Here is a 53925-nt window from a genome sequence, read left to right as displayed (position 1 = left end):
CTTTTCAAGACTTATAAACGCTTCTTGTTGTTGAAGGCCAGGTTTCCCATTAGAACCCAAATGACTCCGACTGTTTCAATGGTATTAAGTTAGTGACGACGTTAGCAGATCCGCAGCGCCGGCTTTTTGAACACATATTTTAAGCATAAGAGGAGGAAACAATGAAACTTTCACGCAAAATGCAAAACCTTCCTAAACAGTTTTTCGCTGCACTTGTGCAAAGGGTAGAAAAAGCCAAGGCAGAGGGAAGGGATATTATTAATTTGGGACAAGGGAACCCTGATCAACCGACACCTCCCCATATTGTCAAAGCTTTACAAAGATCTGTAGAAGATCCAGTGACCCATAAATATTCGCCTTTTAGAGGGTTAAAGGAATTAAAAGAGGTGGCTGCAGATTTTTATAAGGGTGAATACGATGTGGACATTGACCCTGAGTCAGAAGTGGCCATCCTTTTTGGAGCAAAGAGTGGTTTAGTCGAATTGCCACTAGCTATTTTGGATCCGGGAGATCTGATGCTATTACCTGATCCTGGTTATCCAGATTATCTATCTGGAGTGAAGTTGGCAGATGTTCAATTTGAAACAATACCTTTATTAACGGAAAATCAGTTTCTGCCTGATTATGCTGTACTTCCAGATCATCTCAAAGAGCAAGCAAAGCTTCTGTATATCAATTATCCGAATAACCCAACAGGGGCGGTAGCCGACTTAGCTTTTTTTGAAAAAACTGTAGCGTTTGCCAAGGAACACAACATCGCTGTCTCTCATGATTTCGCTTATGGGGCAATTGGCTTTGACGATCAAAAACCAATTAGTTTCTTGCAAGTTGAAGGGGCCAAGGATGTCGGCATTGAAATGTATACCTTATCCAAGACCTACAATATGGCGGGGTGGCGTATCGGCTTTGCGGTTGGAAATGGGGAAATGATTGAGGCAATCAATTTGATTCAAGATCATTTTTTTGTTAGTTTGTTCCCAGCTGTTCAGCATGCGGCAGCGGCCGCTCTATCGGGACCACAAGACTGTGTATCAGAGCTAGTTGCTCTGTATGAAGGCCGCCGTAACGCTCTAATAGAAGAATGCCAGTGTATTGGTTGGGACGTCACGGCACCACAAGGTTCCTTTTTTGCCTGGCTCCCTATAGCCGATGGTTATACGAGTGAAGGATTTGCCGACTTGTTATTGGAACAAGCCGACGTAGCGGTCGCTCCCGGTAATGGCTTTGGTGAATTCGGTGAAGGATATGTACGTGTCGGTTTATTAGTCGAGGAAGAACGGCTAAGAGAGGCTATTCGCAGAATTGAGAAATTGAATATATTTTAATGAGAAACTCTTTGCCTGTGCAAAGGGTTTTTTGCAAATTCCTAGAAATAATGTAACGGCTAATAAAAGCAGTGTGATGGCTAATAGAATCTCGTACCGGCTAATAGAATGTACATACCGGCTAATAAAGTGCTTCTAACAGCTAATAGGTATTTTCAAAGGAAGCCGTGTAGCGTCTGCTGACGGTTCCTACATAAACATAAATAAAAATTTATATAAAAGATGAACGGTTGAACCATTCAAAACGTCCAATCTATAGAGCGGTCAAAAGGGGGATGGACTTGTATTGAATGAGAGAGAGGAAAAGCACTTGATAAGAGCGGCAATAAGGGGAAGCGATGAGGCATTCACTCAACTTTTTCAAGCCCATTATCAATTTGTGTATAAATATTTAGTGAAAGTAAGTCTTGACCCCGATTTGGCAGAGGATTTAATGCAGGAAACGTTGCTCAAGGCCTACATTCACTTCTCCCGTTTTAAAGGAGAATCTAGATTATCGACATGGTTTATTTCAATTGCATCAAGAGTATTTATTGATCATCAACGGAAAACAAAGAGGGAGCGGAGAAGACAGGAAAAATTACAGGATGAAGTGATCAGAAAAATGCAGTGGAAGGTATCGGTCAATGGTTTTGAATGGACTGAATATATGGCCCAATTTGCTTCATTAGATCCAACCATACGGACCCCGATTCTCTTACGTCATTTTTACGGTTACACCTATAAAGAAATTGCTCATATGCTTGGTTTAAAAGAAGGTACGGTAAAAACACGAGTCCATTATGGCATGAAGAAAATTCGAAAGGAGTGGTCGTGAATGAAAGATTCAAAGGAACAGGAATGGCTTACACAATTTAAGCAGGATTTAGAAAAACTTGAAAAGCCGTTTGAAGCAAAGGTGCCAGAGCAAGGGCAAATACTACGTGTGCTAGAGGACTTTAAAATAAAGCGTAAGCGCGCCTTTCGTCGAGAGCTTGCTATTTTTCTAATCACGGCCATATTTATACTCATTTCTTACAGCATGCTCGCTCTAAAACTCATGCCCATTTTTATTTGGATACAAGGAATGCTAATAGGCGGGGTGCCAGTCATGTTTATTGTGGAAAGGAAACGGCGTAAAAAGCAGAACGAGGTGTCGGATTATGGATTCTGAAACAATGCTAATCTTCTTGTTTGCTTTGCCGGTCTTACTTACACAGAGTATTTTATTATTTATTGATGCAAAGAAAAAAGGGGCTTATGCCTGGGCTTGGGGAATATGGGGACTTTTGCAATTCCCGTGTCCGCCTATTTTTTATTACTTCTTTGTCATTCGGCCATTCCGTAAAAGAAAAAGGGAGGCTGAGTAAATTGAACATTTCTTGGGAAATGATTGCCCCAATCGTTGGTTTGCAACTTATTTTGATGACTGTTGCACTTGTAAGTTGTGTAAAGGAAGAGGAAACAAACGGTCCGAAATGGTTATGGGTACTTATTATTGTTTGTATAAATCTGATCGGACCTGTTCTTTATTTTATTATCGGTAGGAAAAGACAATAGGGGGAGACAACATTGCTCACTGTACAACAACTCACGAAAAAATATAAAAACCAGCTTGCAGTAGATGGATTGTCCTTTACAATTGCAAGTAATCAATGTGTCGCTTTGTTAGGACCAAATGGTTCGGGAAAAACGACGACCCTAAATATGTTAACAAGACTTTTAACCCCTACTGCGGGCACGATTCAATTTTTAGGAAAAGCTAATATCAATCGACATGAATTGGGTTATTTGCCACAATATCCGGCCTTTCACCCATGGATGACAGCTGCGGAATATTTGCATTTTGTAGGGAAACTCTCCGGACTTTCGAAAAAGAAAAGGAAGCAAAATAGTGGGGAGATGCTTGCGTTTGTTGGGTTGGAAGACGCGAAAAACAAGCGGATTGGTGGATTTTCGGGTGGAATGAAGCAACGTTTAGGGTTAGCGCAGGCGATGATCCACGAACCAAAGCTATTGATTTTAGATGAGCCTGTTTCTGCTTTAGATCCTGAAGGCCGCCGCGATGTGTTAAACATTATGCAGGAATTAAAGAAAAGGATGGCGATACTATTTTCAACCCATGTTCTTCATGACGCTGAACAGGTGTGTGATCACATCATCATGTTGAAAGACGGGAGAATGAAATGGTCTGGTTCTTTAGTAGATTTAAAGCATATGCAGCAAACTGAAACATTCGTCCTGAAGGTCTCGGAAAATCTAATAAATTGGCTTTCTGATAAAAGGTACATTCGGGATTTTCACCTTTTATCTTCTAATGCCGCAGAAATTACTTTCAATCATAAGGAAGGACGTAACCTTTTATTAACAGATTGTTTGAAAGATCGCTTTACTATTATGCGTTTTGAACAAAAAAGCTATTCACTAGAGGAGGCGTATATGGAGGTGGTTAACCAATGAGTGTTTTCCTCACATTAGTACAAAAAGAGTGGGTAGAAGCGTGGCGGGATAAAAAGTGGATATGGCTTCCGATTGTGATTAGCCTATTAGCGATCTCTCAGCCTATTAGTCAATACTATATGCCGCAAATTTTAGACATGGCTGGTAATCTGCCAGAAGGAACGGTCATTGAAATCCCTGTTCCCAGCGGGGGAGAGATACTTGCTGGTACACTTGGACAGCTCGGAATTATGGGCACAGCAATTTTCATTTTGAGTGTGATGGGAAGTATTGCGCATGAAAGAAATAGTGGGGCTCTCTCACTCGTGATGGCTCGTCCTGTTCAAGCCTTGCAATATATTGCAAGCAAATGGGTGGCCCATGCGATTATTCTCTTATTTTCCTTTACCTTAGGCTATAGTCTTAGCTATTATTATACGAATTTATTGTTTGAACAAGTGGAAATAAAGGCATTCTTAGGAAGTCTAGTGATTTATAGTGTATGGGTTTTATTTGTTTTAACAGTAACATTACTCGTAGGGGTGCTTTTGAAAAATGTCGGGGGCATTGCAGGTGTGAGCGTGATTGTGTTGGCAATTTTATCATTAGGCGATTCTCTTTTTCCGAAGTATATGAAATGGAGCCCTTCCAATGCCCAAAGTAAGGCCAGTGACTATTTACTAACAGGTATATGGGAAGATTCACTGACACTTATGATCACCTCAAGCCTCTTAATACTGGTAGGTTTATTTATAGTCACTATCTTATCGTTCAAGCGCTATGAACGATATTAATAAATAGGCACAACGAATCGGTTGAATTCGTTGTGCCTTGCTTTGATTCTTCGTTATTTCGACAAAATTCGGGGCGTGTCAGGCACCTTGTCTCCTCGAAATAGCGACTTTATAGGATTGATACAAAACTAGGGCGATGATGGATAAAATGAGTCCAGAGATATATGGTAATCCAGTCGCTGTTTTAAAGAGCCAACCGCCTAAGGGTGGGCCTATGATTCGGCCGATGGAATCGAAGGAGGATAATAAGCCTGTTGTATTGCCATGACCTGTAGTTGAGGTTTTGGTTAACAGGGCTGATACACTTGGGCGAATGACGCCATTCCCAATTCCAAAAATAGTTAAATAAATAGCGGCGGTTGTAAAGCTATCAATTAGTAAGATCAGTCCGAAGCCAATTGCAGAGATGATGATGCCTAGTTGGATTACGGCTCCTTCCCCATATTTCTTTGTTAATCTCCCTACTAGCCCGCCTTGAACGATCGCGCCAGCAAATCCCATAATCATAAACAGATAACCAAGTTGAACAGTTCCTAGTCCTGCTCTTTTTGCGGCAAAATAGGCAAATGTCGCCTCAAGGCCAGCCATGGACAAAGACACGAACAATTGCAGAATAAAGAGAATTGAAATCGGGCCTTGTAAGGCTTTGAACATTGACTCTTTCTTTCCTGTTTCTTTTCCCCTTTTCTCAGCTGGAAGTGATTCCTGTAAAATAAACAAAACGAGGAGAAAGGTAATCAAGGAGGAGATTCCTGAGAGTAAAAAAGGCGTGCTCAGGTTAGATTCTGAAAAAATTCCGCCAATCGCAGGGCCAAGAATAAAGCCAAGACCAACAGAGGCCCCCACAACGCCCATTCCTTTTCCACGATCCTCAGGAGATGTTATATCAGCGACATAGGCTGTGACAGTAGGCATATTAGCTGATGAAAGTAATCCGCCGATAATTCTTGCGGCAAATAGCATCCACAGGCTAGAGGCAGAAGCCATTAAAAAGAAAGAAATGGCAAGTCCAAAAATACCGATCAACATCACAGGTTTACGACCAATCCGATCAGAGACTCTTCCCCAGATTGGCGAAAATAACAATTGCATTAGAGAATAGACAGCCATTAATAGCCCTAATTGTGTAGGGGTGGCCCCCAATTCTTCTGCGTAGAAAGGAAGGACAGGGATGATAATTCCAAATCCAACCATGACGAAAAACATAACAGCAAACAGAATAGGCAAAGCTTTCTTCGTTTCCATAATCATGCTCACTCCAAATCTTCATAAATGACTAGCTAGACGAAACTCTATCCAAAATGTTGATAATGTATGTAAAAGAGGAGAAAATCGAACTATTTCTCAATTCCTTTAAAAGTTTACCACTTTGCTTCGGAATATCCTATAAAAAGTAGTAGGGAAGATGTGAAGATTAAATGAACAGTTAATTTCACGAACGTTATCACCCGAAAACATGTATAATATTCGTTAAAATCTATTGACGTTTCTGGGGCTTTTATGCTATTAATAGAGATGTACTAATTTTAATTAAATTATCATCATTTATTGAATGTATATGTTTGGGAATAGGGCCCAAGCGTTTCTACCAGGTAACCGTAAATTACCAGACTACATGTATAAAGATAGGGATAGATCATGGACAATTAACCAATTGGGCTTGATCTAGATACAGGGGATGTCCCATTTCTATCTATAAATGTAGGCGGGCCTGGGTTAATGAGAACCTAGGCTTTTTGCATTCAATGGAGCTTGAGTTGTACTCTGGTTTATGAAAGCCATTAGTGCTTTACTCAAAGGAATAATAGGGGGAATATAAAGAATGCAACGCTATTTTAATTTTAAGGAATTAAATACCAATTATCGGCAAGAATCGGTTGCTGGTTTAACAACATTCTTGGCAATGGCCTACATTTTATTTGTTAATCCATCTGTGCTAAGTGATGCTGGGATGGACCAAGGGGCAGTTTATGTTGCAACTGCTTTAGCTTCAGCGATTGCCTGCTTAATTATGGGACTATGGGCAAAATACCCTGTGGCCCTTGCACCAGGTATGGGGATTAATGCCTTCTTTGCTTACACTGTTGTGCTTGGAATGGGGATTCCATGGCAAACGGCTTTAGCTGGAACATTTATTTCTGGTTTGATCTTTTTTATTCTTACCTTAACAAAAATACGTGAAACGATTATTAATGCGATTCCTGAACAGCTTAAGTTAGCTGTTGCTGCAGGAATTGGTTTGTTCATTACATTTATTGGTTTTCAGAATGCTGGCATTGTCGTTGACGCTGATCCTGGGACAACGGTTGTTGCTTTAGGAGATATTACAGCACCAGGTACATTGTTAACCATTGCGGGAATTGTGATTACAGCATTCTTTATGATTCGCGGATTTAAAGGGGCAATTTTCTATGGCATGATTGTAACGGCCATTGTGGGAATTATATTTGGACAAATCCCATTACCAGATGGCATCGTTTCTGGGATCCCATCTTTGACACCAACCTTTGGTGCTATGTTCGGCCATTTAGGTGATTTGTTTACGCCACATCTACTTGTTGTGATCTTCACTTTATTATTTGTGGATTTCTTTGATACAGCAGGTACATTAATGGCTGTGGCTCGTCAAGCAGGCATATTGCAAGATGGAAAATTGCCTCGGGCCGGAAAGGCTCTTTCTGCCGACTCTGTTGCAACAATGATAGGGGCTGTTTTAGGAACTTCAACAACGACATCATTTGTAGAATCGACCTCAGGGGTTGCAGCGGGTGGCCGATCAGGCTTCACATCTGTTGTAACAGCAGGATTCTTCGTTTTAGCATTATTCTTTTCTCCTTTACTTAGTGTGGTGACATCGGAGGTTACAGCGCCCGCTCTAATTATTGTAGGAATCCTGATGGCTTCCTCTTTAGCGGAAATTAAATGGAAGGATTTTGAATTTGCAATTCCAGCGTTTATGACCGTTGTGACGATGCCATTAACTTATAGTATTTCTACTGGAATTGCCTTAGGATTTATTTTTTATCCATTAACAATGGTATTCAAAGGGAAGTATAAAGAGGTTCATCCGATTATGTATGTGTTATTTGTCGTATTCGTTATTTATCTGGGATGGGCAGCTTAATAAAGTAATCGGTACAGACCGTTAGCGGGAATGCGCATATTAGTTGCATTCTCCGCTTTTTATTTTATAAAACTTTCGGATTTGATCAAAAAGAGAAAGGGGATTTCATCATGAGAAAGAAAATATATGAAGTGAGTCAGCAACTATCAAAAGTAGCCAGAGGCGAAGAGAAAGCAGAACTAGTCATTACTAATGGTGTATTAGTCAATGTGTTTACAGGAGAGCTTTTGGAAAATATGGATGTTTCGGTTATTGAAGGAAGAGTGGCATACATTGGTAAGGCTGATCACACCATTGGTGAAAACACAAGGGTAATCGATGCTAATGGAAAATACTTAGTTCCTGGTTTTATTGATGGCCATATGCATGTGGAAAGTACAATGCTTTCTGTGACAGAATTTGCGAAGGCAGGACTAGCCAAAGGTACAACTTCTATTTTTATGGATCCGCATGAAATCGCCAATGTTTTTGGTACAGAGGGTGTGCGCTTGATGCACGAAGAGGGACAGCAGCTTCCTTTGAAGGTATTTACTACCTTCCCTTCATGTGTGCCCGCTACAACTGATTTCGAAGATGCAGGTGCTTCCTTAAGTGTAGAGGATGTTCACGCAGGAATGCAGTGGGAAAATGTTGCAGGCCTTGGAGAAGTCATGAATTTTCCTGGGGTTGTTTATGGAGATCCGCTAATGAGTGGCGAGATTGCCGAAACGATTAAAGCGAATAAAACAGTAACGGGGCATTTTCCTGCAGAAGATCCGAGGATGTTACAGGCCTACATTGGTTCGGGTGTGGATTCATGCCACGAAACAGTAACAAAAGAACAAGGATTAGAAAAGTTACGTCTTGGCATGCATTTGATGATTCGAGAGGGATCGGCTTGGCAAGATGTGAAAGAAGTCATCAAGGTTGTCACAGAGCATCATGTGCAAACACATAATATTAGTTTGGTGACAGATGATGTCTACCCACAAACGCTTGTTGAAAAAGGCCATCTTAACCATGTGGTTCGTCGGGCAATCGAAGAAGGGGTAGACCCTGTTACAGCGATTCAAATGGGAACAATTAACGTAGCTCGTTATTATAATATGGAGCGCGACTTAGGCTCGATTGCACCTGGAAAGGTGGCGGATATTTTAGTAATCGAGGATATTCGAGAATTGGAGCCATCTACGGTGGTTGCGGATGGAGAAGTAATCTATCACGATCAGCGAATGGTAAAAGACTTTCCAACCTTTGTCTATCCAGAGCATATTCGGAATTCCATTCATTTGAAAAGCGACCTAACAGCTAGCGATTTTCAATTAACTAGCAAAGGGAATACAGCCCAAACAAAAGTAAATGTAATTAATGTAATTGAAAACAGTGCTCGTACCGAGAAGATGACCACTACATTAGAGGTTAAAAATGGAATGATCCAGCCTGATCTTGAGCAGGATGTTTTGCAATTAGCATGTATTGAACGTCATCATCAAACAGGGCAAATCTCACTTGGCTTCGCGCATGGATTTAAGCTGAAAAAGGGAGCTGTTGCTTCAACGGTTGCTCATGATAGTCATAATTTACTGGTTATGGGGACAAATCCCGAGGACATGGCCTTTGCTGCAAATGAGCTAGCCAAAATTGGTGGCGGAATGATCGTAGTGGAGAACGGCAAGGTATTGGCGCAAGTTCGTATGCCGATAGCTGGCTTAATGTCTGATCAGCCACTAGAGACAGTTGTAAAAGAAGTGAAACAGTTAGAAGCAGCTTGGGAGACATTAGGTTGCCCAATACATGCTCCATTTATGACCTTTTCTCTCATTGCTTTACCCGTCATACCTGATGTCCGAATTTCTAATCGGGGCCTAGTGGATGTTGCTGAATTTAAAATGATCGATGTAGAAATATTGCATTAAAGTAGAGACGCTTATGAGGATAGGTTAAAAGGGCGTGCAAAAGGTTAGTACGTTAACCTCTTGCACGCCTTTGTTTTGGTCGAGGAAATTATAAAATTCCTGGATCGTGGATAAATAACTTACGTTGCGGTTTGACGGCCAGCTCCAGCGCTATTGTTTACTGAATTGCGGCTTCCCACAGAAAGCCGGCAACAAGTTGATCTACCGCATCGATTTCATGTAGACCGGAGTGAGTGGCGGTTATATTTGTCACAACCTTTTCTGTAAAAAGGTTATGAGGAACCATATTTTGACTAGCAAGAGCACTGTCTAAAGAAACAAGACCATCACCAGTTAATGGATCTGCCACAACGCCTGCGATCGAGAGCACTCTCAAGTCTTCCGGAAGTAACAGACTATTCTCCATAAGCTTTTGCAAAGCTTCAGAATTTGGCTTTAAATCAATTAAGGCATCCCCATAGTTCTCTTCAAAATAATTTTCTTTATCAATTCCGAGAAAAGGACTTCCGATTGTAATAAGATTTGAGATCTTCGGGTAAAGTTCTTGGTCACCCGTTGTTTGCACGTAATTTGTTAAAGCAAGCCCACCCATTGAATGACCGACAACATTGATTTCTTCAATATAATAGCGTTCTTTTAGTTGTTTCATGACCTTTTGCAGCCATTTCGTTTGGTCGCTTAATTGCGCCCGATTATTCTCAAAAATCACTTGAATAAACGGATTTTCGACATTTTTGGGGATGGTCCCTTTAATGGAAACTCGACCATTTTTGTGGACAAAGCATACCAGCGCTCTTGCCCCCCATTGTTGTTCTTCCATTCTTTCTAACATCGTTGAAAAGGAGCGCTCACTCCCTTTATACCCATGAAGAAAAAGAGTGGGTACAACGGCAGGAGAGGCGGAAACCTGAATTTGTTCATTTATTAATTTTGGACGTGAAATAAAAAGCCCAATTATTAGTACAATAATAAAAAATAAACTGATACCTGAATACCTTTTTTTCATAAAAATTCCCCCTAAAGCCTATATTCCCATTTTACCATATTTTGTAATAAATTTGGTTTAATTGTTAAAAAGTATTTAAAAATATTTCATTTTGATTACAAATGATACAAGGTGTCTTAAGAATAAGGATACCCAAAAAAGGTGATAACTGTTGTAGGGAGGTATTGCCAAATGGTTTACGTAGAGGTTGTGATTGCAGTCCTTTTATTGGTTGCATATATTCACTTTCAGCGTGCTAAGCGGAGAAATCGTTATGAATTGGATTTAATAAATCGGCAATTACATTCAAGTGAAGAGGTAAAGTGGACATTGGCTATGGGACTTTATTTAAGGTTTAAGCTGGAGGAAGAAAACTCTTCTGAAAATGACGGACAAGACGAGGAAGCTGGTCCTCATGACACAAAGCAATTTATTAAGGAGGACCCCCTAATATTTGAAGACTTTGTGGCGGATATTTTTGAAAGAGCAAGAGGGGGAGAAACTGATGTCCTCCCATCTAGACAAGATTTCGGGGTTGATTTTAAGCATAAAACGGACGATGGATTATTTCTTGGCCAGGTGAAATGTTGGAAAGAGGATGTTGATTTTGAACCGATTGCTTTGATCCATTCAAATATGGTAAAAAAGCAAGCAGTAGGCGGATATGTCATTACAACCTCTGCCTTTACGGAAGCGGCCAAAGAATATGCTGAACCGTTGGATATTGAATTAATTAATGGAAGCAAGCTAGTTGAGCTTTGGATGGAAGCCTTGCAAAGTAATGAAGAGGAAATTAAAAAGGTCCTCCCAGATGTATATCGAACAGAACCAGAGCAATGATCGTTGTTAAGGAAGAGACGGGGCAAAAGTATTTTTATCAAAGAAAAACCGAACGATTAGCCGCATAAAAATCGCTCGGTAAATATACTTCGCCTTCTGGTTTTGTCTAACTCTTTGGATATTTCCCTCCGCTAAGGGAATGAATTGTTCTTCCTTAGAGCTCCTTTTCTAATCCTCTTCAGGTGTGTTTAGCTCTACAGTCATAATGATCATGACTGTAGATACTAATAATAAACCTAATGTCATAACAAACATTTTTCTCAACTCCCTACCATGTGATTTGTCCTTTTGAACCAGGGGGTGAATGATGGATCATATCCGCAAGCGGGAAGGCATAAGCCAGCACAATTAATAGCACAGCGATGCCAATCCAAAGCCACCAGTTTTCCAAGAATTTCGGTGTATGGGAAGTGTCGCTTTCCGCCAAAGGAAATTCAGTCATATCTGCAGGCTTTTGGGCGGAAGGAGCAAAAAATAACAGGTTGCACACAATATAAATAAGCAACATAGCAGATAAAAATAATATGGTGCCCCCAATCGCCATTGTCACGTGATTCGATAGAATGCCATCAAACCACTGCATGGCTGTTTGGTGACCGTTGTAACCAGCATAAGCTGTTCTTCTAGGTGCGCCAAGGAGTCCGAGAATATGCTGGGCAGTAGACATCAACAACATGCCAACCGACCAAGAAATAATTTGGATAAAGGCGAGCTTTTGAATAGACTTTGTTAATTTTCGGCCTGTTAAATGGGGGATCAACCAAAATGTTATTCCCATAAAGGTCATGGCAACGGGCGCTCCAACAGTAATATGGAAGTGTCCAACAATCCAAAGCGTATTATGAACAAGCTCATTTAGTTGAAAGCTTGCATTAATAATTCCCCCGGCACCCCCGGGGATAAAGAATAGCATAGCGATAAAGATCGATGTAAAACGCACATCTTTCCACGGTAACTTGGTGAACCATCCGAAAAGCCCGGAACCGCCCTTCTTCCTTCCTGATATCTCAAAGGTGGCAAACATTGAAAATGCCGTCATAAGCGATGGAATAATCACCATAAACGTTAAAACAACCTGAAGAAATTTCCAAAAGCTAGAGATTCCCGGCTCTGTTAATTGGTGATGAAATCCAACTGGAAAGGAAAATAGAATAAAAAGTACAAACGCCAAACGAGCTAAGGAATCACTAAATACTTTCGTTCCTACTAATTTTGGTATCACAACATACCAAGCCATATAAGCAGGCAAAAGCCAAAAGTAAACAAGCGGATGCCCAAAATACCAAAACAGCGAGCGACTTAATTCAACATTAATCGTATCGACCCAACCAAAAGCCCATGGGATGTATTGGAACACAACAGTTGCTACAACACCGAGACAAGCAATAATCCAAAGAATAATCGTTGTAATTGTCATATAAGCAAAAAGTGGACTTACTTCACCTTTGTGGCTGTTTTTCCAGGCGATGTAGTGGCCAACCAAAGCAAAACAACTAATCCAAGTTCCAATGACCCAAAGCGCAAGCCCAATATAAAACCAACCACTTGCTTTTAAAGGTGCATAGAATGTATAGAGCACAGAGGCTTTGCCAGAAATAATCAATACTGTCGCAAGGATTGTGCCAATCGTTGTGACAATAAATCCTATCCATAAAGTGCGACAAACTTTTGGTCCGAAGTTCCCCAATGACTTGCTCATACCAGAAATAAGAAAAGCGAAAATAAAAAAGGTTGTATAGATAAGTGCTAATAATACGCCGTGCGCTGTGAGGATTTGATAATAATCGAGCCAAGCTGGTAAGTCCAATGCATCATTACGAACAAAAACTTGTAAAAGACCGCAAAATGTTCCAATAAGAAAAGCGATATAAGCGACAATAATAATAGATACGGCCAGTCTTCGATCCTGTATTCCTATCATGGTTCATACACCTCAATCTCTGTCTGCATAAAATGATGCCCTGTGCCACAATATTCGTTACAGATCACTAAATAACTTCCAGGTTTGTCAAAAGTGTAACTTTTATGTGTAATACGTCCAGGCACCACCATCATATTGACCTTTGTTTCTTCAATCGTAAAACTATGAACGACATCCTTACTTGTGGATGTAAAGATAATTTCTTTGTCTACAGGAACCCGTATCTTAGCGGGGCTATAGCTAAAAGCTTGAGCGACAATCACGACTTCATACGTATCCTTATCAATCTGCTTCACACCTGGCTTATCAAAAGGGGCCGTTTCATCCACCTTTTCGGGATCAATAACATCCATTCCACCCGCAGGCGTATGTCCATGTGCAAAAGCAGTGACACCAACAATACTTAAAAAAATAATAAGCGATATAATGCCGAAACCAAGCCATATTTTCTCATATTTATGCAAATGCATGATTCCACCTACTTTCTAAAATTTTTAAAGACGTTCATTTTCACCAAATTTATATCTAGAGACTTGATGTTGGCTTTACCTGGAAATATATAACCCATATACAGCGATCCACATCACGCAAATAATAATGCCGACAACAAACACGCTTATAAGTGTTCCTTTTAAATTAGGTCCCGAATGACTCCTTTTTTTGTCCAATTTCCACTTACCTCCATCCATGATCGTTTAGTCTAAATGTAGTTGTAATCGGTATATCCAGTCTGTGATAAAAGTCACAACTTCCTGTCAGGAAGAGAGATTTCAAGAAATAGACAAAAAAAGCCCGACAATCAGGATTTACTGATTGTCGGACTAAAAAATTAAGCACCGATAATGATGAAGTCATTAAAAAATATTACAAATCTCAATAGGGCAATTTTCACAATGAATTTCCTGTTTTAAATAGGGAAGGTCATAAATCACAATATATCCGTCAACGATTGCCAATCTCTTCTCCTTTTTCAACTCGTTTAAGAGCCGATTGACAACCTCACGCGTCATACCGCAAAAGTTAGCGAGTTCTTGATTTGTTAGAGAGAGGTCAATCAGAATTCCATCCTCCTGCTCAATACCATAGCTATTTGTTAAACGAATAAGCGTAGAGTACAACGCCCCTTTTTTTCCATGTAAAACTAAGTCACGAAATTTAGATTGATTTTGCTGGTTTTGTATATTCATTAATTTAAGCATTTCAATGCTTAAATGAGGCTGAAGAATCAGTTGTTCTTCCAAGTCTTCTTTAGAAATTATTTGGATGGTCCCAGTTTCTAGCATCTTTGCATAGACCGTAAAGGGAGCAGGGTCACTGAAGAGAGGAATCTCACAAATGAAATCTCCAGGTTTACAGATTCGAAAGGTAATTTCACGTCCATCTGGGGTAATTTTGCCAATCTGAACTTTACCTGAATGGATCATAAAAAGAAAGTCAGCTTGATCACCTTCTTGAAAAGCATATTCTCCCTTCCTCAATTTCTTTTCTTGGAGGACGATAGACTGAAGCATATGGAGTAATGAGGGAGAGCAAAGTTGTACCGAACTTAACATGGTGAATCACCACCTTTAAATATTCGAAGCGAGTCATCCTTTCTTAATTATACACCTAGGATAAGCCATTTTATAGGAGTTTTCGAAAGTGGGAATGGAAAATGCACAATTAGCTGCATAATCTAAAAAGATTTAAATTGGTCGAGTGTGGCTTGGGAATTTATCGTGCTAGAGGTGGAGGATGCTTTTCATGGGAGGGGCACAATAGAAATCAAAAAACTCTCCCCCTAAAAGCAAGGAAGAGAGTATGTAAAACTTAAGGAACGATATGGCCAGCTGCTTTATAAAGGTCATACCATTCTTTTCTTGTTAAATCGATTTCTGAACCAGCGCAGGCATCTTTTATCCGTTGAGGTGTAGTTGTTCCAAGTACAACTTGAATATTAGCTGGATGGCGTGTAATCCAAGCAGCTGCGATGGCGGTATTGGTAACACTATATTTTTCAGCTAATTCATCGATTTCCTGATTTAATTTCGGAAACTTTTCTAAATCACCTAGAAATGGCCCTGCAAAGAATCCACTTTGGTATGGAGACCACGCTTGGATTGTGATATCTTTTAAACGACAATACTCTAATGTACTGCTATCACGATTGATCGATTGATCTACAGGCATGTTTAAAGCAATGCCAGAATCAATTAATGCAGACTGAGCAACACTAAGCTGCAATTGGTTTACCACTAATTTATGGGATACATAATTTTGAAGTAACTCAATTTGCGCAGGATTGTGATTCGATACCCCAAAATAGCGTACTTTACCACTATTGTGCAATTGATCAAATGCTTCCGCAACTTCTTCTGGCTCCATTAAGGGATCGGGGCGATGTAAGAGCAAAAGATCTAAATAATCGGTTTTTAGTCTTTTTAATATGCCATCAACAGATGCGAGAATATGTTCTTTGGAAAAATCATAATAATTATCTTTACTGTTAATTCCACACTTGCTTTGCAAAAGTATCTTTTCTCTTATACTTGAATTCATTTGGATGGCATCAGCAAATAAGGTCTCACATTCTCCTCCACCATAAATATCCGCGTGGTCAAAGAAATTAATACCTTCCTCCATAGCTGTGCGAATCAACTGTTCAATCTCAGCTTTTGTTCGTTGGTTGATGCGCATATTTCCCATCACAATATTGGAAACGTTTAAACTTGTGCCCTTTATTGGAAAGTATTTCAATTCCTTCTCCTCCTCTACTTTTTCCCGCTTTAACGGGCAGTAATATCCACACTAATGAAGTTTCAATTTATCTATAATCATACAATACCGATTAGGATGCAAGCGGTCAATGTTTATGTTTTTAAATATCGGGTATTAAGAATAGTGTTCAAGTATTTGTTCGTATTATGGAGGATATGGTCGAACTTATGAGGAACTTCACCCATGATATCGGCTCAATCCGAGTATTGGAGTATAATAGATAGATAAGCCGTATTAAGAGAATTGTAGAAACTTTGGTAAAACTATATAATAGAAGACATTACCTTTGTTAGACGTATCTTTATTTGCGCCTGCTTCCAATTTCACAAGATATGTGGACAATCTAAGGAGCTCAATTCAAGAAATATCTTTGATAAGTAGGTGTGTGTGTGGCAAGTTCATAAGAACGCTGGGATTTTTATAACATATACTCCGTTCGTCCACTTCTATCGATCAAAATCCTTCAAGCCATCCAACATTCGTAATGACCGGCTGAAATTTTATAAAACGTCTTAAAAATAATGGTAAAAAATCCGGAGAAGAGTCGTCCAATGCCATTTGTGAAATTATTCACAATAAATCATTTCTTACATTGACATTATATTGATTAAACAGAACATATGTACAAACATCACAAAATAATACTGAAAAATCAGATAATATATTCGGAAACCAATTAGTACAGACTTTTCTAGGATAAAAGGTAAAAAATATTATGGAGGTTTTAAGAAATATGAAAAAGCTAGTATCGATTTCGATGTTCAGCGTTTTGTTACTTATTTTGGCTGCTTGTGGCAATGGTGGCGCTGACAAAGCGGAAGCAGGAAAAATTGTTGTCTCTGGAAAAGAGTTTACGGAGCAGATTATTATAACCCACATGCTGGCAGAATATCTTAAGGCGAATACAGATCTAGAGGTTGAAATAAAAGATGCTCTAGGAGGGGTATTCGTCATTCAAGAGGCAATGAAGAAAGGCGATATTGATCTATACGTTGAATATACCGGGACGGGTTACTTAAATGTTTTGGATCAGGAATACAAACCAGGTATGAGTCCTGATGAAGTGTATGATGAAACGAAAAAAGGGTATGCGGAGGAATTTAACACTAATTGGTTAGAACCACTTGGTTTTAATAACACATATGCTTTGGCAGTAAGAGAGGAATTGGCTAAAGAACTAGATATCAAAACCTATTCTGATTTAGCGGAACATGCATCTGACCTCTCCTTTGGAGCTGATCCCGAGTTCTTTGAAAGAGGAGATGGCTACGATGCCCTCATCGCAGAATATGATACTGAGTTTGCCAAACAAGTCAATATTGACCCAGATTTAATGTATTTAGCGGCAAAAGATGCGGAGATTGATGTGATAACGGCCTTTTCATCCGATGCAAGGATTAAACAATATAATTTGGTCGTTTTAGAAGATGATAAAAAATTCTTCCCACCTTATTATGCTGCGCCGGTTATTCGCCAAGCAGTGTTGGACGCTAATCCTGATCTAGAAGAGACATTAAATAAATTAGCGGACACCTTGGATGATGAGCGTATGCAGGAATTAAATGGTCAAGTCAATCTAGAGAATAAAGAACCAGAGGATGTGGCGGTTGAATTTTTAAAAGAAGAAGGACTAATTGATTAATTAAATAATGCGAGTTGTGTACCAGTAGGGTGCACAACTTTTTCGGGATGGATAGAGTCAGAATAGAGGGGAGACTTATATGATAAAATTCGAAAATGTAAAAAAGCAATATAAAGATGGCTTTGTGGCCATTAAAAATATTAATTTAGAAGTCGAAAAGGGAGAGCTTGTTACATTGATTGGGCCAAGTGGTTGTGGAAAAACAACCACAATGAGAATGATCAATCGTTTAACAGAGCCTTCAGCAGGCAGAATATTAATTAACGGGGAAGATACAGCGAAAGCCGATCCAGTTGAATTACGCAGAAATATTGGCTACGTGATTCAGCAGATTGGTTTGTTCCCACATATGACGATTGAGCAGAATATCTCCCTTGTCCCGAAGTTGAAAAAAGCAGATGTAGAAAAAACAAAAAAACGAGTGGATGAATTATTAGATCTTGTTGGCTTAGATCCGTCTACCTTTAAAAAACGCTATCCATCCGAATTAAGTGGTGGACAGCAACAGAGGATTGGTGTCATCCGGGCTTTAGCAGCGGAACCGGATATTATTTTAATGGATGAGCCATTTAGTGCATTGGATCCGATTAGTCGTGAGCAGCTTCAAGACGATATTGTCAATCTTCAAGAAGAAATTCAAAAGACGATTGTCTTTGTAACACATGATATGGATGAAGCGATTAAAATTGCCAATCGAATTGTCATTATGAAAGATGGAGAAGTTGTTCAAGTAGATACTCCAGAGAGAATTCTAAGACGTCCTGGCAATGATTTTGTCAAAGGATTTATTGGAGAAGAACGCCTAAACCAAGGAATCACGTTGCCGACAGCAAGCGATATGATGTATACAAAAGTCGTAACTGCTTCACCAAACCGAGGCCTTGCCTCCGCTCTTCATATAATGAGAGAAAAACGCGTAGATAATTTATTTATAACAGATAAAGCGAAACAATTTTATGGGGTTGCGACACTTGAATCCTTAAAAGAGAATTATCGAAATGAAGATTTAATTGTCTCCGATATTATGAAGTCAAATGTCAGAACATTAACGCCTGATGCGATTCTAACAGATGTAGCAGAAATATTTACCGAGAGTCATTCGAGTGCTATTCCGGTAGTAGATGATGGGAAGTTGGTTGGACTTGTCACAAGATCAAGTATGATTCGTGGTCTAGCCGATATGAACGGAAATGGAGGGAATGACTGATGGAACTAATTGAAACATTTATTAAAAGAAAAGATGCCATCTGGGTTGCCTTTCAAGAACATCTATTTTTGGCTGGGGTTGCGATGATTATTGCCATCGCCATCGCTGTGCCACTCGGCATTGTTTTGACGAGAAATAAAAAGGTGGCTGAGTTTGTGATTGGGATAGCGGCAGTTATTCAAACCGTTCCCAGCTTAGCGTTGCTAGGCTTCATGCTCCCATTACTAGGAATTGGAAAAGTCCCTGCTATTATTGCTCTAACGCTATATGCCCTTCTACCAATCCTCAGAAACACCTATACTGGGATTATCGGTGTTGATAAGTCCTTGGTTGATGCCGGAAAAGGAATGGGAATGACCTCTAGGCAGATTTTATTTATGGTAGAGCTGCCTTTGACCTTGCCCATTTTAATGGCAGGGATTCGGACAGCAACAGTATTAACCATTGGTGTGGCTGCCTTAGCGACCTTCATCGGTGCAGGTGGTCTAGGTGATTTAATTATCCGTGGATTGAATGTAATGGATAAAAACCTAATTTTATCTGGAGCCATTCCAGCAGCCATTCTAGCGATCGTCTTTGATTTCCTGTTGAAAAAGCTGGAAGACAAGGTAACGCCGAAGGGATTAAAATCGTAACAAAGTAAAGCAGGATCTCAGTGAGGGGAGATCCTGCCTTGCTTTTGCCTAAGTAGAACTTACATCCTTGCACGGATTACAGAGCGCCCCCTCACCAACCAAGCTATTTGCTCAAGATTCCCTGGAAAACGGGTGTCAGTTTTTCTGCTATGCTTATAAAGCCTAAATCTGTCGCATGGGAGCCATCTACCGTTTTTTCATGGCCATTTTCCCCAAGAAGGTCGGTCCCGTCATAAAAGTAAAGATGCTTATCGCCCGCTCTTTGTAAGTCTTGAACAAGTTGTTGTTGGAAAAAACGGCGCTCTAATCGATCTTTTCGTAAGGTGGAGTTCACAATTTCATGGGCATATGGATATTTAGAGATGACCAAAATAGGAATTTCCGAATGAACTTCCCGATACAATTGGATAAATCTTGGCAAGGTTTCTTTATATAAGGCAGTGCTCACACAATTTGGTTCATAGTCTAATACAAGGCAAGCAGGATCTTCGATTTCCCGAATAAGCTTGGCCATATTGGCTTCTCCTTTTCCATTCCCTGAGAAACCAAGATTAATAAACTCTCGATTAAACTTTCTACTTAATATATTCGTGTATGCCATACCTGGACGAGAAGCACAACCTCCTTGAAGAATAGATGTTCCATAGAAAATCAATCTCTTTCCACTTTCATATGCTGGAGGAGGTTGGATGGTTGCTCCAGGTTGAAGGCCGATCGATAATTCTTTCACCCCTTGATAAAGTGGAAAATTGAGGGTGATTAGAACTGAGTCCGCTTCTTGTCTCTCGAATAAGGTTACTTCATATTGCTCTTGAGTATGATCATATTTTGTCACTCCTGCAAAACGCTGTTCCCCTGGTTCTCCTATATAGCAGTCAAATCCACATTGTCCAGTGGCCGGCATATGAAACATGTTGGCTTTTCCTTGTAACTTAACCTTTACAGCTAACTTTCGAGAATTGGTTCGAAAGCGTAACTGGCCTCCTGCCGTACAATTAGCTAAAATATCAACCGCCTCGGTTACTTCATATCTAGGTTGCTTAGGTAGTCTCCGAAATCCTTGTTCCTCCTTAAGCCAAGCAAAACCACTAATTTCAAAAGGAGACTGCTTCGGATCATGCCATTGGAGGGAGCTGCCATATATTGAATTGGCTTTCATATGGTTATCTAATTTTTCGACTTGAATTGTTTGTTTCATTGAAATCACTTCTTTCTAAAAGTCTATTGTTTAATAAATTCTTGATAAAAAATAAAAATCCTGTATTTAAAATGCAAGTTTGCAACGATAATTTATATTGACAGTAGTGCAAAAATGCATTATCCTATATCGAGGAGGAAATATCCACCTATAAATATAATTATGGATCAAATATCCAAATATATCTTTTATAGATTTTCTAAAATGTATTGTGAGGTTTAATTATGAAGGAAATCATACAAAATTTAAAAGGAAGTTTTGTTGTATCATGTCAAGCATTAGAGCATGAGCCCCTTTATGGTTCAAGATTTATGGCACAAATGGCTGTAGCTGTTGTGGAAGGTGGAGCTCAAGCTATACGTGCTAATGGACCAGATGATATAAGGGCAATTAAAGCTAAAGTAAGAGTGCCTATTATTGGTCTCTATAAAAAAGAGTACAGCGGTTGTGAAGTTTATATCACTCCGACAATAAACGAAGTGAAAGCGATTGTTGAGGCTGGAGCAGATATCATTGCTTTTGATGCAACGAACCGTCCGAGACCTGATGGTAAAAATTTGGAGGAGTTTATTGGTTTAATAAAAGAAAGATATCCAGATATCCCTTTAATGGCTGATATTGCCACGCTAGAAGAAGGTATTGTGGCCGCTCATTACAGGGTTGATGTGGTATCGACAACAATGTCAGGGTATACAGGAAATACAAGACATATCAATACTTTCGATCGGAAGCTTCTAAGGGATTTAATACGAACAGTAGATATTCCGATTGCGGCAGAAGGAAGAATATTGACACCAGAAGAGGCAGCATGTTGTATGAAGTCAGGGGCTCATCTTGTCGTAGTTGGAACGGCTATTACAAGACCTCAAGAGATTACTAAACTATTCTATCATAAGTTGTATCCATCACTAAGGAATTAATAGAACCTAAGGCTTTTGAATGGGAATTTCATAATGGGCATTTATTCGTAGAATGGAGGTTAAATCCACGCTTACATAATTTAAATGTGAACTACTCCATCAATATTAAAAAAGATTAGAAGGTGTATATTCATTTTCATTAATCCTATTTTGCAAGCGCTCGCAGATACTGAGAGTTTTTGGAGGTGATATCTACAAGGGTATAGGCAATCTCGAAAAATTGACTAGTAAAACTAAATTACAAGGGGATGTATCCATGAACAAGAAGAATCTGTTTATTTTAATCTTAGTTTCTATGTTATTCTTTGCCGCAGCATGCGGTGGTAAAAAAAATTCTGGTGAGACAAATGTAGGGAATAAAGAGACATTGGAAAATGTGAATAAATCCGGTTTTCCTATTGTAAATGACCCTATCACACTTGATTTTTTTGTTGGAAAGTCTCCAACAAATCAAAAAAGTTTAAAAGATGTAATGGCTTTTAATAATTATGAGGAAATGACAAATATTAACATTAAGTGGCAAGAAGTGCCATCTGATTCAATGGAGGAAAAAAGGAATCTAGCATTAGCAAGTGGGAATCTTCCAGATGCATTTTATGCGGCTGATATTTCTAGTATGGATTTGTTAAAATATGGCGGCCAAGGTACATTTGTAAAATTAAATGATTTAATCGATAATTATGCCCCGAATCTAAAAAAGTTATTGGATGAGAACCCTGATATGAGAAAGGGGATTACATCATCGGATGGAAATATTTATGCTTTTCCAAGAATTATGGATCCGGATTTTCTTTCTATTCGTGTCAATCCTTTGTTATATATTAATCAAAAATCGCTCGATGGTGTTGGAATGAATGTGCCTGAAACAACTGAAGATTTTTATAAATATCTCAGAGCAGTGAAGGAAAATGAAGAAAACTATATAACTCCTTATGGGGGAACAGACATTAATACATTAGTAACGTGGTTAAAAGGCTCCTTTGGTGTGGGAAATAGAGGGTTACAAAACCCGTTGATTGATCAAGATCCGGAAACAAATGAAATGAGGTTTGTCCCAACATTAGAAGGCTATAAGGAGTTGTTACAATATGTGAACAAACTTTATAGCGAGAAGCTGATTGCACAAAATATATTCTCTATTGAATGGAATGCGTATCTTTCTAACGCAGCAGAGGGGCAGTATGCAAGCACGGTTTTTTATAGTCCAGATGAACTGTTTGGTGAGGCAGGCAATGACTTTGTAAGTGGTTTACCGATGGAGGGCCCTAATGGCGAAAGGCAGCATGTAGCTGTTTCAAATCCTATCTTTAACCTAGGTAGTTTCGTTATTACGAGCAAAAATGAAAATCCCGAGGCTACAGTTCGTTGGATTGATCATTTTTATAGTGATGAAGGCTCACGACTGCTTTATATGGGCGTAGAAGATGAATCCTACGAAAAAACAAATGATGGAGAGTATGAGTTTTTAGACAAAATCACGAACGATCCAGAAGGGCTTTCTAAAGAACAAGCCTTAGCAGGTTATGTTGGCTATTTAAATACAGGGGCTCCTGCTAGCCTTGTTAAACAAGAATATTTTAAAGGATCAGAAACATCGGAAATGTCATTGAATGCGGTGGAGAAATTAGAACCCTATGTAATCGAAGATACTTGGCCACAATTTCAGTATACCGAAGAAGAAAATGAAACGATCACATCTATAGGCTTTGATATTCAAAAATATGTAGAAGAAATGAAAGATAAGTTTATCACTGGAGAAGCTTCTTTTGATGAATGGGATAATTATGTAAAAACGATCGAAAAAATGGGCCTTAAAGATTATATGGAAGTCCAAAATAAAGCTTATGAGAGATTTAAAAAGTAGTGGTACCATTTGAATCTGATAAGACATCAAGGTTAGGTTGGTTGAATATTCTATTTGGCCAACCTACATAACGACAATGAAGGAGGGATAAAGTATGGAGGTGAAAAAAGGTCGTGTGAACAATCTAAATATAAATATAAAAGGTGAAAGCAAGTTGCTGCGCTTTAAGAAAGATATATTGATGGATTGGCAGTTGTATGCGCTTTTAACCCCAGCTCTTGCCTATTTTATAATTTTTCATTATGTTCCAATGTATGGAGTGCAAATAGCGTTTAAACAATTTTATGCGAACTTGGGAATTTCAGGCAGTCCATGGATCGGCTTTGACCATTTTAAACGGTTCTTTGATTCGTATTATTTTTGGCGGCTATTAAAAAATACGCTGACCCTAAGTGGCTATGAACTTCTGTTATTCCCATTGCCTATTATGTTTGCACTTTCCTTAAATGAGCTAAAAAACGGAGTTTTTAAAAAATGGGTGCAAACCTTAACATATGCGCCTCATTTTATTTCTGTAGTTGTTGTAGCAGGTATGATCGTGGCCTTTTTGGATCCTATTACTGGTTTAGTAAACCATCTAATTGTGTCACTAGGGGGGCAGCCAGTTGCATTTTTAACGGAATCAGGTTGGTTCCGTCATATCTTCGTATGGTCTGGCCAATGGCAATCACTCGGATGGGGAACGATTATTTATCTTGCAGCATTAGCTGGAGTTAGCCCTGAATTACATGAAGCGGCAAGTGTAGATGGTGCCACAAGATTTCAACGAATTATCCATATCAACATTCCTAGTATTTTACCAACAATCATTGTTTTATTTATTCTAAATATCGGCAGTTTTATGGCTATCGGATTTGAGAAGGTTCTCTTATTGCAAAATTCCTTAAACGCAGAAACCTCCGATATTATCCCAACTTTTGTATATAACGTGGGATTACTAGAGGGGCAGTATAGTTTTGCTTCAGCTGTTGGATTGTTTGAGTCAGTGATCAACATTATTCTCTTGGTAACAGTAAACTATATAGCAAGAAAAGTAAGTGACAACAGCTTATGGTAAGGAGTGAGCAGCATGCAATTGTCAGATAAGGCTTTCGATATTGTAAATAAAATATTTGTTTTAATCGTTACAGCGTTGATCATCTATCCACTCATTTTTGTAGTGAGTGCCTCTATAAGTGATCCAGCAGCTGTAAATACTGGGAAAATGTGGCTATGGCCTGTAGATATTACATTTGAAGGCTTTAAACGAGTGTTTGAAAATAGTGCAATATGGACCGGATATCGTAATACGATTATATTTACTCTGGTAGGTACCTTTATTCACTTAACTGTGTTACTACCGTGTGCTTACGTATTATCTAGAAAAAGAATAAGGGGAAAGAAGTTTATCCTTTGGTTGATATTATTTACTATGCTTTTTAATGGTGGTTTAATCCCTACGTACTTAGTCGTTCAAACATTAGGAATGTTGGATTCTATTTGGGCGATTGTAATTCCTAATGTAATCGGGGCATGGTCTATTCTTGTAGCAAAATCCTTTTTCGAGCAAAGCGTGCCGGAACAACTAGTAGAGGCAGCAAAAATAGACGGAGCTTCAGACTTTTTTATTTTTGGTAAAATTGCCTTACCTCTTTCATTACCTATCATTGCCGTAATGGCTTTATTCCATGCAGTTGGATTATGGAATCAGTATTTTAATGCACTCATTTATTTGTCTGACGAAAAGTTATATCCACTCCAGCTCATATTAAGACAGATTTTAGTCCTTAATGAAGTAAATGCGGAGGGGATTGGGGAAAATGCAGGAATGACAGAATCCTTCATTGAGCAAGCGAAAACAGCCTCATTAGTCAAATATGCGGTCATTATTGTTTCCACCTTACCTTTATTGATTGCCTATCCTTTCGTACAACGCTTTTTTGTACAAGGTGTGTTAATTGGTTCTGTAAAGGAATAATGGTAAAATACAAAAATGTTTAATATGAGGTGTGATCTATTTGAAGAAAATTCCGATTGCCTTACAGATGTATACATTACGAGAAGAATGTGAGCAGGATTTTTTAGGTGCATTTGAACGAGTAGCTAAGCTAGGCTATCATGGCGTTGAATTGGCGGGCTACTATGACATGCCAGTGGAAAAAATTAAACAACCCCTTGATAATCTTGGGTTGCAAGTTGCTGCTAATCATATTCCTCATACGCAACTGCAAACGAATTTACAGCAGATTATTAGAGATCAAAAAGTTTTGGGCTGTAAGTATATAGTTTGTTCACTTCCTGAAGCGGAAGTGAAGAATGAAGACAAACTTAAGACCCATACTTACTTTTTAAATGAGGCTAGTGAAGTTTGTAAACAAGACGGCATTATACTCTGTTATCATAATCATCATTTCGAATTAGAATGTTTGTCAAATGGAAAAACAGCACTGGAAGCGATTATTGAATCTGCTCCATCAGACCATCTGCAAACGGAATTTGATATTTACTGGCTAAAGATGGCGGGAGAAGATCCAGTAGAGTGGTTCAACCGTTATAAGGGAAGAACGCCGCTTGTTCATTTAAAAGATATGACGCCGGATGAAGAACACTATTTTGCTGAACTAGGAACAGGTGGAATTGATGTAGAGGCAGTTCTGAATTTGGGAGAAGAAGCGAATGTACAATGGTGGATTGTGGAACAAGATGAAACACGGCTGAATCCTTATGAAAGTATTGAAATCAGTATGCAATATTTAAAAGAACGGCTTCCTTATATGCGGAATAATGAGTGGAGCTAGCAAGAAATAATGTCTTGCTAGCTTTTTTGGGTGTTTGGGAAATGATAGTATATTGGCTTGTGGAGGAGAACATCGTCTTGGCAGAGCGTCGCCTATAACTGTCCATTTATAAGAACGCTTGCTTGCGTTTCTCTTCCTTTTGTTGGATTATAAAAGGGAATTTTAAAAATTTGAATGAAGGTGTATCGAATTGAAGTTAAATCTCACAACAGAAAGGCTTATCATAACTAATTTTAAAAAAGAGGATTGGAGAGAAGTTTTTGGATATGCATCTAATCCGGAAGTGATGTATTACATGCCCGAAGGTGTTCTGACGGAACGGGAAGCAAAGATGTACGTTAATCAACAAATTGGAGATAAACCAAACAAATATGCAGTCTTATTAAAATCAAATCAAGCCCTGATTGGACATGTGGAGTTTTTTAACTATTTCGGTGAGCACACTTATGAGATAGGTTGGGTACTGCACCCTAAATATCATAATAAAGGGTACACGACAGAGGCTGCAAAGGCATTATTAGCTTATGGATTCAAGGTTTTAAATTTACATCGTATAGTGGCAACATGTCAGCCTGAAAATGTACCTTCATATCGGGTTATGGAAAAAATAGGTATGAGAAGAGAAGCTTTTTTTAAAAAGTGTATACCTGCTGGAGATACATGGTGGGACGAGCTTTACTATGCTATTTTACATGACGAGTATGTCGACAACCTTGGATAGTGCATGTAGAAAAACTGGCCTTCCGGAAAGGAGTACTATTTTGAAACAGGCGGCTCTGGCGAGAGGAACAAAGCCAGACCGCCTAACACAATTCTATTCTCTGTACTTATGTTAGTTCGCTAGGAATTTAGTTGGGTAATAGAGTGAAAAATACTATCATCTTCAATTATATTAGTTTCCATATTATCCCATTAGGACTATTGAAACGAATATGTAAACGCTTTATAATTAATTATAAAGATTTAATCCGCTATTTTTAAATATGCTGGAGGTTTAATTCACCTATATTGTTATAAAAAAATATAGAAGGGGGTCTTTGGAATAGAGAAATAGGAATGAACTGTAAAGGATTAAAGTGAAATAAGGAGGAGGAACAATGGTGTTCTTAAAAGAGGCTATAGGCCTTGTTGTAATCTCTTTAATGATGTTATGGATAAGCCCAAGCATACAAGCTGCTGATAATGAGGTAGGTTTTAAAAACCTTGCGAGTGGTTTAAGTTATGAATGGTCGGAAGAGCCCGAAAGCTCATATCCAGATAACGAGAATAAGCTTACAGATGGAGTATACGGAGAATTAGATAAATCTGATCCTGCTTGGGTAGGACATTTGCAAAAGAAAACGAGGGAAGTTGTATTTGATTTAGGGGAAAAAAAGTCAATTGCAAGTATTAAAGCTCATTTTTTGCAAGATTATCCCACATCCTCGATTCTTGTACCATTAACCGTTTCGTTTTATGTTTCCAATGATAAAGAAAATTGGGGAACATTGTCACATAACGCGACTCAGCTTCTTTGGGGAGCGGGACCGCCAAGAGATGAGCAGTTTATTTGGGATGGAAGTAAAGACGGGATAAAAAATGGTGATTGGAATGGAACCATGGCATATGCGCGTTATGTGAAGGTGACATTTTCTATGCATCCAACACACTGGAGTTTTATTGACGAAATTGAAATTTGGGGGGCTGAAGGGAAACTCGAGGGTGCACAAACAGTGCCGCCAGAACAACCCGCATACTTGCAACCAGGAGAAGAGACTGCTGGGATTGAAAATTTAGTATTGCTCTATAATGGCCATTATCCTGACGGAAAAGGGGATTGGTCGAAGGAGCGAATTCTCCCCAATATTAGCTATATAGACCAAGAAGGGGAACCACAGGATTGGTTTCATGATGGAGTGCTATATCTTGGTTTACATTCCCCTAAAGGTGGAAATTTCGGCGGGCAGTCCAATCCAGGAGCCGATCTAGACGATTGGAAATGGTATTTAAATAAAACTTTTGCAGCCGAAGGCGATTTACAGCAGTTAAATGAAGCGGCTAAAGAAGCTGGAATAAAACTGAATGAGCCTGACCATAAAGTAAAGGTTGTGCTAATGATCCCGGACCCGGGAGAATCATTGACAGATTTTGGCGATGTAGATGGTGATGGCATCTCTGAAAATTTCAATGCAGGGGAAGTTGGTAAAGAACTGGCATTAGCCAACCGCAAAAAGGTTGTGAAATGGTGGATCGAAGAAGTCATACAGAGATGGCAGGCGGAAGACTTTTCTCAACTAAATCTTGCTGGATTGTATTGGTTGGAAGAACAAATTAGTACAAGCAATACAGGACCAGATTTACTGAAGCATACGAGTGATATTGTACATGATCAAGATTTAAAACTGTTTTGGATTCCTCACTTTTTATCTCATAGAAGCCATATTTGGGAGGATGTAGGGATAGATGCAACCGCTCTGCAGCCTAATTATTTCTTTGAAGAGTTGGAACCAGACCGTTTGGAAGATGCCGCCAATACCGCTAAGCAATTTGGTATGGGAGTGGAAATTGAATTTGATGATCGGATGCTATCAGATGGGATATTCCGACAACGCTTTATTGAATACTTAAACAGCGGAGTGAAGTTTGGTTATATGGAAAATAGCTTTAAAGCCTTTTATCAAGGTAATAACGCGATATATGATACCGCTGTGAGTAAAGATCCTGCTACACGCATTTTATATGACTGGCTTTATCAGTTTTCAAATGGAACCTATGAGATCAATGAAGAACCTGCACCAGAAGCAAAGGTTAAAATAAATGGAGAGCCACTTCAAGATGGAGTCATTGTACCAGACTCTGAATCTATTCAATTCACATGGAAAGTGGAGAGTGAAGGACCCGTTAAGGTCACTGCTTTATTTGATGGAAAAGCATATGAAGAAGGCGAGTGGATAGACTTAGCTGGTATGCCAGGTAAGCACGAACTGGTTGTAACAGCGTCAGCTGGGAAGGTGAAAAAAGATACTTACCTCATTGAGGTGTCTACGAGTGCCGCTGATATGAATGTGCTTGTTGACCGATTACATGAAGCTGGTGAATTTAAAAACTATGGAGCAGCACGCGCTTTACAGGTCCATTTGGAATCTGTAGAACATTTCGAAAAGAAGGGTTCGGCTGAAAAGGTAGCTAAACACTTAAAAGGCTTCAATATTTTACTTGAAAACCAAATGAAACAGCAACATATTTCAGAGTCAGCCCATCGAGTTTTGAGGGAAGATCTCTATTACTTAATAGGGAGCGTAGCGCTAAATAAAGAGGTAGAGTCATCCTCAATAGAAGGAGGGAACCTCAATTACACCGCTGATAAAGCTGTAGATGGCTATATTTCTTCACGTTGGGCTAGTGATTATGTAGATAATGCTTGGTTTTTAGTCGATTTAGGGAAAATTGAGCAAATGGACACGGTCAAAATTGATTGGGAAAATGCCTACGCAAAAAGATATAAGATATTAGTATCGAATGATAAAGAACATTGGGAAAATATTAAGAAAGACAACGGAGGGATTATAGAAGGAAATGGAGGAAAGGAAGTCATTCACTTTGATAAAGTGAATGCACGCTATGTTAAGTTTGAAGGAGTAGAAAGGGCAACGGGTTACGGATATTCATTCTATGAATTTGGCGTATACAATATTGGTAATTGATAAATGGAATATAAAATAGTTTGATCTTATACAGCAGAGAATCTGTTTCAGAAGGTGCCTTGTTCCTCTTCCAATTATTTATTACTGGATGAGGTACCAGGCACCTTGTTTCAACAAATAGGAGGAGTTCGATGGTTACGAAAAAAATTGCTTTATTGCTTATGTCGCTCTCTCTGTTTGCCATTTCTTCCGTTTTTGTTCAATCTAAGGAAGCGAAGGCATTGTCAAAGAATTTGGCCTTGAATAAACCTGTCACTGCTTCAGGAAATGAAGTGGAATGGTTAATTCCGGAAAATGCAGTGGATGGGGATGCGAAAACAAGATGGTCATCTGTGGCAGACGATGATCAGTGGTTATATGTGGACTTAGGCAAAAAGAGGAAGATAGCTCGTGTTGTCATTGATTGGCAGACTCCGGCCGAGACATATACAATCTTGATTTCTAACGATAAGGAAAACTGGGTAAATGTTGTAGAAGATGATGGCATTCTAACGGCTGCTGCAAATGGTAAAGATACTGTGGAATTTGACCAAACCGAAGCTCGATATGTGAAATTTCAAGGGGTAGAAAGGAGAGCAGTGGAAGGGGTTTTATATGGATATTCCATTGCTGAGTTTGAAGTTTATGAAGATAGGGATTTTTTGCCTATTATAATGGATGAACTTCGCGAGAACATTGAAATAAAAAAGGGACAGAAAAGAGTCAAACTACCTTTTGTACGTAAAGGATATAAAGCATCACTTATTGGGAGTGACCGAGTGCAGGTGATTGATAACCAAGGAAACATCAAGATGCCTTTAGTAAATGCGCAAGCTCAACTTCTTGTTCGAGCGGAAAGTAAGAGTGATCCCGATGAGTATGTGATTGACAATATTCTAGTGGATGTTCCCGGACAACATTCACAAACAGAGGATCTAAATCCTGAACCAGATGTCATCCCTTCGATACGTGAGTGGTTAGGGGGAAAGGGGGACTTAACTTTAACAAATTCATCTAAAATTATTGTAAATCCAAAGGATCAACAGCATTTACAAAAAGTGGCTGAAATAACACAAAGTGACGTTAAAGCTGCTACAGATTTAATGTTAGATATTGCCTATGGTACACCTGAGTCAGGAGACATTTACCTTTCAATAGATGATTCATTGAGTGATCTCGGTGAAGAGGGGTATATGATGGAGATAAATGATTATATTTCTATGACATCTGTTGACCCTCAAGGGGTATTCTATGGGACAAGAACTCTACTTCAAATCATCATGCAAGATGATTCCTATTATATCCCTAAAGGGCTGATAAGAGATTATCCCAAGTACACGGATCGAGGCTTTATGCTTGATGTTGCTCGGAAGTTTTATACCATTGATTTTTTAAGGGATTATATAAAGCAAATGTCCTTTTATAAAATGAATCGCCTTCAAATTCACTTAAATGATAATGTTGGAACGCCATTCCCTAATGGTAAAAAATCCGCATTTCGTTTGGAAAGTGAGAAATATCCTGGTTTAGCAAGTGAAGATGGTTACTACACGAAAGAGGAATTTAGAGAACTTCAACAACTTGGAATGGAATATGGGATTAATGTTGTCCCAGAGATCGATACACCAGGCCATTCTGGAGCATTTGTTGATTTTGATCCGTCATTAGGTAAGGATGGAGAATTAGATATCACGAAACCAGAAACAGTAAATTTTGTGAAAGAATTATTTAATGAATATATAGACGGGGATCATCCTACCTTCATAGGGCCTGATGTGCATATTGGTACTGATGAATATTGGGGTGGTAATGTAGAAATATTTCGGAAATATACGGATACCCTTATAAAGCATATAAATAGTAAAGGTAAACATCCACGTCTATGGGGTGGTTTGACGATGTATGATGGGGATACTTCCATTAGCAATGATGCGACAATGGATATTTGGTATGTACCTTATGGTGGTCCCCAGCAAGCAATCGATCTTGGGTACGATATAGTGAATGTGAATACAAACCAATTATATATTGTACCTCAATTATATCAGGATTATTTAAATGTTGGATACTTTTATGAAAGCTGGGAGCCGAATCAATGGGACGATACTGTATTGCCATTTGGTCATCCTAAGCTGAAAGGGGCAATGTTTGCCTTTTGGAATGATGTATCTGTGGAAAAAGGCTTGTCAATGGCGGATTCACATCATCGAATTTTGCCGGCTATGCAAGTTTTAACAGAAAAAATGTGGTCAGGTATGAAAGGGGATAGAAGTTTTCACCAATTTGAGGATTATGCAGCACAAATTGGTGATGCCCCGAATGTCCATTTATCCCATGAAATGGAGACGAAGGAGAAAAATGGGGAAGTTCTTCATTATCTTTTTGAAGGAAATCTAAAGGATTCAACAGAAAATGGTTTTGATGCCAACGGTAAAAATGTTGAATATACTGATGGAATTTTCGGACAAGGGATGAGGGTGAATGGTGGCAAAAGTTATATTCAAACACCGTTACGATCTTTGGGATTTAATTGGACTTTATCCATGTGGATAAAACCGGATAAAGATAATCCAAATGACGCTGTACTGATGGAGTCACCGGAAGGACAACTAAAATTGACTCAGGGAGAAACTGAAAAACTTGGTTTTTCAAAAGAAGGTTACGATAGTGTGTTTGATTATAAAATGTCTCCTGAACAATGGACACATCTATTATTAACAGGAGATAGCGAGGGGACGACACTTTTTGTTAATGGCAGCGAATACACGCAAAGTCTGAATAAAGTCGGAGGAAAGCTCGAAACCTTCATTTTACCTCTCGAAATAATCGGGGGACGGTCAAATGGATTTAAGGGTGTAATAGATAATGTAAAAATCTATAACACTACTTTTAATTTACACGGAAATCTAGCCTTAAATAAAATGGCCGAATCATCACAACCTGAAGCTTCTACGTATACTCCAGATAAAGCAGTAGATGGAAAAGGGGATACTAGATGGTCCAGTGAATATGTAGACGATGCCTGGTTCTTAGTAGACCTTGATGAAGTAACGAAGATTGATAAAGTTACAATTAACTGGCAAACGGCTTACGGTAAAAAATACAAAATTCTCGTCTCGGAGGATAAGGAACAATGGACGAATGTAACACAAGAAAATGATGGGATTATTATGGGGAAAGGGGGACGAGAAGAGATTTCTTTTGATCCCATAAAAGCGCGATATGTGAAATTTCAAGGGATAGAAAGAGAGACAATTTTTGGTTATTCTTTCTCAGAATTTGAAGTGTTTAACAGTGAAAATAAGATTGGTAATAAATCAGCCATAAAAAATCGAATGGTACAAATTCAGGACGAAAACCTGAATAAGGACAAATATACAGAAGAAAGCTGGCAGGCATTATATGAAGCTTTGCAAGCAACAGAAAAAACGCTGAATAAAGTGGATGCTACGCAAGCAGAGCTTGATCAACAATTATCCGATTTAAATACAGCTCACAAAGGACTGAAGTATAAATCTCCGATCACCGCTACTAGTATGATCGAACGTGTAGAGCTCCTCCATAAAGAAGGTCATTTTAAAAGTGAAGACGCCGTTCAATCTTTAACGATTCACTTATCCTCCGTACATCATTATGAAGAAAAAATGTTGGTGGATAAAGTGATCAAACATATGAAAGGATTTCAAATATTATTGAAGCATCAGAAGGACAGCGAGTTGGTTTCCGAAGAAGCCTATCAATTACTAAAAAGAGATGCTGATGAGTTACTAGACAAGTGACGAATCATTTCGATCAATAAAACAGGATTAAAATATGACAGGCAGTTAAAAAGACAGAAAATGTCCTTTCAACTGCTTGCTATTATGTTGATCTGTATTGCTGTTTGTTATTGATTGTATAACAAATATTCTAATTATCAATTCTAAGTATCATCTTTACAAAAGCTCTGAGTAAATCTAAAATGGAGTTATAATCCTATATATCTAATGGGAGTGGAATAATTCTCTATTTTCCTTAACTTTCTTTTTATATAGAAAATAAGTAAAAGCAGGGGGATAAGATGAATAAATTAAATCATTCGATTAGTCCAGACGTCATGATAGCAAGTATTTACAAATCATTGACCAAATCTGAACAAAAGGTAGCCGATATAGTAAAAGGTCATTTGAAAGAATCAGTCTATTGGTCAGTATCCGATCTTGCAGAACATGCAGATGTTGGTGAGACGACAGTTATTCGTTTTTGTAGAAAACTTGGATACAAGGGATATCAAGACTTTAAATTATCTTTGGCCCAAAGTGAGGCAGTTTCAAATCAAAAACAGCAAGGAGAATTGGAAGAAACTGATAGTATTGATTTCTTAGCCCGTAAGGTAACACTAGATAATAGCGAAACTTTACAAAGTACATTGAAACTTATACAAACTGAGCATATTGAAGAGGCGTCGAAAGCAATAATAAATGGAAGGAAAATTTATTTCTTTGGTGTAGGTGCGTCGGGAATTATGGCACAGCAAGCATATTATCGCTTTATGAGACTAGGATTTAACGTCCAATTCGCTACAGATTCTCATATTATCTCTATGAATTGTGCTATGGCTGAAAAAAGAGATGTAGTGGTTGGAATTAGTACTTCGGGCAGTACAAAAGATGTTGTTGATGCCATAGAAATTGCAAAGGAGAATGGAGCCTATGTCATATGTATTACGAATTACATTAAATCGCCCATTACAAAGTTTGCGCAAGTTGTTTTACTGACTTCAGCTAATGAAGGGCCTTTACACGGAGGTGCCTTTTCATCTCTTATCTCCCAAATGCATATTTTAGATATTTTAACAAGGTATATAGAGACTCAACGAAAAGAACCTTCTATGGAAGCCTTAAAAAAGACAGCAAAATCAGTGTCAGATAAATTATATTAAATCCATAAATTTTTACGCTTTAATCAAGCTAGTATTGATGGGATTTATTGTTCATTTTCCTTTTTTAATTGAGATTTTTTATGAAGTGATAAAAATGGCATCTTGCTTTTAGAATAAAAATAAATCATAGGATTCCGAGGACAGAAGGAGAGACGGATGGTTAAACAAGAATTATCAGCGGATATCGTTATTGTCGGTGGAAGTTTAGGTGGTTGTGCAGCCGCTTTGGCGGCGTGCAAATTGGGATGTAGAGTTATCATGACAGAGGAGACGAAATGGATTGGCGGTCAGCTGACAAACCAAGCTGTACCACCAGATGAACATCGTTGGATTGAACAGTTTGGGTGTACACGTAGTTATCGCAGCTTTCGAGGAAATGTGCGCCAGTATTATCGCCATCATTTTCCGTTAAGTGAAGAGGCAAGAAAAATGCCCATTTTGAATCCTGGAAATGCGAGTGTGAGTCGCGTTTCACATGAACCACGGGTAGCGCTAGCTGTTCTTCGGGATATGCTATCACCATATCTTCATAGTGGGAAACTGACGATTATGGAAGAAACAAAGATAAAGTCTGCGGAAACAGCTGGAGATACTGTGTCGGCAATAGAGGTTGAGAACACATACACTAGCAAGAACTTTGTACTTACTGCTGATTATTTTTTAGATGCAACGGATATGGGGGATGTTTTACCGCTGGCTGGGGTTGAGTATGTGACAGGTGCTGAATCTCAAAAGGAAACTGGTGAACCCCATGCTTTAGTGGGAGAGGCTGATCCAATGGATATGCAAGCTATTACTCACTGCTTTGCTATCGATTATATGGAGGGAGAAGATTTCACGATTCCCAAGCCAAAAGCTTATGATTTTTGGCAGCAATATCAGGCTTCGTTTTGGCCGAATAAACAGCTTAATTGGACAGGTGTGAGTCCCATTACTTTAGATCCGATTACATATGGATTTTTTAAAGAAGAGGACAAGTTCTCTCTCTGGGAATACCGAAGATTAATTGATCAATCTAATTTTTCGGAAGGTCTGTATGACAGTGATATCTCCCTTATTAATTGGCCGCAAAATGATTATTGGCTAGGTCCGATTATTGATGTAAGTGAGGAAGAGAGGAAAAAGCATACGGAAGGTGCCAAACAACTGAGCCTGTCACTACTATATTGGATGCAAACGGAGGCACCTCGTCCTGACGGGAAACAAGGTTATCCAGGGTTGCGTTTACGACCAGATGTAGTGGGAACTGAAGATGGATTAGCGATGTTTCCTTATATACGAGAATCACGAAGAATCAAGGCGGAGTTTACCGTTCTTGAACAGCATATTAGCACAGCTGTAAGGGATGAGGACGATGCAGAGGTTTTTAAGGATAGTGTCGGAATTGGCAGTTATCGTATCGATCTCCATCCGAGTACAGGACTTCGTTCCTTTATTGATATTTCTAGTCTTCCATTTCAAATTCCACTAGGAAGCCTTATTCCTGTTAGAATCAACAATTTGTTACCGGCCTGTAAGAATTTAGGCGTCACTCATATTACCAATGGATGTTATCGCTTGCATCCCGTTGAGTGGAATATTGGAGAAGTGAGTGGATATTTGGCCGCTTATTGTTTGAAAAATCATCTAATACCCCGTCAAGTACGAAATGATGAAAAGTTATTAAATGACTTTCAGATGTTCCTCGTGCGTGAGGGGATTGAACTTAAATGGCCGACCATTGGTTCTGTATGACGATTGATTTGCCGCTACTTAAAATATGAAGACATACTAAGCCTCTCAACTCGTAATCTATTGACGTGTGGGAGGCTAAAGGGAGAGGGGAAACTTGCAAAAGGAAGATTTTGAAACAATCTCTAAAAATAAGACCAACTTTCATTTTGACCATGATTATTTTATTAATCCACAGCCATTTGAGTCGATTATCTTATATCAAATTGGTGATTTAAGTTGCAAAGGGGGATATGTCATTCGTGAGCATAAGCAACTTTGTTATGAAATTAGCTATATTGTTTCTGGGACAGGAGTTTTTACAGTGAATAAGAAGAGTTATCCGGTCCGAGAGGGAGATATTATTTTAAATGTACCGGAACAGATTCATAGTGGTAAAGCGGATGAAATGGATCCATTCCGCTTTTTTTATATGGGATTTGGTTTTCCGAAAGGAATGGATGAAAATGATCCGCTTTTTCTTATTAAAAAGATGTTTGATAAGGAACAACAATCTATAGTACGAGATCATCTTAGTATTGACCTTCCTTTTATTCATATTTTTAAAGAATTGATTAGTTTAGATCAATATTCTACCCATATGCTGGGGATGTATTTGCGGCAAATTATCGTCATGATCTATCGGAATTTCCAGAAGAGCTTTTCTATTGATTATGATCCTCATGTGAACACCAATAAGACGGAACAAATTATCTATCGGATGATCAATTATGTCGATTCCAATCTTCTTCAAATTGGTGATCTTAAAGAGATTGCAGGTCAACTACACTATAATTATTCGTATCTGTCTCGTGTATTTGCAAAAGAAATGGGGATAACGATTCAAGAGTATTATAACCGTAAACGATTTGATAAGGCCGTTGAGTGGCTGAAAAGCGGAGACTGGAATGTGACACAGGTAGCAGAAAAACTTCAATATCAATCCATTCATTCATTCAGCAAGGCCTTTCGAAAAAACTTTGGTGTATCTCCAACCGAATACCAAGCTTTATTAGGAAGTGCAAAAAAGGAACAATACAACATCAAAAAGGGATAAACATTTCATGACAGAGCTTTGTTATGATAGAAATACCGTACAGATAGATGGAAGGATAATAATATTGTATACAAACAAGGTGGTGCATAAAAAATTATCTGATTAATTTTTCAATTCAGTTTACTGGTGATGCTTGGGTTTTTTAGTGATGCCTAGAAAATGTTATGGGGGATGAAGCCGGTGAATACGGAAATAAGGAATTGGTATTTATTAGGAATGATATTTGTTCTTAGTGTAATAATGATTTTCGGTTGTTCGTCAGATAAAGGTGGGGAGAAAGTCAATTCAGAAGAAGCACAAGGAGAAAAGATGGCAGATACTGAAAGTGGAGAAAAGAAAAATACATTGCTTGATCCATGGACCTATAATGGAGCCCCTGTGACACTAAAAATGATGATTTGGATAGACGATGAGACTTTTAGAATAAGATATAAAGAAAAGATAGAGGAGATATTTCCTGAAATCACTTTAGAACTAATTAGCGGAGGTGATAGTGAGGAACAATTACAGGAACTATTTGCTAAAGGAATCATGCCTGATATTCATATTGGAAAACCAAGAGCAGATTTAGTGAAAACGCTTGATTTTTTAGAGCCGATTGATGACTATATTGAAAAATCCGGATTTGATTTAAGTATTTTTCAGAAAGGGATCGTTGAAAACTTACGTGCAGGTGACCCTACTGGTGAAGGGCATTTATATGGATTACCTGTAGAAAATAGTGTTCGAACAATGTTTTACAACAAAGATATCTTTGATTTATTCGGTGAACCTTATCCTGAAGATGGGCTGACTTGGAATGAAGTACTGGAAATAGCAGGTCGGTTAACACAGGAGCGAAATGGTATTCAATATCGTGGACTAGCGATTGACCCAGGAGCAATGCCTTTTATGCAATTAAGTGTTGGCGGAACAGATGCAGAGACAGGCGAGATTTTATTTGCTAATGATCCAAATACAAAGAAGTTTTTTGACCTGATAGATAAGTACCGCAATATTCCGAATATTGTTAACGCAAGTGATACACCGGATGGATTTCATGATGGTCCACGTAATATTGCCATGAGTATTTTGAACGCTCCTTGGTTTGAATTATTGACAAGAGAAGAAGGCTTTAATTTTGATATGGTCACTGTCCCGACATGGGAGGAACTTCCTGATATCGCTCCGACGTGGGGAGCATTACCTTTAAATATCACAAAACATAGTGAACATAAGGATGCAGCTTGGTCGGTTGTTGCTTTCTTGGCATCAGAGGAGGGGCAAATTCATTTATCACAAGCAGGGAGTCCTCCTGTTATTGACAGTCAAACTGCGTTTGAACAATTTACAGCAAATAGCACAAAGGATTTGGATCAGACATTCAATTCAACGGCGCCTTTTACGCAAACATTAGCAGAGTTACCACCTTATTCAAGATATGATGAGCCATTTTTCGATTTTATGAACACTAAAGGGGAAGAGTTTTTGACATCTGATCAAGATGTTGTTACCTATATTCGGGAAATGGGGGAGGAGTATGCAGGGATTGTGGAAGAGATAAAAGCCCAACAATAGAGCATCAAAAAAGTGAAGTGCTCGTTTTTCTCATTTAGTTATGGGGAACTCTAGCTGAATGTATTAGCAAAAAATGGAGGTTTTCTAGTAATGAAGAAAATGAAAGTAGCAGTGATTGGCTGTGGAACAATAGCACCAAACCATATAAAGGCTTACTTTGAGAATGAGCAAACAGAAATTAAATATCTTGTAGATATTCGGCTTGAGCGTGCCGAAAAGCTGGCAGAGAGATTCAACGTACCTCATACCGCGGAAAATTTCAGGGACATTTTAAATGATGAGGAAATCGAGGCGATATCGATTTGCACACCAAATGATACACATGCAGAGATTGCCATCGCGTGCCTGGATGCAGGGAAGCATGTGTTATGTGAAAAACCTGCTGCTATAAACATGGATCAAGTGAATGAAATGAAATCGGCTGCTGACCGAAATAACCTGATTTTGAATATTGGTGTGGTCAACCGTTATAACACGGCGGTCAATAAGATTAAGGATATGATTGATAATAGGGAACTCGGTAAAGTGTATCATGTTTATTGTTCTTTTCGAGCCCACCGCTCTATCCCGGGGCTTGGCGGACCGTTTACAACAAAGGCCAAGTCGGGTGGCGGCGTCTTAATTGATTGGGGTGTACATTATCTTGATTTGATTTTTTATAGTTTAGGCCAACCGGAAATACGTACCGTATCTGGAACTGCCCACAGTGAATTGGCGAAGAATATGAAGGATTACACCTATATCAATATGTGGGCGGGCCCGCCTGATTATAATGGAACCTATAATGTCGACGATTTTGTCACAGGTTTGATACGGACATCTGGACCTACAATCAGTTTAAATGGAGCATGGGCACAAAATATCGGAGAATCAGCAACGTTTGTTGAATTTCTTGGCGATAAGGCCGGTATCAAATGGCAATACGGCGGAGATTTTAAAGTGTATTCCGCTAAAGATGGTGTCTTGTATGAAACGATCCCCTCTTATTCCAAAACGGATATGTTCTATGAAGAGATTGATGGGTTTATTCAATCGGCTATGAGCAACGTGAAAAGTCGTTCAAATATAGACAATGTACTTGTCACCTCAGAAGTAATGGAGGCTTTATATACATCTTCAGAAAAAGGGAGAGAGATTGTTTTATGAAAAAGGTTGGCTTTATCGACTTTTATCTTGATGAATGGCATGCGAACAATTATCCAACTTGGATCAGAGAAAATGCGAAAAGAACGGGGCGGGAAATAGAAGTTGCGTATGCATGGGCAGAGACGGACCTTGAAGGTGGATTGGATACAGCAAGCTGGTGTGAAGAGCAGCAGGTACAAGCACTAACTTCGATTGAGGAGGTTGTGGCGAAATCGGATTACCTCATAGTTCTTTCACCAGATCATCCAGAACACCATGAAAGATTGGGACAAATTCCGCTAATGTCCGGAAAGCCTGTTTATATGGATAAAACCTTTTCTCCTGATTTAGAAACAGGGAAGCGGATGTTTAAACTTGCTAAGCAATATAGTACACCTTTATTTTCTAGCTCAGCCTTGCGGTTCTCCAGGGAATTATTCGATTATAAAAATACCAAAAAGGAACTAGAATACGTGGCGACTACTGGACCGGGTATTTTTAAAAACTATGCCGTGCATCAATTTGAAATGATTGTTTCATTGCTGGGAATCGGGGCCAAACATGTGAAAAGCTTGTCAACGAAACATGCCAATTTGTTTCATATTGAATACAGAAATGGTAGACAGGCTTCGCTATCACAAATGCAACATGCAGATTTTCAAACCCATTTACAATTCGGTGATGGTGGGGGCGTATGGATTTCCCAATGTTCTGATATGTTTCCTAAATTAATAGATTCAATCCTCACTTTCTTTGAGACAAGGGATTCTCCTGTTACGTCCGAGGAGACATTGGAAGTAATGGCCTTGTTGGATGCTGGAAAAACTGCACTAGGAAAAAGGGATACTTGGATTGGTGTCCAATCGACGGATGAAAAATTTTAGCTTTGGCATACATCATCAAGAGGGGGTTGAAGCACTGATATCGAATCACGTGAACCTCGCATTAGAAAGACCTTAAAAATTGGGTGATGATGAAGAGAGGGGTCATTACATGAAAATATCTTGGTTTAGAAGAAGTGGGATCGTATTGCTTATCTTCATATTCTTTACAGCGTTTATTACAGCCTGTTCTAATCAAACAGGGACCAATTCCAAAGAAGAAACAGATAAATCAAATACGTCTGACGTATCTGAAGAGGATAAGGATCCTGTAACAATCAAAATTGCGTATGCCTTTGGAGAAGAATCCTTTCATGATAGGTTTGATCATATTGATAAAAAATTAGAAAATATTGAAATTGAATATGTAGCTTATGAAAATACTTTGGAGTCTCTTCAAGAAATTTATGCCAATAATGTAAAACCAGATATTATTATTCAGTACAATGATATGGCGCCAGTCAAAGAATTAGATGTGATTGAACCGATTGATGCTTTAGCAGCTAAACATGGATTAAATATAGATACGCTGCGTCCCTCCCTTGTAGCTTATATCCGTTCACTAGATGAGGAGGGGAGAATGATTGGCTTGCCAGATGGTTCTTCACATGTTGCTCTTTATTACAATAAAGAGATATTTGATTTATTTGGAGTAGATTATCCTGATCCAAATAAAAATATGACTTGGGAAGAAGTATTTACAATAGCGAAACAAATGACAGGTGAAAGAAATGGTATAAGTTATGTCGGCTTTGAGTTTGCTTGGGGCAATACAGCAGCTGCTGCTCAAATGCCGTTAAAGGAGTTTGCGATCAATATAACTGATCCTGAAACAGGAGAGTTTCTATTTGATGAACGACCAGAATTCAGGGAATATTTCAATATGATGGATACCTTCTATAATATTCCTGATATTTATGACGCAGAAACAGAAGGCTCGTGTCTCTTTTGTGAAAAAAGAGCGGCAATGTCGCTTGCCTCCAATTTATTCCTGAATGAGGGAATGGGTGACCTTGAAACCCAAGAGAATATGGATCTCTTACCAGCGCCTGTCTGGCCAGATGCCCCAAATATAACTCCATATTTAGGGTCATCGCCGATGATCATCGCGAATTACAGTGAACATAAGGATGAGGCCTTTCAAGTTTTATTAGAGTATATTTCTCCCGAAAACCAATTAGAGATGGTGCAAAATGGGTCATCAGCCAGCGTGCTTAGTGATCCAGCTATTCTTGAACAATATGCGGCAAATAATCAGTATTATAATAATAAAAATCGGGATGCATGGTTTACAGGAGAACCGGCTTTATATGAAGAGATGCAAAGTAGGTGGGATATTTTTGTCGATATTGGCGGAGCTTTAAAAAAACTAGCAGAGACTGATATTGATGTAAATACACTTATGCGTGAGCTTGAAGAAGAATCCACTGGAAAGATACAGGAGGCTATGTCACAAAAGTAATTCAGTAATCCCCCTATCTTAAGGTTCTAGAGAGCTTGAGATAGGGGGACTTCCATTTACATTATCATGTTGTTTAATTTTCCTGACATGTTCTATGGCCAAAACATTCAATTCAGCGATAAGTTCATTAGGGCTTTTCACAATCAAAATTGTCTATCGTTTTGCGGATGAGAAATGATACAATAATATTTATGATCTAGAAAAAATGGAGTTGGACTTCGGTCAAATTTATTGATTTGAAAAGATAGGAAGTGTAATCAATGGTTTATGGGATCGGTCTAGATATTGGCGGTACGAAAGTAGCTGCAGGAATTGTCGGCAGCGAGGGAGAAGTTCTTTTTAAAAAAACAGTCCCGACCCCAGAGATGGGAAAAGAGGAAATTCTCATTTTATTAAAGACAATTATTTTGGAATTAATAGAGTGGGCTGATTCCCACAAAATCAAACTTGATGGAATAGGAATTGGGACGGCTGGACAAGTCCATTTTTATGAAGGAAAGGTGATCTCAGGAACACCGAATATTAAAGATTGGAATGGAGTCAATCTTCGGGAGAACATTGCCACATATACAGATTTACCTGTGTTTGTAGACAATGATGTAAATGTACTGGCTTTAGCTGAATCCGTTTTCGGTACAGCGAAAGGTCACAAAGAGGTGATATGCCTTGCCCTTGGTACAGGAATAGGCGGGGGCATTCTCTCAAACGGCGAGCTACATAGAGGCGTGTGGGGTGGAGGTGCCGAGCTTGGTCATATGTCGATTGATATAAATGGGGAAACATGTAATTGCGGACTGAAGGGGTGTTTAGAAACGTACGCTTCGGGAACATGGATAGGCAAAAGAATGCAGATGGCCCGGCAAGAGCTGGGGCTCTCTACTGATGTAACAAGTCGTGATGTGTTTGCACTTTATCGACAAAAGGACCCGATTGCTAAGCAGGTGATTCAGACCATGATTCATGGACTTAGCTATGGCATAGTTAATCTTATTCACTTATTCAATCCTCAAGTAGTCGTATTAGGTGGAGGCGTAATGAATGAGGGACAATGGATCATTGATTTGGTCCAAGAGGAAATCAACACGATGGGAATGCGATCATTGGTAGATAATGTGGAAATTAAAATTTCCGAGCTTGAGAATGAGTCAGGTTTGATTGGTGCTGCCATGCAAGCATGGTTATATAACAAAAAAGCATAATGATTGGGATTATGACCTTGAGAAATCCTTGATTCTCTTTTAATTTTCACTTGACTAATCGTAGGAAGAGGTTGGGACATAACTAAAACGCTAAGTTCCAAAAACGAACAATGCACTATCTAAGCGAAATATATACACCGAATACTTTTGTCCCAGCCTCTTTCAAAGAGCTTGCTACATACCCTTCCCTGCATGATTTTGACGGGAGTGGTTTTTATTTTTCACTTTTTTAGAGCCGTTTAAAGGTTCAGGCTGTCCTGAACGATTGGCATTGTCTTTACGTTGACTTTTCGCCATTATGCTTACCTCCAATCGACTTTCATTGAAATCCTAACATTATAATTTCCATATGAGTCTTAAATTATCAAAAATAAGCGTTTCTCTCTTAAATTTCAGTAAAGAATGATGAAGAGCGTAGAAACGTGTATAATTTAGTCAATCGTTACATAAGAGAGGAAGTCATCATGATGAGTTCATTAATAGAAGAAACAAGAGCTGGATTAGTTGAAAATATTCATGACGGGTTGATCTGTGGAGTCAGTGATCAATTTGAAACGCTGTATCAAGTGGGCGATGTAGAACAATATGTCTATTATCGTTCTGCTGCTAAACCGATTCAGGCTATTCCAGCTTTTATGACAGGTGTGAAGGAAAAATATCAGCTAACAAACGAAGAAGCTACCTTATTTACAGCATCTCAGCGTGGAGAGTCTTATCATATAGCAGCTTTGGAGTCATTGCTGGGGAAAATACCAGTAGCAGAAACGGATTTGTATTGTGCAGCATCGCTTGCTCTAAATTCAGAGCCAAGAGATGAAATGATTCGAAATGGACAAGAAAAGAGAAGACTATACCATAATTGTGCCGGGAAACATTTAGGTTTTCTTGCAGTATGTCGAGTGCTCGGTTACCCCCTTGAAGATTATTGGCAAATGGATCACCCGCTTCAGCGAAAAATTGTGGCGATTCTTTCAAGTCTGGCTGAGATTTCTCAAGACAAAATAAAAACAGGTGTAGACGGCTGTGGTGTTCCAGTCTTTGCTATACCACTTAAGAACATGGCAATTACATATTTAAAGCTTGCCTGTCCAGATTTAATCGAAGATAAAGAAATAAGAGATGCCGTGATCCAAATGACGAAATTAATGAACGAAAACCCCGATATTGTTGCTTCTGAGCATTTTGTCTGTTCTGTTTTGTTAAGAGACTCTAATATCGTAGCAAAAGGTGGAGCGCAAGGTGTCTACTGTTTTGGTTTGAAAAAGGAAAGAATAGCTTTTTCATTAAAGGTATTAAGTGGTTCAGAAGAAGTATGGCCGAATATTCTGGCCTCCATCTTGGAGCAAATCGGCTACAGTAATAAAAATACGATTGCATCTTTGAAGGCATTACGACCAGCTGTGGTCAAAAATGATGCAGGCGAAGAAGTAGGAAAAGTAGAAACAGTGTTTTCACTGTAAAATAAATGCAGGAGGTAATATCCGTGCAAATTGAAGTAATTGTGCAAAATTTTGTCGATGCGATAAAGGCCGAGGAACTGGCTGTTGACAGACTGGAGCTTGTTTCTGGAATTGAAGAAGGTGGTTTAACTCCCAGTTATGGTGTGGTAAAAAGTGTACTCGACCATGTTTTCATTCCGGTTCAAGTTATGGTTCGCCCTCATGGCTATAGCCATATATATTCGGATAATGAATTAAAAGTGATGCTGGAGGATATAAAGTACTTACATGAACTGGGGGTAAAGGGAATCGTGATCGGAGCTATTCAACCTGATCATACGCTGAATTTGTCGTTTATTGAGTCTATTATTCACGCGCACCCAGACTTAGATATCACTTTTCATCGGGCCTTTGACGAAGTTCGCTCATTGACAGAGGCGTATGAAGCATTAGTTCCATATAAAGAACATGTAAAACGCATCTTAACATCTGGTGGAAAGCCCTCGTGTTCAGAAGGGGTTACAGCATTACAATCATTAGTGCAGCTTTCAAAAAAACAAAATGGGCCTGATATTTTATTAGGTGGGGGACTGCACCCTGATAATATCGAAGAAATCCACACACAAGTTGGTGCTTCCCAATTTCATTTTGGGAAGGGTGTAAGAGTGGATGATTCCTTCATAAACACCTTTGATAGAGAAAAAATGAGCATACTCCACAAGGTATTAAAATAATACCTTTGAGCGTATTTTAATTTTGTTTATGTCCGGGAAATTAAAGCCAGCTTACCGTTTCCGGAGACGGAATTCAAAGCAAAAGCAGTGGCAGCGACCAGATGGCTACGTCCGAAAATGATGCTATTCACTCGAAAGAGCAGAAAATCAGTGCAAAGGGGTTCGTAGGGTGTGCTACGCACCTAAAAGAGCAGAAAATCAGTGCAAAAAGGTTCGTAGAGTGGCGCTACGCACCTGAAAAAGCAATAAATCGGGTAAGCAGAGTTCGGAGCGCTCTTCTTAATAAAGCCAAAATAGAAAAATCCCTACTCCAGCTAGTAAATGTCCTTTATAAAGGGTAAATTTACGGATGGATAGGGATTTTTCCGGCTGTAATATGGTAACTCTCTTAGTTCTCGCCATCAATAAGAGAAAGACAATACTGTCCAATATCATAGCCCGTTTTAGCGATTTGATCTCGTAGATGGTCTGGTAGTCGAATGGTTTCTTTATGTGTTTCATAGGTGAAATCCCCTTCATAACCAATTTCTCTTAAGACAGGTAAGAGCTGATGCCAATCGACTGTTCCATGAAAGGGAAACAGATGATCATCACCTGCTCCATCATTATCATTGACATGGATGGCTTTTAAACGTTTACCAAGAGTTCGAAGGGCCTGGCTTTGATCCTGATAAAGAAAATTAGCATGCCCAAAATCCCAGCAAGCTCCAATGTGAGAATCCTGATAGGCGTCAACTAAAGTGGCTAATTCCCCTGCTTCGCTGCAAAAGCGACGTTTTGTTTTTGGTCCTTCAATCATATTTTCATAGGCAATCCCGACATTGTGCCTCATTGCAAGTTCTATAACAAAATCATGCATCTCCATATTTGCCTGAATGTTGGCTTCCACATCAAATGGAGATTTTTCTCGATCCTCTAAAGGATGCAATACTGCCCATTTAACACCAAGAATCGAACTGGCTATAATCGAACGTCTCATCATTTCCTGGTAATGTGCTTGGAAATCCTCTTTATAATTTTTAATATGGCCTTTGATAAACACAGGATGCGACTGAGTAAATTCGACGCCCATTTTATCAGCTTCATTTCGTACATCCTCGATGATCTCTTGCCAATTTTCCTTCACTAATTCTGTTCTCCCATTGATTGCTTGGCAAAAGTGGATATCTAACACGTTGAAACCAATATCTACACATCTTTTAATTGAATCCTTATAAGAAGGGTAACTTCCATCAGGTCTAGTTCCAAAAATATGGGTCGTTGTTGATAATCTCATAAATTTATCATCCTATCTTTATTGTAAATATAGTGTTACGCATGATTCTTCCAACGGCAAATTTACTTATAATCTTTTTTATCCCGCATTAACGGGCAGTAATACCCCCACCTCAGGGCTTTAGAAAATACGGAGAAGCATAGGTGGGGGATACACTGCCCGTAAAAGCCCGATTGGTTCAACTAACAATCAGTGGGGGGATGAAGGAAAACCCCCACTGATTGAAGTTTCACTTTATCCAGTCGTGGAATAGGTATCGATGTTGGGAACAGAATAAAAACAACTTAGGATGCGCCTTCATTCTACTGCAAACATTGGCGGATGTCTATATGGATTGGTGGAAAGTAACTCCATTGAAAGATTAAAAAAATGATTGACAGGGAAAGGATGTATCTATATAATATAGTGAAAGCGCAACCAGGTTGTGGAGTGTGCAAATCATCTTTTGTTAATATTTCGGGTAGAGAAGAAGAGAACCCTTAAAAAAGTTTAATGGACTCCATTTCAGCATTAAAGTCTATTAAGTTTTTTTAAGGGTTTTTTCTTTTCTTTAATCGTCCTAATGCACTTCTTTTCATACAAACTGATTGTTAGCCCATCTGCAAAATCCATTTAGAACGCCCTGTTTTTCATGGGCTTTCTATCTAGTGGAATCAACATTAGCCTTTTTAAGACCGCAATGATGAACGAGTGGACCATGTCGGTTTTAAATGTACATTCTCCCTCTTGCATGGCAGGTATTTTAATTTGATTAGGAACACTGACTAGACAATGGGAGGAATAGTATGTCATTTTTACATTATTTATTTGAAGAATACATTCAGGGTCATCAAGAGATGTTTGTGCGTGTTGTAATTAGTGCTGTTCTTGGCTTTTTAATTGGCTTAGATCGATCATTTAAAAGCAAACCCGCTGGGATCAAAACGTATACATATGTCTGTGTAGCTTGCACATTGATTACGATTATTTCTATCCAAAGTGCGGATATGCTAAGTGAACATAATAGTGGGAAAATGATGGATCCGATGCGTTTGGCCGCTCAAATTGTTTCCGGCCTAGGGTTTTTGGGCGCAGGAATGATCTTGAAGGATGGACTTAAAGTGATTGGACTCACCTCAGCGGCTATGATTTTATTTGCTGGAGGTGTTGGCATAGGAATAGGGGCCGGCTTTTATGCAATTGTCATTTGCGCTGTTGTCGTTTCCTTTCTAATCACAAATGTTGGACTTCTATTAGAAAAGAATAAACTAGAAAGTCATAAGGAAGGAGAAATTGATATTGAATCATAGTCAAAGAGAGTTAAGTCATATAAGATAAAGATGGAATATTCCCAAATAAGTACGTGTTCAAAAAGGAGGATAAAAAGGACCGAGTTGGTTAAAAACGCTGACGTCCTGTCAGCAACACCGACACTAGTACATCCTGTACGTCGAAAGTTCGAGGCGGCGAAGCTTTGAGCACCGGAATGTACGACAGTAGGTACATGAGGAGCGGAAAAGCGAGCCAACGAAGAAACTCGAAGTGTCATGTTTACCGGACTTTTTGAACATCCTCAATAAAGGAGTTTATATTGATGACAAAAATATTTGCACACCGTGGTAGTTCTGGAACACATCCTGAGAATACGATCGCTGCTTTTAAAGAGGCAGTTAGACTTGGAGTCGATGGAATTGAATTGGATATTCAACTCACGAGGGATGATGAATTAGTTGTTATTCATGACTATACATTGGACCGCACTACAAATGGAACAGGAAAAGTTAGAGATTATACAGTCGAAGAAGTGAAAGCATTTGATGCTGGTTCAAAGTTCTCATCTGAATTTACAGGTGAAACCATCCCCACCTTTCGAGAAGTATTGGCGTTACTTCAAAATACTGATATAGAATTAAATATTGAAATTAAGAATCCTGTTAAAGAAGATACGGGGATCGAGAAAAAAATGATTCAAGAACTCGAAGAATATCAGTCTATTCATCGATCAATCGTCTCCTCCTTTAATCATGATTCTCTAAAAAGGGTTATCTCGATGAACAATGAGCTTGAATGTGCTATTTTATATATGAAAAAGTTCGAAAACCCTTGGGAGTATGCAGCGGAAATTGGAGCAAAAGCCCTGCACACGTATCGTCCTGAGACAGAGCGTGAACAGGTTGCAGAGGCGCAACAAAAGGGATTCCCAGTGAGGGTATTTACTATTAACAAAGAAGAAGATATGACAAACTTCTTCACAGCAAAAGTGGCCGCTATTTTTACTGATTACCCTGAAAAGGCAATAAAAATATTGAGAGAAGTAGAGAAGAAAGAGTGGAAATACTTATAACGTTATGGCTATTGTAAGGATGGATTTTAGCTTCCCATTCTATTTTAAAATAAAATGGGAAGCAGAAATTTCATAAAATTTTAGAAGAGGTCTTGAAATTGTTTTATTTTTACTTTATGATTTAATCAATCAAATTGATTTATGATATTTACAAGAGAGTGTGAATGATAGCGGTCTGGAGAAAATGTAAGGAGTGTTAATTTTAAATGGCTAATTATAAATTGTTAGCGCTTGATTTAGATGGAACCGTTTTAACAGATGATAAGAAAATAACAGAAGCAACAAGAAAATGGATTCGAAAAGCAGTAGATGAAGGTGTAACGGTTATCTTTTCAACAGGCCGGGGAATTCAAACTGCTGGAGCCATTTGGGACGATTTAGCCCTTGATGCACCGATGGTTATGGTGAATGGTGCGGAAATATGGAAAGGTCCTGGTCAATTATGGGAACGTCATTTTATCAGTAGGGATGATATTCGTTGGCTCCATGAACAAGCGATGGGGGCAGGAGCAAAGTTCTGGGGGTATAGTGTAGAAAGCCTTACACATAAAAAAGATTGGACGGATGAAATGTTTGAGAGAGATTGGTTAAAGTTTGGTATGCATCATGCCGATCATGATGAGATTCAGAAATTAAGAGAATTATTACAAAATAGGGAGAGCATAGAAATAACACGCTCCGCTCCTATTAATATAGAAATATCGTTAAAGGGAATTTCCAAAGAAACGGGAGTACGAAGAGTTTGCGAACTTCTAGGTATCACGATGGATCAAGTGATGGCTGTTGGAGATAATCTGAATGATCAGCGTTTGATTCGTGCAGCAGGCCTGGGGGTTGCCATGGAAAATGGGGATGAAGAGCTAAAGCAAATTGCAGATGTGGTGACGGAGTCGAATGAAGAGGATGGTGTAGCCAAAGCCATTGAGCGTTATTTATTGGGATCATACTCTCCGGTAAAGGCATAACATTTTAGATAATTTAGTACGAAGTGGGGATGAGAAATTGCTCAAGTCAAACAAAACAAATAATACACCAGAGCAGATTAGTGTATTTGAAAGTTCAAGATCTGAAAGTGAAAATGGTACTAGTCAAAGAGAAGTTCTGAATGAGTCACCCTGGTGTATACAGAAGGAAGAGACTTTTCAGGTAGCACCAGGTATGACTCATTCTCATAAAATTTTACAAAACAAGAAGTACCAGCAATCTATCCATGTTCTTCAAGTGGATCCACACAATCAGTATATTAATCCAATTGTATTTTCATCTAAAGGAAAAGTTGAATTTTTAGAAACAGTTGGGAATATGCAGCAGGAGCTTATTGAAAAGGGAAAAAATGTCGTGGCAGGGGTAAATGGTGACTTCTTTAGTTGGATAGGAGTGCCAACGGGATTACAAATGTGCAATGGTGAGATATTTACCTCACCCTCCATGATCAAAGTTTTATTAGCAATTATGACAAATGGGCAAGTTTTATTAAAGGACCAAGTAAGGATGAATGCATATTTCGAGTTTGAATGCGGTTACAAACAGGAGATAGAATCCATTAATCGTGCAAGGTACTTGAAGCATACAAATCATGCTTTTCTCTATAATCATCGGTTCGGTTCTTCAACCCGCACTCCCGAAGGTGTAATGGAACTTGTTATTCAAGTGCCAGATGAACGTGTCTTTTCTAATAAACAAATGATAGGAGTAGTGGAATCCATTCATCAATCTGCTAATACTTCGATAGAAAAGGGAAAACTTGTACTATCCGTGAGTGGATCTGGAGCAGACTGGATCGAAAAGCAGGTGAAGATCGGTGATAAAGTTGCGATTGATGTTTCATTGAATCAAGGTCTAAATGAAGCACGTCATATCATTTCAGGTAACTCCACTTTGGGCTTTGTACTTTTAAAGAATAAGGAAATATCTCAAGAAATACTTGATCCAGAGATTCCACTTAATCGTGACCGACATCCGCGTACCATGCTCGCAATGAAACAGGGTAGTTTATATATCGTTGTTGTAGATGGTCGACAACCAGGCCATTCGAGAGGTATCACATTGGCGGAAGGAGCCGAGTATTTGCAAAGTATTGGAATGGAAGCAGCCATTAATATTGATGGAGGTGGCTCGACGACCTGTTATATCAGACAACCAGGAGATGCGCAACCAACAGTGATCAATCGCCCTTCTGATGGATTTGAAAGAGCCGTAGGTAATGGCTTGTTTTTCGAAACAATCGCACCTGTATCTCCGTTAAATACTTTAGTTGTTAAACCGAAGTCTCCAATCCGAGTGTTGTCAGGGAGTAAAGTCCAAATGGATGTAAAAGGACAAGATCGTTTTTGCAACGCCGTTACGGTTCGCCCATCCACACTCACTTGGTCAGTGGATGGTGATATTGGATATATGGAGGGAAAGGAGACGTTTAGAGCATATACAACGGAGGGGATTGGCGAGCTTAACATTCGCTCAGGAGCGGTTTCCCACCAAAGTTCGATTCAAGTAGTGGAAGAAATTACTCGATTAGAAGTAAATCCAACTACAATTGTTGTAGAACCTAGTGGTGAAGTCGAAATAGATGTTTGCGGCTTTGACGAAGAAGGCAACAAGGTTTGGGTTTCTCATGATCAAATAGAATGGTTAATGCAAGGAGGAATTGGTACTGTCTCGGAAACGGGTGTTTTACAAGCTAGCCAAGAAATCAACCAAGGGAAAATCATTGCAAAATATAAAAATTTAGAAGTAAGCATTCAAGTCAGTGTAGGAAAGCCACCAGTCACTTTAGCCAAATTTGATTCATTGCAAGGACTCACTGTATACGGGGAGAAGGCAGTGGACGATTCCGTTACATTGACGTTAGCACCTAGACCAGAACCAGTTCGTTTTGGAACTTTTTCAGGGAAATTAACCTATGACTTTACAGATATATCGGGTGCTTCGAAAGCAGTAATCCAATTTCTAGATGATGGTGGAAAAAAGGGATTAGAAATTGAAGGAGAACCTTATCGAGTTGGATTATGGGTATATGGCGATTCTAATTGTCATTGGCTACGCCTAGGTATTGCCGATGCAAATGGGGAGAGCCGGTCTTTAAGTTTAACAGAGCCAGGTGGTTTGGATTGGACAGGATGGAAATATGTTTATGCTGATATCGGAGAAAATACGGCTTTTCCTATTACAGTTCGCTATGTATTTATTACGGAAACGAATGACGCCAATAAAAATGCTGGCGTGCTCTATTTTGATCATCTAAGAGCTGAGTATGTCAAGGTTGAAGAAGATTTGGAAGGACCTGTGTATAGTCATCCTACACCTGCTCCAAATCAAACAGTAAAAGACGATCATCCACTAGTTAGTCTCATCCTTAAGGATGAAGAAAGTGGGGTGGATCCTTCTTCGATTCAAGTATGGATTAATGAACAACTGGTCGATCATACATTTAATCCTGCAACAGGGCAAGTATCTGTCCAGCTTTCTCCTAGCAAAAATAGGATTGTCCATCAAGTGGTCATTGAGGCCGCGGATATGTGTGGGAATCCAATGGTACCAAAGGCTAGTTGGGAATTTGTGAGTACACCTTTACAAAATCTTAACGAAAGCTGAATTAAAAAATCAAATTGATTTATTATAATGAGTTCACATTGAGTTCTGTAAGGGGGCACATAAGGCAAAGCGCTTAGGTATAATTCCAAACTGGAATAAGGGGTGAATGACAATGAAGAGTACTTACATTGATAAACAACAAAATACAGATGTGAAAATAAAAAAGAAATTTAACATACGGAGGAGAATTTTCAATAATTGGGATATCTATCTACTCCTTGTGCCAGTCTTAGCCTATTTTATTATTTTTAAATATATCCCTATGTACGGTGTTCAAATCGGATTTAAGGATTTTATTGCGACAAAAGGTATTACTGGCAGTGAATGGGTTGGCATGAAACATTTTACACGTTTCTTTGATAGTTATTATTTCTGGCGGTTAATCAAAAATACATTGGGCATTGGGTTATATGAATTAGCGGTTGCCTTTCCAATTCCGATTATTCTTGCCTTGATGATTAATGAGGTGCGTCTGAATCGATTTAAAAAGCTCGTGCAAAATGTGACCTACGCTCCTCACTTTTTATCAACCGTTGTGATTGTGGGTATGTTGTTTTTATTTCTAAACCCGCAATATGGAATGGTCAATAACTTATTATCTGCTATTGGTCTAAAACCAATCTCATTTATGACAGAGCCTGCTTGGTTTAAGACTGTGTATGTTCTTTCCCATGTGTGGCAGCAAA

General features: G+C 38.9%; 45 protein-coding genes and 1 riboswitch (1 of these 46 cut by a window edge). Of the genes, 36 read left to right on the top strand and 9 right to left on the bottom strand.

The features are described from left to right. Nucleotides 1–161: 161 nt before the first annotated feature. The 7 genes from IPU53_RS01840 (at nt 162) to IPU53_RS01810 (ending at nt 4537) form a co-directional block, all read left to right on the top strand. A complete protein-coding gene (locus IPU53_RS01840) occupies nt 162–1325 on the top strand; it encodes a pyridoxal phosphate-dependent aminotransferase (protein WP_207446863.1) in 1164 nt (387 codons plus the stop codon). Nucleotides 1326–1611: 286 nt separating this feature from the next. Next, nucleotides 1612–2142, top strand: coding sequence for an RNA polymerase sigma factor SigY (gene sigY / locus IPU53_RS01835; protein WP_207446861.1), 531 nt, complete (start codon nt 1612–1614; stop codon nt 2140–2142). After that, nucleotides 2143–2478, top strand: coding sequence for a YxlC family protein (locus tag IPU53_RS01830; protein ID WP_207446854.1), 336 nt, complete (start codon nt 2143–2145; stop codon nt 2476–2478). It begins immediately after the preceding gene. Continuing rightward, nucleotides 2468–2674 (top strand): transcriptional regulator, encoded by a 207-nt coding sequence (locus IPU53_RS01825; RefSeq protein WP_207446852.1) that lies wholly within the window; start codon nt 2468–2470, stop codon nt 2672–2674. Before IPU53_RS01830 ends, IPU53_RS01825 begins: the two co-directional genes overlap by 11 nt. Before the next feature lies 1 nt (nt 2675). Then, nucleotides 2676–2864 carry a PLD nuclease N-terminal domain-containing protein gene (locus IPU53_RS01820; protein WP_207446850.1) on the top strand — a complete coding sequence of 63 codons (189 nt, stop codon included), beginning with the start codon at nt 2676–2678 and terminating at the stop codon, nt 2862–2864. Between the two features lie 12 nt (nt 2865–2876). Next, complete coding sequence (locus tag IPU53_RS01815; RefSeq protein WP_207446848.1) at nt 2877–3764, top strand: ABC transporter ATP-binding protein; 888 nt, start codon at nt 2877–2879, stop codon at nt 3762–3764. Beyond that, complete coding sequence (locus tag IPU53_RS01810) at nt 3761–4537, top strand: ABC transporter permease (protein WP_207446846.1); 777 nt, start codon at nt 3761–3763, stop codon at nt 4535–4537. Before IPU53_RS01815 ends, IPU53_RS01810 begins: the two co-directional genes overlap by 4 nt. Nucleotides 4538–4615: 78 nt before the next feature. Here the strand turns inward: IPU53_RS01810 and IPU53_RS01805 are convergent, their stop codons facing one another. Beyond that, on the bottom strand, nt 4616–5782 hold the full coding sequence (locus IPU53_RS01805) for an MFS transporter (RefSeq protein ID WP_207446844.1): 1167 nt from the start codon (nt 5780–5782) through the stop codon (nt 4616–4618). 287 nt (nt 5783–6069) lie between these two features. Beyond that, nucleotides 6070–6171, top strand: a riboswitch (purine riboswitch). 188 nt (nt 6172–6359) lie between these two features. Here IPU53_RS01805 and IPU53_RS01800 point away from each other — a divergent pair. Together IPU53_RS01800 and ade are read left to right on the top strand one after the other, a co-directional pair. After that, entirely contained in the window at nt 6360–7661 is a 1302-nt protein-coding gene (locus tag IPU53_RS01800; RefSeq protein ID WP_207446842.1) for an NCS2 family permease, read from the top strand. A 110-nt stretch (nt 7662–7771) separates the two neighbouring features. Beyond that, nucleotides 7772–9556: an adenine deaminase gene (gene ade, locus IPU53_RS01795; protein ID WP_207446840.1), complete on the top strand. Its 1785-nt coding sequence runs from the start codon at nt 7772–7774 to the stop codon at nt 9554–9556. A gap of 157 nt (nt 9557–9713) precedes the next feature. Here ade and IPU53_RS01790 read toward each other — a convergent pair whose 3' ends face one another. After that, nucleotides 9714–10562 (bottom strand): alpha/beta fold hydrolase, encoded by an 849-nt coding sequence (locus tag IPU53_RS01790; protein ID WP_207446838.1) that lies wholly within the window; start codon nt 10560–10562, stop codon nt 9714–9716. A gap of 171 nt (nt 10563–10733) precedes the next feature. Here IPU53_RS01790 and IPU53_RS01785 point away from each other — a divergent pair, with 171 nt between their 5' ends. After that, on the top strand, nt 10734–11381 hold the full coding sequence (locus tag IPU53_RS01785; RefSeq protein ID WP_207446836.1) for a restriction endonuclease: 648 nt from the start codon (nt 10734–10736) through the stop codon (nt 11379–11381). Nucleotides 11382–11649: 268 nt separating this feature from the next. Here the strand turns inward: IPU53_RS01785 and IPU53_RS01780 are convergent, their stop codons facing one another. From IPU53_RS01780 to IPU53_RS01765, 4 genes are all read right to left on the bottom strand, one after another. Next, the gene (locus IPU53_RS01780; protein WP_207446834.1) at nt 11650–13302 is read right to left on the bottom strand and encodes a b(o/a)3-type cytochrome-c oxidase subunit 1; all 1653 of its coding nucleotides are present in this window, start codon (nt 13300–13302) and stop codon (nt 11650–11652) included. Further along, nucleotides 13299–13772, bottom strand: a complete 474-nt coding sequence (locus IPU53_RS01775) for a cytochrome c oxidase subunit II (RefSeq protein WP_207446832.1) — start codon at nt 13770–13772, stop codon at nt 13299–13301. The genes IPU53_RS01780 and IPU53_RS01775 overlap by 4 nt, the downstream gene beginning before the upstream one ends. Nucleotides 13773–14156: 384 nt before the next feature. Further along, nucleotides 14157–14855 carry a Crp/Fnr family transcriptional regulator gene (locus tag IPU53_RS01770; protein WP_207446830.1) on the bottom strand — a complete coding sequence of 233 codons (699 nt, stop codon included), beginning with the start codon at nt 14853–14855 and terminating at the stop codon, nt 14157–14159. A gap of 256 nt (nt 14856–15111) precedes the next feature. Beyond that, entirely contained in the window at nt 15112–16038 is a 927-nt protein-coding gene (locus tag IPU53_RS01765) for an aldo/keto reductase (protein ID WP_207446828.1), read from the bottom strand. A 754-nt stretch (nt 16039–16792) separates the two neighbouring features. Between IPU53_RS01765 and IPU53_RS01760 the strand changes: the two genes are divergently transcribed. From IPU53_RS01760 to IPU53_RS01750, 3 genes are all read left to right on the top strand, one after another. Then, a complete protein-coding gene (locus tag IPU53_RS01760) occupies nt 16793–17701 on the top strand; it encodes a glycine betaine ABC transporter substrate-binding protein (RefSeq protein WP_207446826.1) in 909 nt (302 codons plus the stop codon). Between the two features lie 79 nt (nt 17702–17780). After that, nucleotides 17781–18908 carry an ABC transporter ATP-binding protein gene (locus tag IPU53_RS01755; protein ID WP_207446824.1) on the top strand — a complete coding sequence of 376 codons (1128 nt, stop codon included), beginning with the start codon at nt 17781–17783 and terminating at the stop codon, nt 18906–18908. After that, nucleotides 18908–19543 (top strand): ABC transporter permease, encoded by a 636-nt coding sequence (locus IPU53_RS01750; RefSeq protein ID WP_207446822.1) that lies wholly within the window; start codon nt 18908–18910, stop codon nt 19541–19543. Before IPU53_RS01755 ends, IPU53_RS01750 begins: the two co-directional genes overlap by 1 nt. Nucleotides 19544–19646: 103 nt before the next feature. Here the strand turns inward: IPU53_RS01750 and IPU53_RS01745 are convergent, their stop codons facing one another. After that, nucleotides 19647–20741: an SGNH/GDSL hydrolase family protein gene (locus IPU53_RS01745; protein WP_242697988.1), complete on the bottom strand. Its 1095-nt coding sequence runs from the start codon at nt 20739–20741 to the stop codon at nt 19647–19649. A 224-nt stretch (nt 20742–20965) separates the two neighbouring features. Here IPU53_RS01745 and IPU53_RS01740 point away from each other — a divergent pair, with 224 nt between their 5' ends. The 16 genes from IPU53_RS01740 to IPU53_RS01665 all read left to right on the top strand — a co-directional run bounded on the left by IPU53_RS01740 (nt 20966) and on the right by IPU53_RS01665 (nt 43876). Then, nucleotides 20966–21661: an N-acetylmannosamine-6-phosphate 2-epimerase gene (locus tag IPU53_RS01740; protein WP_207446820.1), complete on the top strand. Its 696-nt coding sequence runs from the start codon at nt 20966–20968 to the stop codon at nt 21659–21661. Between the two features lie 256 nt (nt 21662–21917). After that, complete coding sequence (locus tag IPU53_RS01735; RefSeq protein WP_207446817.1) at nt 21918–23525, top strand: extracellular solute-binding protein; 1608 nt, start codon at nt 21918–21920, stop codon at nt 23523–23525. Between the two features lie 181 nt (nt 23526–23706). Then, nucleotides 23707–24582, top strand: coding sequence for an ABC transporter permease (locus IPU53_RS01730; protein WP_242698005.1), 876 nt, complete (start codon nt 23707–23709; stop codon nt 24580–24582). Between the two features lie 3 nt (nt 24583–24585). Beyond that, entirely contained in the window at nt 24586–25482 is an 897-nt protein-coding gene (locus IPU53_RS01725; RefSeq protein WP_207446813.1) for a carbohydrate ABC transporter permease, read from the top strand. A 40-nt stretch (nt 25483–25522) separates the two neighbouring features. After that, nucleotides 25523–26302 carry a sugar phosphate isomerase/epimerase family protein gene (locus IPU53_RS01720; protein ID WP_207446811.1) on the top strand — a complete coding sequence of 260 codons (780 nt, stop codon included), beginning with the start codon at nt 25523–25525 and terminating at the stop codon, nt 26300–26302. Between the two features lie 190 nt (nt 26303–26492). Further along, nucleotides 26493–27023, top strand: coding sequence for a GNAT family N-acetyltransferase (locus IPU53_RS01715; protein WP_207446808.1), 531 nt, complete (start codon nt 26493–26495; stop codon nt 27021–27023). 376 nt (nt 27024–27399) lie between these two features. Beyond that, nucleotides 27400–29985, top strand: a complete 2586-nt coding sequence (locus IPU53_RS01710) for a DUF4855 domain-containing protein (RefSeq protein ID WP_207446806.1) — start codon at nt 27400–27402, stop codon at nt 29983–29985. 131 nt (nt 29986–30116) lie between these two features. Further along, a complete protein-coding gene (locus IPU53_RS01705) occupies nt 30117–33743 on the top strand; it encodes a discoidin domain-containing protein (protein ID WP_207446804.1) in 3627 nt (1208 codons plus the stop codon). A gap of 281 nt (nt 33744–34024) precedes the next feature. Further along, complete coding sequence (locus tag IPU53_RS01700) at nt 34025–34885, top strand: MurR/RpiR family transcriptional regulator (RefSeq protein ID WP_207446802.1); 861 nt, start codon at nt 34025–34027, stop codon at nt 34883–34885. A 156-nt stretch (nt 34886–35041) separates the two neighbouring features. Then, nucleotides 35042–36619 carry an FAD-dependent oxidoreductase gene (locus IPU53_RS01695; RefSeq protein ID WP_207446799.1) on the top strand — a complete coding sequence of 526 codons (1578 nt, stop codon included), beginning with the start codon at nt 35042–35044 and terminating at the stop codon, nt 36617–36619. Nucleotides 36620–36713: 94 nt separating this feature from the next. After that, the gene (locus IPU53_RS01690; RefSeq protein ID WP_207446797.1) at nt 36714–37652 is read left to right on the top strand and encodes an AraC family transcriptional regulator; all 939 of its coding nucleotides are present in this window, start codon (nt 36714–36716) and stop codon (nt 37650–37652) included. A 180-nt stretch (nt 37653–37832) separates the two neighbouring features. Beyond that, nucleotides 37833–39209, top strand: a complete 1377-nt coding sequence (locus IPU53_RS01685) for an extracellular solute-binding protein (RefSeq protein WP_207446795.1) — start codon at nt 37833–37835, stop codon at nt 39207–39209. Between the two features lie 90 nt (nt 39210–39299). Beyond that, nucleotides 39300–40355: a Gfo/Idh/MocA family protein gene (locus IPU53_RS01680; RefSeq protein ID WP_207446793.1), complete on the top strand. Its 1056-nt coding sequence runs from the start codon at nt 39300–39302 to the stop codon at nt 40353–40355. After that, nucleotides 40352–41218 carry a hypothetical protein gene (locus IPU53_RS01675; protein WP_207446791.1) on the top strand — a complete coding sequence of 289 codons (867 nt, stop codon included), beginning with the start codon at nt 40352–40354 and terminating at the stop codon, nt 41216–41218. The genes IPU53_RS01680 and IPU53_RS01675 overlap by 4 nt, the downstream gene beginning before the upstream one ends. 109 nt (nt 41219–41327) lie before the next feature. After that, a complete protein-coding gene (locus IPU53_RS01670) occupies nt 41328–42677 on the top strand; it encodes an ABC transporter substrate-binding protein (RefSeq protein ID WP_207446790.1) in 1350 nt (449 codons plus the stop codon). 260 nt (nt 42678–42937) lie between these two features. Then, nucleotides 42938–43876 (top strand): ROK family protein, encoded by a 939-nt coding sequence (locus IPU53_RS01665; RefSeq protein ID WP_207446788.1) that lies wholly within the window; start codon nt 42938–42940, stop codon nt 43874–43876. A gap of 174 nt (nt 43877–44050) precedes the next feature. On the opposite strand, the gene IPU53_RS01660 is transcribed toward IPU53_RS01665, so the two are convergent. After that, nucleotides 44051–44173: a small acid-soluble spore protein P gene (locus tag IPU53_RS01660; protein WP_207446786.1), complete on the bottom strand. Its 123-nt coding sequence runs from the start codon at nt 44171–44173 to the stop codon at nt 44051–44053. A 164-nt stretch (nt 44174–44337) separates the two neighbouring features. Between IPU53_RS01660 and IPU53_RS01655 the strand changes: the two genes are divergently transcribed. Together IPU53_RS01655 and IPU53_RS01650 are read left to right on the top strand one after the other, a co-directional pair. Next, on the top strand, nt 44338–45336 hold the full coding sequence (locus IPU53_RS01655) for an asparaginase (RefSeq protein WP_396019879.1): 999 nt from the start codon (nt 44338–44340) through the stop codon (nt 45334–45336). A gap of 23 nt (nt 45337–45359) precedes the next feature. After that, nucleotides 45360–46049 (top strand): copper homeostasis protein CutC, encoded by a 690-nt coding sequence (locus IPU53_RS01650; RefSeq protein WP_207446784.1) that lies wholly within the window; start codon nt 45360–45362, stop codon nt 46047–46049. A gap of 388 nt (nt 46050–46437) precedes the next feature. Here the strand turns inward: IPU53_RS01650 and IPU53_RS01645 are convergent, their stop codons facing one another. Next, nucleotides 46438–47325, bottom strand: a complete 888-nt coding sequence (locus IPU53_RS01645) for a sugar phosphate isomerase/epimerase family protein (protein ID WP_207446782.1) — start codon at nt 47323–47325, stop codon at nt 46438–46440. 785 nt (nt 47326–48110) lie between these two features. On the opposite strand from IPU53_RS01645, the gene IPU53_RS01640 reads away from it, so the two are divergent. The 5 genes from IPU53_RS01640 to IPU53_RS01620 all read left to right on the top strand — a co-directional run. Further along, a complete protein-coding gene (locus tag IPU53_RS01640; RefSeq protein WP_207446780.1) occupies nt 48111–48614 on the top strand; it encodes an MgtC/SapB family protein in 504 nt (167 codons plus the stop codon). 284 nt (nt 48615–48898) lie between these two features. Next, nucleotides 48899–49648: a glycerophosphodiester phosphodiesterase gene (locus IPU53_RS01635; RefSeq protein WP_207446778.1), complete on the top strand. Its 750-nt coding sequence runs from the start codon at nt 48899–48901 to the stop codon at nt 49646–49648. A 206-nt stretch (nt 49649–49854) separates the two neighbouring features. Beyond that, nucleotides 49855–50613 (top strand): Cof-type HAD-IIB family hydrolase, encoded by a 759-nt coding sequence (locus tag IPU53_RS01630; RefSeq protein ID WP_207446776.1) that lies wholly within the window; start codon nt 49855–49857, stop codon nt 50611–50613. A 37-nt stretch (nt 50614–50650) separates the two neighbouring features. Next, nucleotides 50651–53239: a phosphodiester glycosidase family protein gene (locus tag IPU53_RS01625; protein ID WP_207446774.1), complete on the top strand. Its 2589-nt coding sequence runs from the start codon at nt 50651–50653 to the stop codon at nt 53237–53239. Between the two features lie 112 nt (nt 53240–53351). Beyond that, on the top strand, nt 53352–53925 hold the 5' portion of the coding sequence (locus IPU53_RS01620; RefSeq protein WP_374706778.1) for an ABC transporter permease. 386 nt of this gene lie beyond the right edge of the window; only the first 574 of its 960 coding nucleotides appear in the window; its start codon is at nt 53352–53354; its stop codon lies off the right edge, out of view.

Source organism: Bacillus sp. SD088 (assembly GCF_017355205.1).
Taxonomy (GTDB): Bacteria; Bacillota; Bacilli; order Bacillales; family Bacillaceae_C; genus Lederbergia.
The sequence above is the reverse complement of the archived record's forward strand: the minus strand, read 5'-3'. Positions and strand labels throughout refer to the sequence as shown.

Excerpts from the sequence above, each read along its gene's own strand:
- IPU53_RS01840 (WP_207446863.1), top strand. The coding sequence starts at position 162 with ATGAAACTTTCACGCAAAATGCAAAACCTTCCTAAACAGTTTTTCGCT.
- IPU53_RS01830 (WP_207446854.1), top strand. The coding sequence starts at position 2,143 with ATGAAAGATTCAAAGGAACAGGAATGGCTTACACAATTTAAGCAGGAT.
- IPU53_RS01825 (WP_207446852.1), top strand. The coding sequence starts at position 2,468 with ATGGATTCTGAAACAATGCTAATCTTCTTGTTTGCTTTGCCGGTCTTA.
- IPU53_RS01810 (WP_207446846.1), top strand. The coding sequence starts at position 3,761 with ATGAGTGTTTTCCTCACATTAGTACAAAAAGAGTGGGTAGAAGCGTGG.
- IPU53_RS01805 (WP_207446844.1), bottom strand. The coding sequence starts at position 5,782 with ATGGAAACGAAGAAAGCTTTGCCTATTCTGTTTGCTGTTATGTTTTTC.
- IPU53_RS01800 (WP_207446842.1), top strand. The coding sequence starts at position 6,360 with ATGCAACGCTATTTTAATTTTAAGGAATTAAATACCAATTATCGGCAA.
- ade (WP_207446840.1), top strand. The coding sequence starts at position 7,772 with ATGAGAAAGAAAATATATGAAGTGAGTCAGCAACTATCAAAAGTAGCC.
- IPU53_RS01790 (WP_207446838.1), bottom strand. The coding sequence starts at position 10,562 with ATGAAAAAAAGGTATTCAGGTATCAGTTTATTTTTTATTATTGTACTA.
- IPU53_RS01785 (WP_207446836.1), top strand. The coding sequence starts at position 10,734 with ATGGTTTACGTAGAGGTTGTGATTGCAGTCCTTTTATTGGTTGCATAT.
- IPU53_RS01780 (WP_207446834.1), bottom strand. The coding sequence starts at position 13,302 with ATGATAGGAATACAGGATCGAAGACTGGCCGTATCTATTATTATTGTC.
- IPU53_RS01775 (WP_207446832.1), bottom strand. The coding sequence starts at position 13,772 with ATGCATTTGCATAAATATGAGAAAATATGGCTTGGTTTCGGCATTATA.
- IPU53_RS01770 (WP_207446830.1), bottom strand. The coding sequence starts at position 14,855 with ATGTTAAGTTCGGTACAACTTTGCTCTCCCTCATTACTCCATATGCTT.
- IPU53_RS01760 (WP_207446826.1), top strand. The coding sequence starts at position 16,793 with ATGAAAAAGCTAGTATCGATTTCGATGTTCAGCGTTTTGTTACTTATT.
- IPU53_RS01755 (WP_207446824.1), top strand. The coding sequence starts at position 17,781 with ATGATAAAATTCGAAAATGTAAAAAAGCAATATAAAGATGGCTTTGTG.
- IPU53_RS01750 (WP_207446822.1), top strand. The coding sequence starts at position 18,908 with ATGGAACTAATTGAAACATTTATTAAAAGAAAAGATGCCATCTGGGTT.
- IPU53_RS01745 (WP_242697988.1), bottom strand. The coding sequence starts at position 20,741 with ATGAAACAAACAATTCAAGTCGAAAAATTAGATAACCATATGAAAGCC.
- IPU53_RS01740 (WP_207446820.1), top strand. The coding sequence starts at position 20,966 with ATGAAGGAAATCATACAAAATTTAAAAGGAAGTTTTGTTGTATCATGT.
- IPU53_RS01735 (WP_207446817.1), top strand. The coding sequence starts at position 21,918 with ATGAACAAGAAGAATCTGTTTATTTTAATCTTAGTTTCTATGTTATTC.
- IPU53_RS01730 (WP_242698005.1), top strand. The coding sequence starts at position 23,707 with ATGGATTGGCAGTTGTATGCGCTTTTAACCCCAGCTCTTGCCTATTTT.
- IPU53_RS01710 (WP_207446806.1), top strand. The coding sequence starts at position 27,400 with ATGGTGTTCTTAAAAGAGGCTATAGGCCTTGTTGTAATCTCTTTAATG.
- IPU53_RS01705 (WP_207446804.1), top strand. The coding sequence starts at position 30,117 with ATGGTTACGAAAAAAATTGCTTTATTGCTTATGTCGCTCTCTCTGTTT.
- IPU53_RS01700 (WP_207446802.1), top strand. The coding sequence starts at position 34,025 with ATGAATAAATTAAATCATTCGATTAGTCCAGACGTCATGATAGCAAGT.
- IPU53_RS01695 (WP_207446799.1), top strand. The coding sequence starts at position 35,042 with ATGGTTAAACAAGAATTATCAGCGGATATCGTTATTGTCGGTGGAAGT.
- IPU53_RS01680 (WP_207446793.1), top strand. The coding sequence starts at position 39,300 with ATGAAGAAAATGAAAGTAGCAGTGATTGGCTGTGGAACAATAGCACCA.
- IPU53_RS01675 (WP_207446791.1), top strand. The coding sequence starts at position 40,352 with ATGAAAAAGGTTGGCTTTATCGACTTTTATCTTGATGAATGGCATGCG.
- IPU53_RS01670 (WP_207446790.1), top strand. The coding sequence starts at position 41,328 with ATGAAAATATCTTGGTTTAGAAGAAGTGGGATCGTATTGCTTATCTTC.
- IPU53_RS01665 (WP_207446788.1), top strand. The coding sequence starts at position 42,938 with ATGGTTTATGGGATCGGTCTAGATATTGGCGGTACGAAAGTAGCTGCA.
- IPU53_RS01660 (WP_207446786.1), bottom strand. The coding sequence starts at position 44,173 with ATGGCGAAAAGTCAACGTAAAGACAATGCCAATCGTTCAGGACAGCCT.
- IPU53_RS01645 (WP_207446782.1), bottom strand. The coding sequence starts at position 47,325 with ATGAGATTATCAACAACGACCCATATTTTTGGAACTAGACCTGATGGA.
- IPU53_RS01640 (WP_207446780.1), top strand. The coding sequence starts at position 48,111 with ATGTCATTTTTACATTATTTATTTGAAGAATACATTCAGGGTCATCAA.
- IPU53_RS01635 (WP_207446778.1), top strand. The coding sequence starts at position 48,899 with ATGACAAAAATATTTGCACACCGTGGTAGTTCTGGAACACATCCTGAG.
- IPU53_RS01630 (WP_207446776.1), top strand. The coding sequence starts at position 49,855 with ATGGCTAATTATAAATTGTTAGCGCTTGATTTAGATGGAACCGTTTTA.